55 protein-coding genes and 7 tRNA genes (1 of these 62 running past the window's edge) are annotated in these 57,671 nt (G+C 39.1%); 34 read left to right on the forward strand and 28 right to left on the reverse strand.

Annotated elements, in window-relative coordinates:
- Positions 1-287: 287 nt before the first annotated feature.
- Genes ACXJIN_RS01285 through aglB form a run of 4 tightly spaced genes read left to right on the forward strand, consistent with a single transcriptional unit; the run spans position 288 to position 4,959 of the window.
- Positions 288-1,286, forward strand: a complete 999-nt coding sequence (locus tag ACXJIN_RS01285) for an acyl-CoA dehydratase activase-related protein (RefSeq protein ID WP_456398871.1) — start codon at positions 288-290, stop codon at positions 1,284-1,286.
- Positions 1,273-2,445 carry an acyl-CoA dehydratase activase-related protein gene (locus ACXJIN_RS01290; RefSeq protein WP_456398873.1) on the forward strand — a complete coding sequence of 391 codons (1,173 nt, stop codon included), beginning with the start codon at positions 1,273-1,275 and terminating at the stop codon, positions 2,443-2,445. Before ACXJIN_RS01285 ends, ACXJIN_RS01290 begins: the two co-directional genes overlap by 14 nt.
- A 15-nt stretch (positions 2,446-2,460) precedes the next feature.
- Positions 2,461-3,462 carry an acyl-CoA dehydratase activase gene (locus tag ACXJIN_RS01295; RefSeq protein ID WP_456398874.1) on the forward strand — a complete coding sequence of 334 codons (1,002 nt, stop codon included), beginning with the start codon at positions 2,461-2,463 and terminating at the stop codon, positions 3,460-3,462.
- A gap of 3 nt (positions 3,463-3,465) precedes the next feature.
- Entirely contained in the window at positions 3,466-4,959 is a 1,494-nt protein-coding gene (gene aglB / locus ACXJIN_RS01300; RefSeq protein ID WP_456398876.1) for a cyclomaltodextrinase, read from the forward strand.
- 53 nt (positions 4,960-5,012) lie between these two features.
- Here aglB and hemW read toward each other — a convergent pair whose 3' ends face one another.
- Both hemW and ACXJIN_RS01310 read right to left on the reverse strand, forming a co-directional pair.
- Positions 5,013-6,146 carry a radical SAM family heme chaperone HemW gene (gene hemW, locus ACXJIN_RS01305; RefSeq protein WP_456398878.1) on the reverse strand — a complete coding sequence of 378 codons (1,134 nt, stop codon included), beginning with the start codon at positions 6,144-6,146 and terminating at the stop codon, positions 5,013-5,015.
- Positions 6,118-6,909: a hypothetical protein gene (locus ACXJIN_RS01310; RefSeq protein WP_456398879.1), complete on the reverse strand. Its 792-nt coding sequence runs from the start codon at positions 6,907-6,909 to the stop codon at positions 6,118-6,120. Before ACXJIN_RS01310 ends, hemW begins: the two co-directional genes overlap by 29 nt.
- A 44-nt stretch (positions 6,910-6,953) precedes the next feature.
- On the opposite strand from ACXJIN_RS01310, the gene ACXJIN_RS01315 reads away from it, so the two are divergent.
- Positions 6,954-7,027, forward strand: a tRNA-Gln gene (locus ACXJIN_RS01315).
- A gap of 48 nt (positions 7,028-7,075) precedes the next feature.
- Here ACXJIN_RS01315 and ACXJIN_RS01320 read toward each other — a convergent pair.
- The 9 genes from ACXJIN_RS01320 to ACXJIN_RS01360 are packed head-to-tail and all read right to left on the reverse strand — an operon-like array spanning position 7,076 to position 19,484.
- A complete protein-coding gene (locus ACXJIN_RS01320; protein WP_456398881.1) occupies positions 7,076-8,131 on the reverse strand; it encodes a lysylphosphatidylglycerol synthase transmembrane domain-containing protein in 1,056 nt (351 codons plus the stop codon).
- Positions 8,128-10,137, reverse strand: a complete 2,010-nt coding sequence (locus ACXJIN_RS01325; RefSeq protein ID WP_456398882.1) for a CBS domain-containing protein — start codon at positions 10,135-10,137, stop codon at positions 8,128-8,130. The genes ACXJIN_RS01320 and ACXJIN_RS01325 overlap by 4 nt, the downstream gene beginning before the upstream one ends.
- Entirely contained in the window at positions 10,109-10,537 is a 429-nt protein-coding gene (locus tag ACXJIN_RS01330; RefSeq protein ID WP_456398884.1) for a GIY-YIG nuclease family protein, read from the reverse strand. The genes ACXJIN_RS01325 and ACXJIN_RS01330 overlap by 29 nt, the downstream gene beginning before the upstream one ends.
- Complete coding sequence (locus ACXJIN_RS01335) at positions 10,524-11,819, reverse strand: ArsB/NhaD family transporter (RefSeq protein ID WP_456398886.1); 1,296 nt, start codon at positions 11,817-11,819, stop codon at positions 10,524-10,526. Before ACXJIN_RS01335 ends, ACXJIN_RS01330 begins: the two co-directional genes overlap by 14 nt.
- Complete coding sequence (pilM, locus tag ACXJIN_RS01340) at positions 11,816-13,834, reverse strand: pilus assembly protein PilM (RefSeq protein ID WP_456398888.1); 2,019 nt, start codon at positions 13,832-13,834, stop codon at positions 11,816-11,818. The genes ACXJIN_RS01335 and pilM overlap by 4 nt, the downstream gene beginning before the upstream one ends.
- A gap of 5 nt (positions 13,835-13,839) precedes the next feature.
- Entirely contained in the window at positions 13,840-16,143 is a 2,304-nt protein-coding gene (locus ACXJIN_RS01345) for an endonuclease MutS2 (protein WP_456398889.1), read from the reverse strand.
- Positions 16,144-16,150: 7 nt separating this feature from the next.
- Positions 16,151-16,993 (reverse strand): hypothetical protein, encoded by an 843-nt coding sequence (locus ACXJIN_RS01350; RefSeq protein ID WP_456398890.1) that lies wholly within the window; start codon positions 16,991-16,993, stop codon positions 16,151-16,153.
- Between the two features lie 15 nt (positions 16,994-17,008).
- The gene (locus ACXJIN_RS01355) at positions 17,009-18,907 is read right to left on the reverse strand and encodes a BACON domain-containing protein (protein WP_456398891.1); all 1,899 of its coding nucleotides are present in this window, start codon (positions 18,905-18,907) and stop codon (positions 17,009-17,011) included.
- 13 nt (positions 18,908-18,920) lie between these two features.
- The gene (locus ACXJIN_RS01360) at positions 18,921-19,484 is read right to left on the reverse strand and encodes a histidine phosphatase family protein (RefSeq protein ID WP_456399089.1); all 564 of its coding nucleotides are present in this window, start codon (positions 19,482-19,484) and stop codon (positions 18,921-18,923) included.
- A gap of 134 nt (positions 19,485-19,618) precedes the next feature.
- Between ACXJIN_RS01360 and ACXJIN_RS01365 the strand changes: the two genes are divergently transcribed.
- Both ACXJIN_RS01365 and ACXJIN_RS01370 read left to right on the forward strand, forming a co-directional pair.
- A complete protein-coding gene (locus tag ACXJIN_RS01365) occupies positions 19,619-20,602 on the forward strand; it encodes an aspartate-semialdehyde dehydrogenase (protein ID WP_456398893.1) in 984 nt (327 codons plus the stop codon).
- Positions 20,603-20,687: 85 nt separating this feature from the next.
- Positions 20,688-21,092, forward strand: coding sequence for a S1 RNA-binding domain-containing protein (locus tag ACXJIN_RS01370; RefSeq protein ID WP_456398895.1), 405 nt, complete (start codon positions 20,688-20,690; stop codon positions 21,090-21,092).
- A gap of 1 nt (position 21,093) precedes the next feature.
- On the opposite strand, the gene ispE is transcribed toward ACXJIN_RS01370, so the two are convergent.
- Positions 21,094-21,912, reverse strand: a complete 819-nt coding sequence (gene ispE, locus ACXJIN_RS01375) for a 4-(cytidine 5'-diphospho)-2-C-methyl-D-erythritol kinase (protein WP_456398896.1) — start codon at positions 21,910-21,912, stop codon at positions 21,094-21,096.
- Positions 21,913-21,929: 17 nt separating this feature from the next.
- Positions 21,930-23,042, reverse strand: coding sequence for an SLC13 family permease (locus tag ACXJIN_RS01380; protein ID WP_456398897.1), 1,113 nt, complete (start codon positions 23,040-23,042; stop codon positions 21,930-21,932).
- Positions 23,043-23,348: 306 nt separating this feature from the next.
- Between ACXJIN_RS01380 and ACXJIN_RS01385 the strand changes: the two genes are divergently transcribed.
- From ACXJIN_RS01385 to ACXJIN_RS01405, 5 genes are all read left to right on the forward strand, one after another.
- Positions 23,349-23,753 (forward strand): DUF134 domain-containing protein, encoded by a 405-nt coding sequence (locus ACXJIN_RS01385; protein WP_456398899.1) that lies wholly within the window; start codon positions 23,349-23,351, stop codon positions 23,751-23,753.
- Between the two features lie 26 nt (positions 23,754-23,779).
- A complete protein-coding gene (locus ACXJIN_RS01390) occupies positions 23,780-25,684 on the forward strand; it encodes an oxidoreductase (protein WP_456398900.1) in 1,905 nt (634 codons plus the stop codon).
- A gap of 183 nt (positions 25,685-25,867) precedes the next feature.
- Positions 25,868-26,935, forward strand: a complete 1,068-nt coding sequence (locus tag ACXJIN_RS01395) for an arsenic resistance protein (RefSeq protein WP_456398901.1) — start codon at positions 25,868-25,870, stop codon at positions 26,933-26,935.
- Between the two features lie 185 nt (positions 26,936-27,120).
- Positions 27,121-27,522, forward strand: coding sequence for an OsmC family protein (locus ACXJIN_RS01400; protein WP_456398903.1), 402 nt, complete (start codon positions 27,121-27,123; stop codon positions 27,520-27,522).
- A gap of 396 nt (positions 27,523-27,918) precedes the next feature.
- Positions 27,919-28,932 carry a BMP family lipoprotein gene (locus ACXJIN_RS01405; protein ID WP_456398904.1) on the forward strand — a complete coding sequence of 338 codons (1,014 nt, stop codon included), beginning with the start codon at positions 27,919-27,921 and terminating at the stop codon, positions 28,930-28,932.
- A gap of 45 nt (positions 28,933-28,977) precedes the next feature.
- Here ACXJIN_RS01405 and ACXJIN_RS01410 read toward each other — a convergent pair whose 3' ends face one another.
- The 3 genes from ACXJIN_RS01410 to ACXJIN_RS01420 all read right to left on the reverse strand — a co-directional run bounded on the left by ACXJIN_RS01410 (position 28,978) and on the right by ACXJIN_RS01420 (position 33,109).
- On the reverse strand, positions 28,978-29,910 hold the full coding sequence (locus ACXJIN_RS01410; protein ID WP_456398906.1) for an alpha/beta hydrolase family protein: 933 nt from the start codon (positions 29,908-29,910) through the stop codon (positions 28,978-28,980).
- Between the two features lie 5 nt (positions 29,911-29,915).
- Complete coding sequence (locus tag ACXJIN_RS01415) at positions 29,916-31,469, reverse strand: FGGY-family carbohydrate kinase (RefSeq protein WP_456398908.1); 1,554 nt, start codon at positions 31,467-31,469, stop codon at positions 29,916-29,918.
- 95 nt (positions 31,470-31,564) lie between these two features.
- Positions 31,565-33,109, reverse strand: a complete 1,545-nt coding sequence (locus tag ACXJIN_RS01420; RefSeq protein WP_456398910.1) for a radical SAM/SPASM domain-containing protein — start codon at positions 33,107-33,109, stop codon at positions 31,565-31,567.
- A 179-nt stretch (positions 33,110-33,288) separates the two neighbouring features.
- Between ACXJIN_RS01420 and ACXJIN_RS01425 the strand changes: the two genes are divergently transcribed.
- The 6 genes from ACXJIN_RS01425 to ACXJIN_RS01450 all read left to right on the forward strand — a co-directional run bounded on the left by ACXJIN_RS01425 (position 33,289) and on the right by ACXJIN_RS01450 (position 36,502).
- Positions 33,289-33,528 carry an FmdB family zinc ribbon protein gene (locus ACXJIN_RS01425; RefSeq protein ID WP_456398911.1) on the forward strand — a complete coding sequence of 80 codons (240 nt, stop codon included), beginning with the start codon at positions 33,289-33,291 and terminating at the stop codon, positions 33,526-33,528.
- A 46-nt stretch (positions 33,529-33,574) separates the two neighbouring features.
- A tRNA-Pro gene (locus tag ACXJIN_RS01430) sits at positions 33,575-33,651 on the forward strand.
- Between the two features lie 60 nt (positions 33,652-33,711).
- On the forward strand, positions 33,712-34,335 hold the full coding sequence (locus ACXJIN_RS01435; RefSeq protein WP_456398912.1) for an NUDIX hydrolase: 624 nt from the start codon (positions 33,712-33,714) through the stop codon (positions 34,333-34,335).
- A 5-nt stretch (positions 34,336-34,340) separates the two neighbouring features.
- Entirely contained in the window at positions 34,341-34,742 is a 402-nt protein-coding gene (gene queF / locus ACXJIN_RS01440) for a preQ(1) synthase (protein WP_456398914.1), read from the forward strand.
- Positions 34,739-35,434 carry a queuosine precursor transporter gene (locus tag ACXJIN_RS01445; protein WP_456398916.1) on the forward strand — a complete coding sequence of 232 codons (696 nt, stop codon included), beginning with the start codon at positions 34,739-34,741 and terminating at the stop codon, positions 35,432-35,434. The genes queF and ACXJIN_RS01445 overlap by 4 nt, the downstream gene beginning before the upstream one ends.
- Positions 35,435-35,587: 153 nt before the next feature.
- The gene (locus ACXJIN_RS01450) at positions 35,588-36,502 is read left to right on the forward strand and encodes a carbohydrate kinase family protein (protein ID WP_456398918.1); all 915 of its coding nucleotides are present in this window, start codon (positions 35,588-35,590) and stop codon (positions 36,500-36,502) included.
- Positions 36,503-36,521: 19 nt separating this feature from the next.
- Here ACXJIN_RS01450 and ACXJIN_RS01455 read toward each other — a convergent pair whose 3' ends face one another.
- The 11 genes from ACXJIN_RS01455 to ACXJIN_RS01505 all read right to left on the reverse strand — a co-directional run bounded on the left by ACXJIN_RS01455 (position 36,522) and on the right by ACXJIN_RS01505 (position 46,010).
- Positions 36,522-37,136 carry a V-type ATP synthase subunit D gene (locus ACXJIN_RS01455; protein ID WP_456398920.1) on the reverse strand — a complete coding sequence of 205 codons (615 nt, stop codon included), beginning with the start codon at positions 37,134-37,136 and terminating at the stop codon, positions 36,522-36,524.
- Entirely contained in the window at positions 37,133-38,521 is a 1,389-nt protein-coding gene (locus ACXJIN_RS01460) for a V-type ATP synthase subunit B (RefSeq protein ID WP_456398921.1), read from the reverse strand. The genes ACXJIN_RS01455 and ACXJIN_RS01460 overlap by 4 nt, the downstream gene beginning before the upstream one ends.
- Before the next feature lie 3 nt (positions 38,522-38,524).
- A complete protein-coding gene (locus ACXJIN_RS01465; RefSeq protein WP_456398922.1) occupies positions 38,525-40,315 on the reverse strand; it encodes a V-type ATP synthase subunit A in 1,791 nt (596 codons plus the stop codon).
- Between the two features lie 5 nt (positions 40,316-40,320).
- Entirely contained in the window at positions 40,321-40,935 is a 615-nt protein-coding gene (locus ACXJIN_RS01470; RefSeq protein ID WP_456398924.1) for a V-type ATP synthase subunit E, read from the reverse strand.
- Complete coding sequence (locus tag ACXJIN_RS01475; protein ID WP_456398926.1) at positions 40,932-41,243, reverse strand: V-type ATP synthase subunit F; 312 nt, start codon at positions 41,241-41,243, stop codon at positions 40,932-40,934. The genes ACXJIN_RS01470 and ACXJIN_RS01475 overlap by 4 nt, the downstream gene beginning before the upstream one ends.
- Before the next feature lie 5 nt (positions 41,244-41,248).
- On the reverse strand, positions 41,249-41,707 hold the full coding sequence (locus tag ACXJIN_RS01480) for an ATP synthase subunit C (protein ID WP_456398927.1): 459 nt from the start codon (positions 41,705-41,707) through the stop codon (positions 41,249-41,251).
- A gap of 15 nt (positions 41,708-41,722) precedes the next feature.
- Positions 41,723-42,058, reverse strand: a complete 336-nt coding sequence (locus tag ACXJIN_RS01485; RefSeq protein WP_456398929.1) for an ATP synthase subunit C — start codon at positions 42,056-42,058, stop codon at positions 41,723-41,725.
- A 135-nt stretch (positions 42,059-42,193) separates the two neighbouring features.
- Positions 42,194-42,646 carry an ATP synthase subunit C gene (locus ACXJIN_RS01490; RefSeq protein WP_456398931.1) on the reverse strand — a complete coding sequence of 151 codons (453 nt, stop codon included), beginning with the start codon at positions 42,644-42,646 and terminating at the stop codon, positions 42,194-42,196.
- On the reverse strand, positions 42,643-44,577 hold the full coding sequence (locus tag ACXJIN_RS01495; protein ID WP_456398933.1) for a V-type ATP synthase subunit I: 1,935 nt from the start codon (positions 44,575-44,577) through the stop codon (positions 42,643-42,645). Before ACXJIN_RS01495 ends, ACXJIN_RS01490 begins: the two co-directional genes overlap by 4 nt.
- An 18-nt stretch (positions 44,578-44,595) precedes the next feature.
- On the reverse strand, positions 44,596-45,681 hold the full coding sequence (locus tag ACXJIN_RS01500) for a V-type ATPase subunit (protein WP_456398935.1): 1,086 nt from the start codon (positions 45,679-45,681) through the stop codon (positions 44,596-44,598).
- Entirely contained in the window at positions 45,681-46,010 is a 330-nt protein-coding gene (locus ACXJIN_RS01505; RefSeq protein ID WP_456398937.1) for a hypothetical protein, read from the reverse strand. Before ACXJIN_RS01505 ends, ACXJIN_RS01500 begins: the two co-directional genes overlap by 1 nt.
- 243 nt (positions 46,011-46,253) lie before the next feature.
- On the opposite strand from ACXJIN_RS01505, the gene ACXJIN_RS01510 reads away from it, so the two are divergent.
- From ACXJIN_RS01510 to ACXJIN_RS01575, 14 genes are all read left to right on the forward strand, one after another.
- Positions 46,254-46,329, forward strand: a tRNA-Glu gene (locus ACXJIN_RS01510).
- 6 nt (positions 46,330-46,335) lie between these two features.
- Positions 46,336-46,410 (forward strand) — tRNA-Val (locus tag ACXJIN_RS01515).
- A 10-nt stretch (positions 46,411-46,420) separates the two neighbouring features.
- A tRNA-Asp gene (locus ACXJIN_RS01520) sits at positions 46,421-46,497 on the forward strand.
- A gap of 2 nt (positions 46,498-46,499) precedes the next feature.
- A tRNA-Phe gene (locus tag ACXJIN_RS01525) sits at positions 46,500-46,575 on the forward strand.
- A gap of 80 nt (positions 46,576-46,655) precedes the next feature.
- Positions 46,656-47,858, forward strand: coding sequence for a type II secretion system F family protein (locus tag ACXJIN_RS01530; protein ID WP_456398939.1), 1,203 nt, complete (start codon positions 46,656-46,658; stop codon positions 47,856-47,858).
- A complete protein-coding gene (locus ACXJIN_RS01535) occupies positions 47,855-48,283 on the forward strand; it encodes a prepilin-type N-terminal cleavage/methylation domain-containing protein (protein ID WP_456398940.1) in 429 nt (142 codons plus the stop codon). Before ACXJIN_RS01530 ends, ACXJIN_RS01535 begins: the two co-directional genes overlap by 4 nt.
- A gap of 4 nt (positions 48,284-48,287) precedes the next feature.
- Positions 48,288-49,268 carry a hypothetical protein gene (locus ACXJIN_RS01540; protein ID WP_456398942.1) on the forward strand — a complete coding sequence of 327 codons (981 nt, stop codon included), beginning with the start codon at positions 48,288-48,290 and terminating at the stop codon, positions 49,266-49,268.
- A gap of 19 nt (positions 49,269-49,287) precedes the next feature.
- The gene (locus tag ACXJIN_RS01545) at positions 49,288-49,791 is read left to right on the forward strand and encodes a hypothetical protein (RefSeq protein ID WP_456398944.1); all 504 of its coding nucleotides are present in this window, start codon (positions 49,288-49,290) and stop codon (positions 49,789-49,791) included.
- Complete coding sequence (locus ACXJIN_RS01550) at positions 49,788-50,258, forward strand: hypothetical protein (RefSeq protein ID WP_456398945.1); 471 nt, start codon at positions 49,788-49,790, stop codon at positions 50,256-50,258. The genes ACXJIN_RS01545 and ACXJIN_RS01550 overlap by 4 nt, the downstream gene beginning before the upstream one ends.
- A 2-nt stretch (positions 50,259-50,260) precedes the next feature.
- Positions 50,261-50,782, forward strand: coding sequence for a hypothetical protein (locus ACXJIN_RS01555; RefSeq protein WP_456398947.1), 522 nt, complete (start codon positions 50,261-50,263; stop codon positions 50,780-50,782).
- 16 nt (positions 50,783-50,798) lie between these two features.
- Positions 50,799-54,098 carry a type II secretion system protein GspD gene (locus ACXJIN_RS01560; protein WP_456398948.1) on the forward strand — a complete coding sequence of 1,100 codons (3,300 nt, stop codon included), beginning with the start codon at positions 50,799-50,801 and terminating at the stop codon, positions 54,096-54,098.
- Positions 54,095-54,925 carry an AmmeMemoRadiSam system protein B gene (gene amrB / locus ACXJIN_RS01565; protein ID WP_456398950.1) on the forward strand — a complete coding sequence of 277 codons (831 nt, stop codon included), beginning with the start codon at positions 54,095-54,097 and terminating at the stop codon, positions 54,923-54,925. Before ACXJIN_RS01560 ends, amrB begins: the two co-directional genes overlap by 4 nt.
- Positions 54,919-55,575, forward strand: a complete 657-nt coding sequence (locus ACXJIN_RS01570) for a ComF family protein (RefSeq protein ID WP_456398952.1) — start codon at positions 54,919-54,921, stop codon at positions 55,573-55,575. Before amrB ends, ACXJIN_RS01570 begins: the two co-directional genes overlap by 7 nt.
- A 13-nt stretch (positions 55,576-55,588) precedes the next feature.
- Positions 55,589-56,452: a DMT family transporter gene (locus ACXJIN_RS01575; protein WP_456398954.1), complete on the forward strand. Its 864-nt coding sequence runs from the start codon at positions 55,589-55,591 to the stop codon at positions 56,450-56,452.
- A gap of 62 nt (positions 56,453-56,514) precedes the next feature.
- On the opposite strand, the gene ACXJIN_RS01580 is transcribed toward ACXJIN_RS01575, so the two are convergent.
- Positions 56,515-56,676 (reverse strand): hypothetical protein, encoded by a 162-nt coding sequence (locus tag ACXJIN_RS01580; protein WP_456398956.1) that lies wholly within the window; start codon positions 56,674-56,676, stop codon positions 56,515-56,517.
- 79 nt (positions 56,677-56,755) lie between these two features.
- Between ACXJIN_RS01580 and ACXJIN_RS01585 the strand changes: the two genes are divergently transcribed.
- Together ACXJIN_RS01585 and mnmG are read left to right on the forward strand one after the other, a co-directional pair.
- A tRNA-Ile gene (locus ACXJIN_RS01585) sits at positions 56,756-56,831 on the forward strand.
- A gap of 190 nt (positions 56,832-57,021) precedes the next feature.
- Positions 57,022-57,671, forward strand: partial view of a tRNA uridine-5-carboxymethylaminomethyl(34) synthesis enzyme MnmG gene (gene mnmG, locus ACXJIN_RS01590; RefSeq protein WP_456398957.1) — the 5' end (the start) only. The gene runs 1,195 nt beyond the window's last position; 650 of the gene's 1,845 nt are visible here — the first part of the coding sequence; the start codon lies at positions 57,022-57,024; its stop codon lies off the right edge, out of view.

Here is a 57,671-nt window from a genome sequence, read left to right on the forward strand (position 1 = left end):
ACGAACCCATCATCTTCTACGATTGCGAAATACGACATAGGCATACCAAAAGACGGAAGAATAGATGGAAACGATGTTTCTGAGTTCATGTATCTTTGGAATAAGGCCGCAGAAACAGGACATTAATTACGAGTAAGAACATATAGTCTTGTGTAAAGTTACCATTCTTTTATAAAACGGTACCCACTGGGTACCGTTTTCTTTTCATTTTAAGACCAAAAAGGTCTTTTTCTTTTACCGTGTGGTAAAATAATGAAGTGTATTTGAATTCAATGGAGGTTGGGAAATTGAAAATAGGAATACCAAGAGGCTTGTATTTTTATATGTATTACCCCATGTGGTATGGATTCTTTTCATCGTTGGAACATAATGTAGTTACGTCTATACCTACTAACAAGGAGATATTGAACATAGGAGTTTCGAGTGCTGTCGATGATATATGTATATCGGTTAAAGTTTATCATGGGCACGTGAAATATCTATTGGACAAAAAAGATATTGATTTTGTTTTCGTTCCCAGAATAGTGAGCGAAGACAAGTATAAATACACTTGTCCAAAGCTTACAGCCATGCCTGATCTCATTAAAAGCGCTTTTAGGGAAGATGCTGATAGAATTCTCAAGGTAAACATGTTCATGAATCAAGGAAATGCCCCTCTCTTCGAAGCGTTTGGAGAAGTTGGAAAAACATTGGGTGACTCAGAGAAAGGCGTGAAAAAAGCCGTGAAAGATGGGATAGCGCTTCAAAAGAAAGCAACTGAATGCTTGAGAAAGGGACACAATTTTCTTGAAGTGGTTCAACATATCAAAGATCTGGATGCTTTGTTGAAAAAGCCAGTAGAAGAAAAACGTTACAAGGTCGCACTGGCAGGCTTTCCATACGATGTTTATGATGGTTACATGAACGGAAATGTTATAGAGAAACTTGAAGAATCAAATATACGCCCAGTTACAACTGATATGTTAGATCCAAAACTTTACAAGCATTATGTTAAATACATGGTGAAAGATCTTTTTTGGTTTCAGGCGAATGTCGCTGCAAAAGGTGGCATGTATTACATGGACTCAAAAGATGTGGATGGAGTTATAACGATTTCTTCTTTTAATTGCGGAATAAGCGCGATATACCAAAAGCTTCTGGACCTTTACTCAAAAGAAACTGGTAAGCCGTTGATGCATATCGTTGTTGATGAGCAAACTGGCGACGCTGGCTTGGTAACGAGAATAGAAGCTTTTGTTGACTTGATACGCGTGAAGAGAGGAGATGGTCTCATTGCCTCGTCGTAAGGTTACATATACCTTCCCAAGAATGGGTTACTCGTACGCGGCTTTTGAAAGCTTTTTTCAGATTTTAGGTTACGATGTGGTAGTTCCAGATCCAAGTAATACCAAAACGTTGAAGGAAGGCGTCTCGAATTCTCCAGAAGGAATGTGTTTTCCCTTTAAGATATTGCTTGGACAATTCGTGAAGATCTTAAAAGAAAATCCAGATAAATACTTCAAAATAGTTTCACTTGAAAGCTACGGACCATGCAGATTCGGTTATTACAGTCCGCTTTATTACAAGATACTTCACGATACGGGATTGCACAATTTTGAGGTGGTTAACGTTGAGGGTATATATCCTCCATGGTACAAGGGCATTCCAAGATTTTTTAAAAAACTCATAAAACTCATTGGTTGGCACGCGCCATGGACTGGCATTAGGGCGTTTGTTATTGCTGGATGGAAAGTGTACGCGATCGAACAGTTGGAAAGAAAGATGTATCATCTTATACCGCGCGAAAGAGTAACGGGAAGCGCGGAAAAAGCTTTTAACAGGGCATTTGAAAAGATTCATCACGCTCCAAATAAAATAAGTGCCATAAAGAAAATATTGAACGAGGAGCTCAAAAAGATGGATGAAATCGAGCATGATGAAGATGTTGACCTTCCGAAAATTGGTTTGGTTGGAGAGGCGTACATGCTCATGGATTATTCGAACAACCTTGAAATAGAAAAGAAGCTTGCCTACATGGGTGTAGATGTGGATAGATCTCTTTGGGTTACAAATTGGACGCTTGACAGGATATTAAAAACAAAACAACACCTTAAGCATATGGAAGAAGTTAACAAAGGTTACCTTGATTATTTCATAGGCGGAGATGGACAAGAGAGCATAATGAACACCATTCTTTACAAGAAAAAAGGATTTGATGGCGTGATTCAAGTGCTACCATTTGGTTGCTTGCCTGAGACGGCGGCAAAACAGATATTGTCCAACGTGAGTGAGGATTACGATATTCCCGTTTTGAGTCTCTCTTTCGATGAACAAACCGGGGAAGCTGGATTTGTAACCCGATTGGAAGCGTTCGTGGATATGATAAGAAGCAGAAGAAACATAAGTAAAAATGATAATAAAAAGGTTGAATATAAAGAAAGCGAAGAAACGGTTATTTCTAAGTGATAGGAGGTAATTCTTATGGCGAAAAAGCTGGCATTGGGTATAGATGTGGGTTCAGTTACCACAAAAGTTGTGTTCATAGACGAAAATGATGAGGTCGTCGAAGGACTTTATTTACGAACAAAAGGAAGCCCTATAATCACGATAAAAAACGGAATGATCGAAGCGTATGACTATATAACCAAAAAATATGGGGATATAGAAGTTATCGCTGTGGGAACAACTGGAAGTGGAAGGCAGCTCGCAGGTGTTATAGTTGGAGCGGATTTGGTGAAGAACGAAATATCCGCTCACGCTTACGCGGCCGTTCACGAAGTTCCAGACGTTTCTACGATCTTCGAAATGGGCGGACAAGATTCCAAGATAATATTCTTAAGAAACGGGGCCGTTGTGGATTTCGCCATGAACACGGTTTGTGCAGCGGGAACTGGATCGTTCCTCGATCATCAAGCTGAAAGGATTGGAGTGCCAATAGAGAAATTCGGAGAGTACGCTTTAAAATCGAAAAGTCCTGTGAGAATAGCGGGAAGGTGTACAGTTTTTGCCGAATCGGATATGATTCACAAACAACAGATGGGTGCGACGCCAGAAGATATAATCGCTGGTCTTTCAGAAAGCTTGGTAAGAAATTATTTAAACAACCTGGCACGTGGAAAGGAGCTCTTGCCGAAGTTCGTTTTCCAGGGAGGAGTCTCTGAGAACATCGGCATAGTAAAAGCGTTTGAAAATGCCGTTGGACATGAAGTTATAGTTCCAAAATACAACAAGATCATGGGTGCGTGGGGAGTGGCCATGCTTGCCAAACGTGAAATAGAGATAACTGGAAGAAAGACGAACTTCAAAGGCTTTAAGGTTACGGAACTTAAGCATGATACGAGAGTTTTCTATTGTGATGGCTGTGCCAATAACTGCGAAGTTTACGAGGTCATAGAAAACGGTGAAACGATCGCATACTGGGGAGACAGATGCGGAAGATGGTCTAACAGAATAACATCTAAGGTGCGGATCAACAAGAAGTAAAAGATGGACTGGAAAAAGCAGGTCGTCTACCAAATTTTTGTAGATAGATTTAAAAGAGGTCCCCATTTTTCACAGAGGGTAACTGAAGGTGTCTACCGCAGAGATGGTGGGGTCGTAAAAGAGTGGAACGAAATACCTTCCAAAGAGGCAAAGGGAATGGAGTTTTTTGGCGGTGACTTGGAAGGAATTGTAGAAGAGCTTAACTACGTAAAATCTATGGGAGTCAATGTTTTGTATTTGACTCCCATTTTTCTTGCCAGTACAAATCACAAATACGACACTCACGACTTCGTGGTGGACACCCAATTTGGGAGTGAAGAGGTTCTCAAAAAGCTCATACGTGAAGCGCATAAAAGGGAAATAGCTGTTTTGTTAGATGGAGTGTTTAACCACGTCGGGGCGGACGGTAAATGGTTTAACCGGGCAAAAAAGTACGGAAACGAAGGAGCTTACAATACCGAAGAATCTGAATATAGAGATTTCTTTTACTTTAAGGAATGGCCAAAGAAGTACAGAGGTTGGTACGATGTCAAATTACTTCCCGAGTTAAACCTTGAAAATGAAAAATTGCGTGAACTGCTTTTCACAGGCGAAAATGCCGTGGTGAAAAGATATCTAAAGCTCGGAATAGACGGTTGGAGATTGGATTGCGCGCACGATCTTGGGCATGAAATAAACAAGTTGATAAGAAAAAGCGCAAAGGATGTTAATCCAAATTCCTATATTGTAGGAGAGATAAGCACCTATCCCAAAGTATGGCTGAAAGACGATGAATTGGACGGTGTGATGAATTACTATTTTGCCAACGTGGTTTTGGGAGGATTAAATGGCATGTACACCCCATTTGTCATGAAGTCAGAGCTCGATCGAATGGTAAAAGAAATTGGCATCGATAAACTTTCCACTTCGTGGAATATGCTTTCTTCTCACGATACTCCACGGTTGAAAAGGCTTTTGAAAGATGAAAAATCAAGAAAGATGGCAGTTGCTTTTCAAATTGCTTACCCCGGTAATCCATTTTTGTATTACGGCGAAGAAAACGGCATGGATGGTGGAGAGGATCCGGATAACAGAAGGCCGATGGTATGGGAAGAAGAAAAATGGGACAAAGATTTCAGAAAGTTCATAATAAAAGCCATGAAATTAAAAACAAGCGAACCATCGCTTGCAAGTGGAAATTACCTGGATTTGCCAATTTCTAATTCTCACGGAATAATTGGATTCGCAAGATATACGGACAATCCTGAAGACACCGTGTTCTTTTTCGCAAATCTTTCTTTCAAAGAGGCAAAAGAAGAAATACCAATACCTCTTTCCTACTTTCTAAGCCACGCCTCTTCTTCAAACCTCCTCGGGAAAGGGGAAGTGCAAGCTAAAATTTCGAGTCTGGAAGTAACTTTGCCAGCACGAAGTTTTATCATTTCAAAACTCGTCCCAAAATTTGAAAATTACAGGATGTACAAGTATCTCAAAGCGAATGACGGTAATTTCTTTTAACGCTTTTTTTCCTTGCTCATGCTTTTACAAAGTTATTTTTATATTTTAAGCAATCATGCAAGTTCTCTTAAAACCATAGCTGAGAATTTCATTCCTAATTTTGTAAGCTTAAGGCGGGGAGAGCATTCCAAAATCTCCCCGCAGAACTTTTTTATTCTTGAAAATGCTTTCTCGAAATTTTCTCCAAATTCCCTTTTCATTTTTTCTATGTCAACACCATCTGAAAGCCTTAAGCCCATAAAGAGGGTTTCACGAGCTTCCTCAAAATCGCTGTTGTTTGATTCGTAAACGGTTGGTCTTTCCCCTTTTCTCACTTTTAAAATATAATCGTTTATCTCTGTGGTATTCACCCAACGCTTGTGTGAAAGATGGCTTCCAGCAGATAAACCAAATCCCACGTAATCTTCGTTTTCCCAGTATTTCAAATTATGTCGACATGGTTTATCTTTTGTCCATGAGCTGATTTCGTATCTTTTATATCCTATTCTTTCCATCTTTTGCGCTATCGTATCGTACATAACCTCAGATTCATCTTCGCTTGGAAGGTGAATCTGCCCTGACTTCATCATGGAATAAAGGGGAACTTCTTCGTGAATTTCCAACTCGTAAAAAGAAACATGAGGAGGATTCAACTCTTCGATTACTTTTAAGTCTTGTTCAACATCCTCAACCTTTTCAAAGGGAAGAGAGTACATGAGATCAACGTTGACGTTTTCAAAGCTTTCACGCAATATGGAATAAGATCTTCTGAATTCGTCGAATGTGTATGGCCTTCCAAGTACCTTCAATATGTCATTTGAAGATGTTTGTAATCCAATACTGGCGCGATTTATTCCTATTTCAAAAAGTTCCTTTACCAATTCGCGCTTCACATCTTCTGGATTGAACTCAAAGGTGGCTTCTTCGACACTCAAGAAAAGGTAACTGGCAAGCTTTTCTATAATTCTTTCGATGTACTTTATTGGCACATGACTTGGAGTTCCGCCACCAAAATAAATGGTTTTAACGTGCTTTCCGCGTAGTTCACCAACGTAAAGATCTATTTCCTTTTCTAAATTTTCAAAGTAATCTTTCATCAACTCTGTATGGGTTGTGGAGGCAAAATCGCAATATATGCACTTTCTAGAACAGAACGGTACATGAACATAAATCGAAATTTCATCTTTCAAGTGAGACGTACACAGCACCCCTGTTGTATCCAAAAGTGATTTCGGTGTTTTCTTGATGGAAGTTCAGTAAAAATGTCGAGCCCAACGCGTTTTTCATGTATCTTATCATCCATCCTCCATTCATGTCGTTTTTGACCGAAGAAAGTCCAAAATCTATACCAATTTTGTCATTGTAACCAATTCCTAAGTCTAAAGAGGCAAAATTCACTGGTAATCCCACGGATGAAAAGATAACTGGATCTCCCAATTCATCTGTGAATAAAAACGAACTTTTCACCTTTCTGAATGAAGCGTCTAACAAACCGAAGTTTTCCATCTGAGTTTGAAAGACAAGCTTTGAGTGTTCCCTTGCGTAAAGCGAAAAGTCCAAAAGTGTTAAGTAAGCTTTACCATTGAACGCAATTCCAAAATTCGGCAAACCGTAATTTCCAGCAACGAATTTTATGTTGTACATGAAAGGAGCGACTGTGTGGGTAAGCTCGTATTTGAAGTAAGCGGCTGGAACGTTTTTTAACAAATTCATTCCCAGCGCTATAGCGTATGTACTCTTTCCAACAATTGGATTTAAAAAACCAATTTTTTCTCTTATAGGTGTTTCACTTATGTATCCCCCCGCCACGCCAAATCCGGAAGTTCCTATTATCGCCATGAAATACACATTTCCCCACTTTTGGGAATATGTTGAAGACCAATCTAAGTTGTTAAGCAAAAAATGAGTTGAAGCCAGTGTAAACGTGGTTACCAAGGAAAGAACGATAAAAAGCACAATTAACTTTTTCAAGATATTGACAAACCCCCTTTCGAAATGGTAATATTTTAGAGCTCTGGGAGATCGTCTAACGGCAGGACGGCGGACTCTGGATTCGCTAATGGAGGTTCGAATCCTCCTCTCCCAGCCAGAAGCCAAGCGTAGACTTGGCTTCTTCTTTTTGAATTATAGCACTTTTTCAGGTTCCTTCTTTCTTCTTATTGCCTTTCATATGATTCAGGGACTCAAAAAAGACCACTATAAATCCAATTGCTAATGGTATGAAATAAGTTAGAGTTCTCCATTCAAGGGTAACGGTTCCCAAATACTGGCGAGGAACAATTGGAGAAAAGAAAAGATAAAAGCCTCCCTCCGCGACTCCGGAAGCGCCCGGAGTTGGAGAAAAATATATGATCATCGTTGCAAGTGATTGAACGGAGATAACATCTAATAGAGAAGAGAGTGTATTTTTTAACACGCCTAACGAGACTATCGCACTGTAAACCGTCACAAAGTCCAAAAAGTTTGACAATAATCCTAAAGAAAAGGTGGATAGTAAAAGAACAGGATCTTTGCTCAAAATTTTGGCACTCTGGGCGTATTGAACTATTTCATTGTCGACTTTTTCCAGTAAAGTGTCTATTTTAGGCCTTAATTTTTTACTGAATCTGAATAAAGACACTACCCATTTAAAGAGGGCAAATATTTTGTTGTACACTCTTTTGCTTAAGCTAAGGGTTATTAAAAATACGATCATGGCGGTTGAAATGCCAAACCCTATAAATGCCAGCGAAACAACGGCGGGAACTTTATGCATGAGATGCAAAGCTATTGGAAGACCTATTATGGCCATGACTTCAAGCGCGCTTTGTTTGACGATGAACCTTAAAACCATTACCGATGTGGAAACACCAACTGATATCCCTGATTTTCCCATATAAACGAGCTGCATGGGCTGCCCTCCAGAATAAGAAGGCGTTATCATTCCGAAAAAAGCTCCTATGATAGTTGTTTTAAATGATTTAAAAAAGCTGAAGTGCTCTTTTGATCCTTTCTTTGTTAAGAAATAGATGACTCCCGCATCTGCTGCCCACGACCCCAACAGGGAGAGCAATCCTATCGTTCCCCAACATTCATGAAAGAAAAATTGGTATATCTTTTGCCAATCTATTCCTCCTCCAAAGGAGTTCAACAGATAAATTGTTATGGCTGAGACAATCACCACGGAAACTATGTACACGACAAATTTCTTCAATTTCTATCACCTTTTAATATTTTTTTCAGAGCTTCAAGTTCATCGATGTTTTCATCTAATTTTAGCCTTAAAATTTCTTTTATAGCCTCTCCAACAGCCCTCCCTTTGAAACCGTAACTTTTTAAAATGTCTCCATTCACTTTTTCCAATTTGCTTTCTTTGTACTTTTTCAGGAATAGAAAAACTTTTTCTCTTACCTTTTCACTTTCATAGGCAAGGATAGGTAAAGCCTCTTTTTGAACCTTTTCCAGCGCGAAAAAGATGGAGGAAGGGCGATCGGATTTTTCTATTTCTTTTAATAAGTTTGAACTGTAAAGCTTTTCAAAGACATCCAAAAATTTCTTTGGAATTCCGTATTTTTCAAAAATCTCCTCTAAAACTTTCCTTTTGCACGGTTTCAACAGGAGCAAAATTATAGAATAAAATGTGTTTAAATTTTCTTCCATTTTTCTCACAATTTCGAAATATCTGTGGAAATCCACCTTTCTTTTACATGGAAAAATGTCAAATATTCCGTATTTTTGGAATTTTTCAAAGATTTTTTCTGGAAAGGCGACGTTTAGACTTTTTTCCAATTCATTTCTTATCCTTTTTTCGCTTAGAACGTTAAGATATTTCTTTTTGACTGCGTCCTTCAAAAGTAAATCCGTTTTTTCTTCCAAAGTGTATCCAAAGCGTGCTGCGTACCTTAAGGCTCTTAATATTCTAGTTGGATCTTCTATAAAACTCATGCTGTGCAGTACTCTTATTTTTTTGTTTTTTAGATCCTTTCTTCCACCAAAAAAGTCTATGAGGGTACCAAAGTCATTTGGATTTAGCGCAATGGCCATCGCATTTATCGTGAAATCTCTTCTGTAAAGATCCTTTCTCAAATTAGAGGATTCAACTTTTGGCAAAGCCCCTGGGTTTTCGTAGTACTCTGTTCTTGCCGTTGCCACATCCAAAGATATTCCGTCTACAAAAAGGGTGGCAGTCTTGAATTCATCGTGCAAGCGCAGACGCACTTTTTTTTGCTTCGCAAATTCCCTTACAAATTCGATTCCGTTTCCTTCTACGACAATATCAACATCCAAGCTCTCTTTTCCCATCAGAAAGTCCCTGACGAATCCTCCCACACTGTAAGCCTTTTCATTTCTTTTATTGGCAAATTGCCCTATTTCTTCAAGTAAAGAAAAAAGAAAAGGAGAAATCTTTTCCTTCATTTCTTCAGAAACATCAAACGTTAACTCGCTTTTCTCGCCGAGGGAAACAACGGCTCTAACGAGATCTCTACGCGTTACTATGCCCACGGGTTGCGTTTTTTCATTCACAACGATTATCCTTCCAACGTCGTGACTTGCCATCAGCTCGCCTATTTCATCCAAAGTAGAATTTTCTTTCACCATCACCGGTGGAATGCTCATCACAAGTTGCAAATCTTCAATGCCAGCTTTCAAGGCCCTTTCAACATCTTTTTTTGTTACCACTCCCACGCATTTTCCATTTTTATCTGTTACCGGAAATCCACTGAAACCCGTACGCCTTATGATTTCCATGATTTCAGAAACATTTTCGCTTAACTTAACGCTTTTAACCGGCCTTGTCATGATTTCATTTGCCAATCTTGAATTCTTCGTTGTGGATATTTGAACTGATATTCCCTCTAAACTTCCGCCGTGTTCCGCGCAAAAATAGAAAGCTTCCAAATCTAACAATGACGTTTTTAAATCCGTAAAAGCTTTTGTTGCCAAATAAATGGCCCATGTAAAAAGGCGTGCGTCTTCGTAATTGGGAATGATCTTCTTTCTTTTCATTTCAAGTACAAAAGTTGAGGTACATGAAAGACTTTTGCATTTAAATGTAGTGGGCATTCCTTCTTTAATAATTTTCGTTTCTTTGAATTGAGGAAAACTTTTCAACAAACGATTTGCTTCACCAACTAAGAAAATTGAAGCGCTAGGATTAAGTCTTTTGTAAGCGATACCACTGCCTAAGCCATCAATCGTGGCTGGAAAAAGTTTCTTCAAAATTCACACCGCCTAAAGATACAATGAATTTTTCAACTTTGTCGTCCACAACGTAAAAATTGGAACTTACCTTTTTCATATCCGAAGCTCCAAACCTTTTAACACCCTTGTACTTTTTTGCAAAGTCCATCGAAAGCTTTTCTTCTATTCTTTTGTTGAAAAAAACGTACACTTTTTTCACTTCAACTTCCGGTAAAGAGGTAAGATAATCCAGATGCCAATGGATCTTTTTTTGTTTTTTGACGTGTCTTTCTATCCTTTTGCTCAAAGAATTCATTGCCGATCCTATGTAAGCGTAAATTCCTTTCTTGAAATCAATTGAACCGAGTGATCCAACTTTTACTTTAATTGGCTTTGAAATTTCAACGATTAAAATATAAGTTCCCTTATCCTTTTCCATATCTCACAAAGACGTAAAGTGTGGAAATGACAATGCTTAGGCCGAGTACAACCACGCCGTACTTCAAGAACTTTGCGAAGCTTATTTCCTTTTTGTACGAACGCTTTAAAAGTGCAAGGGCGACAACGTTGGCTGAAGCTCCAACTACAGTACCGTTTCCACCAAGACATGCCCCCAAGCTCAACGACCACCATAATGGATTTAAATTGGCGTAAATTTTTGGATCCAGAGAACGCATGGATTTTATCACGGGTATCAAAGTGGCGGTCAATGGAACGTTATCTATAATTGAAGAGAGAACAGCTGAAAAAGAAATTATGATCGCCTCCATGAGAACGTAAGAATTACGGGAAAGTAAGATCATTATCTTGGCCAATTCATTCAATACACCTGTATCACCGAGCGCACCAACCATGACGAAAAGTCCAAGAAAAAACGTTAGAGTTGACCAATCAACTTTTTTTAAAATGTAGTCTACTTTTTTTCTTTCCATAAAAAGTATGGAAGTAAAACCGGCTGCCATGGCAATGGCGGAATTCTCTATACGTGTCACGCTTTGAAGGAGGAACATGGTTACAGTGGCGATGAAAAAAACTATTGAGAGCTTGAAATCTCGTGGATTACTTATCGAAGATTTTGGATCAAGACTGTCTATTACTTTTTTATCAATCTTTTTAGAAAAAGCGTTTCTAAAAAACAAAATCAAAGCGAGATCGGATAAGAACAGCATGATGATGGCCACTGGGCCTGTATTCAAAAGGAATTGTACAAAATCGAGATGCGCCTCCGATCCTATCATTATATTGGGAGGATCACCTATTAGCGTCATTGTGCCGCCAATATTCGAAGCGAAGATCTCACCTATAACGAATGGAATTGGATCCATCTGAAGGGGCTCTGTAATGGCAAAGGTCAGTGGCATGGCCACGAGTATTGTTGTCACGTTGTCTAAAAAGCCTGACATTATGGCGACAAAAAGAGTTAACATAATAAAAAGCTTTTTAGAGGACGCTCCCGAGTGTTGTGCAACTTTTATTCCTATGTATTGAAAAAGGCCACTCTCTTCTAAAACGCTCACAAAAGTCATCATGCCCAGCAACAAAAATATGGTATTGAAATCTATGTAAGTCGCCCAGACTTTTTCAGTTTCTTCAAAGAGCCCAAAGAAGATCATCGTTGTGGCTCCCAAAATAGCCACGATAGTTTTATTAACCTTCTCGGTGGCTATGAAAAAGTAAGATATTGAAAATATTACAAGGGCGGCTACGCCGGAAATGTTCATATCTTTACCTCTACGCTGTCACCATCTTTCAGAACGTCCTCCAATTTTGCTTGAGATCCATTCAACATTATCTTGAGGCCATTTGGGTTAAAATGAAGGTGCTCAAAAAGATCCGATATCTTTAAAGCCATCGTCACCACCTTTATTTCATCTCCACATTTCATTTCTTCGTCTTCGGAAACGATTTTTCCATTCAACGTGGTTTTCATTGGCGATTCAAGTTCAATCTTCTTTGAATTCAAATCAACCGCGATCTTCCCTATTTTCAAATTCTTTACTATTTCGCCAACAGTCACGTTTTTAGCGCGTAAACTTACACGTTGGCCATCTTCTATTTTCTCTAAAGGCTTTCCACTTTCGTCTATCATTTCAAAATTCCTTATTTCGTGTTCCTTTCCATTAACAATTACACGGCAATTCCTTTCAAGGACGTGCATGGCTTCGTCTAAAGAGATGTAATTTTCGTATTCTATCATGTCTCCATCTTCAATCTCATCTTCTGGTGAAGCATCGTGACCATTTTTCTTTACTTTTGGAAAAACTTCGTACTCTTTCTCAGATATGTAAAATTTCAAAGGTTTAACCACGTCTTTTATTTTAACAACCACTTCTTTGCCATCGTGTGGCGTTATTTCCACTACATCTCCATCGTTTAATTTGGAATGGAGAGAAGCGGCTTTTCCGTTTATTGTAACTTCAGGCTCCGGCATGTTACCACTTTTGACCACAACTTTTCCGTTCACTTCGTATGTAATGCCCGCAGAGGGTTTTCCAATCATTTCTTTCACGTCGAATCCGGCCTGCATTAAGGCTTGAAAGATGTCCTCTTGCCCGGTAAGGTTCATAAGTTGAATGACTTTGGAGTTGATCGTAACTTTTTTGAATATCTTTGAAATGTCGTTCCTTGCAGAGTAAGCAATTCCAACGGGCGTAACGAATTCGCTTCCAACGACGTTTCCGGTCTTGTCCACGACGTAAGAGATGTTTTCAATTCCCCTCAAAGCGACTCTTTCCACGGGAAGTGAGAGCTTATTTGCCACGCTTTCGGCAAACAGCGGCACCTTGGCTCCTCCGCCAACAATAACGACGGCGGCGGGAGTAGCTCCATTCAAATCGAAAATTGCCTTGGCTATTTCGTCGGTTATGTTATCTATAACTGGTGTTATAACTTCCATAAGATCGTTAAGCGATATGTTCACCGGCATTCCGAGAATGTTGTTGACGTTTGGAATGTTCCCACTGGCAATGGAACGTTTAACTCTTTCACCGTCTTCAAAGGAAAGAAGGTATTTATCGCAAATTTTATCCGTTATTTCGTCCCCTGCCATTGGGATCATACCGTAAGCCATTATTGTTCCATCTTTGCTTATCGCTATATCTGACGTGCCGGCTCCCACATCTATCAAGGCTATGTTTAATCTTCGTAAATCCGGAGGAACTACGAGATTCATCGCGGCCATAGGTTCAAGTGTCAAAAAATTCAGTGATAGATTCGCCTTTTCCACAACTGAAAAAAGCGCTTCAACCACTCGCTGTGGCAAAAAAGCCGCTATTAAACTTACACTGGACTCTTCTCCATACTGTCCAACGAGATTTCTCACTCTCTCGCCGTCAACGAGGTATTCCAAAACAGAGTAGCCAACGCAATAATCCTTTGAATGTCCGTTTTTTCTTACCGCATCTGAAATGGCATCGAATTCGAGGTTTCTTACGAAATCTTCGTCTATCTTTGAAGGAGGAATACTTTTAGAAGCGCTTCCAACAACCGTTTTAAGAAACCTTCCGGCAACGGCGGTAGAAACAGTTGAAAATTCCGTTTGATTCCTTTCTTCTAACGTTTTTCTCACGCGTTGAACGGCTTTGGCCACTTTTGGAACGTCGTTTATCTGTCCGTCAAGCATGGCCCTTTCTTCATGTTCAACAACTTCAAAGTCGAGTATTTCGATTCCCTTTTCTGTTTCCTGAGCCACAATTCCAATGACAGTTCTAGTTCCTATGTCAAGCGCAAAAAGCATAAGTTTTATTCACCACCTATAACGGTAACTCCCGTACCGCCTTCTTCTTTTTTTCCAATTCTAAAAGGTACTTTCTTCATTCTTAAAAATTCCCATATTCCATTTGCCAATCTGCCAGTTCCTTTTCCGTGAATTATGTAGCCAATCGTTCTAAATTTTAACACACGATCTGAAAACTCTTCCACAATTGGCAAAGCGTCTTCGACTGTCATTCCTCTGAGATCTATCTCTCTTGAGAAATTCTCGTAGGTTTCGTAAAAGTACTCCTTTTTATTGCTTTCTTTCAAAGGCGCTTCCAATGACAATTCAACATTTTTCAGTTCAACTTCTACTTGCATCGTCTCTGTTTCCACTATGGCCTTTTTCTTTTCTCCGTTTATCTTGATAACGGTGCCTTTTACATTAGTTCCACGAATTTTCACGTACGAACCCACTTTTATTTCTTCCAAATGTGAATCATTTTCGCTTTTTACACTCGTCAGTTCCTTTATTTTCTTTTTTAGTTCGATCAACCTTTTATTTTGCTGGCGCAATTCTTCCGTATTCCTTGATCTTTTTAAAAGGTGAATGGCTTTTTCTATCTCTTTCGACGTTTCCGTTATATTTCGAGATATAGATTGGAGTTTTTCATCGAGTTCTTCAATTCGCTTTTCTTTCAAAACTTCTATCTTTTCGTTAATTTTTTCTTCTTTTGCTTTTAGCATTCTTTCTTTTTCCAACAACTTTTCATTTTTGTTTTCGTACTCTTGAATCATATTCTGGATCTTTTCAATCAGCAAATCCACCTTCGATAGTTCACCTTTTCTGTTTTTTTCGAAAGCTTCTACCAATTCATTTGAAACTTTCATCTTTTTTATTATTTCTAAGGCGTGACTTTTGCCGGGCATGTCCATGTGAATTTTGTAGGTAGGAGTTAAGGTGTTCAAATCAAAACCTACAGAGGCGTTTTTCACCCTTTCGTCTTGTAAGGCGAATGTTTTCAATTCTGGAAGGTGAGTTGTTACCAAAACACGGGCATTTTTTCTTAAAAGCAATTCCAAAACACTTTTGGCAAAAGCCACTCCTTCCGTTGGCTCCGTTCCGTCACCCATTTCATCTATCAACACTAGAGTTTTTTCATTGGCTTGTTTACATATTTCGTCTTCTCTTTTAACTTTAGCTGAAAAAGTACTGAGCTCGTTTTTTATTGATTGATCGTCTCCTATATCCGAAAATACGGATTTGAATACCGTCATTTCAGTTCCAACTCCACTTGGAATTGGTATCCCCATCAACGTCATGAGGGCAAAAGTACCGACGGTTTTAAGTGTGGCCGTTTTTCCACCTGTATTTGGACCGCTTATCACAACGGCTTTGGTTTTTTCATCCATTTCAAAGTTTATCGCCACAACTTTTTGTGGAGAAATAAGTGGGTTCCTACCGTTGACTATTTTTATCTTTCCATCGGTTCTCAATTTTGGGATTACACAATCGTTTTCACGCGCGTACCTAGCCCTTGCACACAGGGCATCAAATAGTTCCAAAGTCTCCGTAAGAGATTTGAGTGAATTGTACTTTTCCATCAGAAATTTCGTCATGCTGGAAAGTATTCTGGAAATTTCCACTCTTTCTTGAGAACGCGCCAATATCAGAGAGTCGTTTAATCCTATTAGTTCTTCTGGTTCAACGTAATAAGTAGAAAGTGTTGAAGATTGGGCGTGTACAATTCCCTTAACCATTCCTCTTTTTGAAGCTTTTACTGGTAAAACATACCTTTCGTGGCGTTGAACTACCAATGCTTCAGAAACGTATCCTTTGTTTACACCTTCAAAAAGTAGGCTCTTGGTTTTTTCATTGAGCTGCCTTTCCAAGCTTTTGATTTTCCTTCGAATTTTCAAAAGCTGGGCACTGGCATTGTCTTTCAACTTTCCATCACTGGTGAATGTTTTTTCAAACATTGTGATAAACCCTTCAGGCGGGATTAGTTTCATTGAAAGCTCGTTTAATTTACTTTGAGAAAGCAATTGGGACAATCTTTTAGATACCTTGAAAAGCTCAAAAAAGTCGTGCAGTTCTTTTTGATCGAGTATTCTTCCGGTTTTTGCCAATTCAAGGTGCTTTCTCACGTCCTCAACGTTGTAAAATACATCTGAGATTTCATCGATTCTTTCAAGCACGTCTTCAACCTTGTCAAACGTGTCTTGGACGTCTTCAACCTCTTTAAAGGTCGTAAAGTAAGCCCTCCCATAAGCGGAGAAGGCTTTTTTTCTTACCATTTCGAGAATTGAATCAAATTCCAATTCTTGAAGTGTTTTGTAATCTACATTCACGCCTTTTTCACACACCTTTTGTGAAGTCATAAGTTAAAGATATATAAAATGGGCTTATAGAATCACCATACTTAAAGGCATCTTTAAAAACGTAGGAAAGATCAAGGGTGAAATCGTAGTACGAAATTCTCATTCCGAAGCTCAATTCCTTTGAAAAGGATTTGGAAAGTGTCATTTTATATCCGGCCAAAGCTTGGAGAAAATCGGTTATGGGGAATATCGTTCCAATCCCAAATTCTTTTGAGCTTAAGTTCAGGTACGAACTGGCTGTGAATTTAGAACCGAAATACGCCGCCCCCATCACGAATTCTGGAGAGTACCCTTCAACTTCAACAGGGCTTGAGTTCCACGTGATGCTTGCAAAAAGATTCTTCGCCGTCAAAGAAAAATTCACATTGTCAAATTTTAAAATCGTTCCAATATCCAAAGAATGTCCTTTTCTTATATCACTCCCATTCCACGCATTTAACTCTGCGCCGAGGGAATAGTTTTGAAATTTGTAAGCCCCACCAAATGTCAATTTGTATTGATTGTACAGCTCTTCGTCCGTTGGATAAGTGTATTGAATGGATGCCCCAAAAGAAAAACGTTTTACCTTAAAAGTCGTACTCAAAAATTCGTTTCGTATGACACCTAAAAAATGTTCGGTATGCGAAAAAAAGGCTTCGTCTTTGCCATTCGCCATGCCCGCTGGATTGTATGTTATACATTGGGCTCCTTCGTAGAGAGGGTAAATCGCTCCTCCTATTGCCCTGGAAAAGGTGGAAGGTTCGTTGAATTCGTTCAAAGTGTAAGAAAAAGAAATCACTCCAATGAGTAAAATGGACGCCAAAATCACAATTTTTTTCATGTTCATCATCTCCCGCTATTTGACGATCGAAAATGATTCAATTTGCTTGTCACTTATTTCATTTGGCGAGCTTCCAACGCTAACAATGGCGACGTACAATCCATTTGGAAGTGTGCTGGTGTCTAGAGTGTATATGAGATTTCCCAAGTTCTTGATTGCTTTTCCGCTTTGAATATCGACAACACTTGATCTCATGTCGTATATTTCGAGCTTGTAATAACAGTCTTTGTCTACAGAAATGAAAAATTGAACCGTTTTTCCCAAAGCTTTTCGAGGCATTATCACAAATGAGTTTATCTTTGGAGTTGAAGAGGAAGAAACATTTGGAGAAATTCCAACGGCGTAAGTTCCAGCATCTTCTTTAAAAGAGACCATGCCTTCTCCGGGAATTACAATTGGGGTCGCGCTGTCGCTTATCCATTTTCCATTTTCTTCTTTGTAAATTTTCAGTTTATCGTAAAATCCGTTAACCATCGCAATGTTTATTCGAAGATGATAGATGAATTTTTTTACTGGTGTGGCGCTACTGGCAACGGTAACCACATCTGAAACTGGCATAAAAGAGTTGTAAGCGCTGTAGTAACTCAGATTTTCTTCGTTGCCTTCGTAAAATAGCGCAATCACACTTGTGGATGAAAAGGTGTCTTTTGTGATGGTAAGCCACCCTTCATCATCGAAAGAAAGATCTGCCATTTCACTATTTGCAACGTATCTATTTACGGTTTTAGATAGCACGTAGTTTACATCACAAAAAGTTGCGTAGAAAGTTAAAGGACCGGCAATTTTGGAGTAGTTGTAAAAAGCGGTCCATGTTGAAGGAGAAGGATGAATGATACTTAACTTCTTTTTATTTTTACCATCTTCCGCGTAAATTGTGGGCGTACTTTGGGATATAACTTTTACAACCGCATCATTTTTTCCAATGTTTAAGCTCATTTTTTTGAAAGAAGAAAGCGCTTCAACTTTTATTTTTGGGAAGAAGTAAAACGTCTTGACTTCATTTTGATAAATGTAATTTATCTTTACAGTTGAAAGATCATATTCTCCGGCGTTGCTCAGCCTTAAAGTTGAAGAAAAATGAGTGTTGTTTGATGGAAGATAGTACGAAAAAGTTTTTTGCCCTCCTTGTGGCAAATGCCACATAACGGTAACGTTTTTAACGGTGATTCCGGAGTGAAAAATTGAGAAATCAAAGTTCACATCGCTACCCACACTTGCGCGAGTGCTGGAGATGGAGATTGGAGAAACCACCAGGCCATCCGGGCCTTCTAAAATCCGTGCCAATAAAAGTTTTTTCATGTTTTCTCGCGGATCATTTGTAACTGTGTATGCATCAAAGGTATAAATTTGACCTGGAACAAGAGAAGCGTTTACGGTTATCTTCAATTCACGCGCTTGACCGCTTTCTATCTCTCCTTTTGAAGGAGAGATTTTTAATTCGCTTGGAGACGAATAAGTTGTAAATTTCAACACTTCGCTTCCAATATTCTTAATAGAAACTTCAGCCGTGGCAGCGCTATTGGTTATAAAATTATCGTAAATCACAGTTGAATTCACACTTGCAGCTGGAATATTCGTTGTGAAAGTTGCGATGTTTGAAACAATTTCAGTAGATGTGGAATTAAGAAATATTTCTGCCAAAGCTTTGTAGTCTTTTGGACTTTTCGATGTCACGTAATTCCATATGTAATTTTTTCCTGAAATCACCGGATTGTAAAGCGTGATCGTTGAAGAATTATCAAGGAGTTTAATAACCACGTATTTCATATCTTGCGTTGAAGAAAGAGTTGCCACAAGTTTTACATTTTCACCGGGTAACAGATAAGCTGGCGTTACGGATAGCGTAACAAGTGGAAAGGGAAAAGATATAACACACGTTAAAATGAATAAAGAGGTGAGAATTGCTCTTTTCATTGTATATCCCCCCTTAAGTTATTTCTCTTAGAAAATCAACCTTTACCTTTTTTACAGAGGTGTTGTCTGGCAAATAGTTCCACATGCTGTCCAAAGAAATTCCCTTAACGTAAATTATAAATGTAGAAATTGCTATACCATGAGAGACAACTATTATATCTCCATACTTTTCGGAGAATTCTTGAATTGCGCTTACCATCCTTTCCTGCACTTCTTTCAACGTTTCAGAGCCTTCAATTTTCCATTTTGAAGGTGTTTTTTCCCAAATTTCAGAGGACGGCTGCTTCATCACTTCTTCAAAGCTCTTCCCCTCCCACAGGCCTAATTTCATTTCTCGCAATCTTTCGTCCAATGCGATTGGAATTTTGCATTCTTTAGATATTATGCAAGCCGTTTCTTTTGCCCTTTTCAAATCGCTTGAAATTATCAGATTGGCTTTATATCTTTTCAACTCCATTGCCACTTCTTTTGCTTGCCTTTTGCCGGTTTCGTTAAGTGGTGTGTCGCTTTGCCCTTGAACTATGTGGTGAAGGTTTGCATCAGTCTGGCCGTGTCTGACTAAAAATATTTGAGGGATCGTGAAGCACCTCCTCTTTGGCTTTTCTTTAGTACTTTAAACATTATAGCATTATGCTTTTTCAATTCGAAGGCAAGTACCAACAAAAGGATTAAATGTTAAAATAGGTCCAAAATGGAAGGGGTGATGTTTTCTTGAGTTTTTACAAAACAAAAATTGGAATAGTGGGGGCAACTGGGGAAGTTGGCAGAACCATCTTAAAAGTTTTAGAGGAAAGAAGATACGATTTCGCTGAGTTAAGACTTTTTGCTTCGAAAAAATCTGCAGGAAAGGCGCTGAAATATAGAGAAAAAAATTACACCGTAGAAGAGTTAACAGAAGATTCTATGAAAGAGGGGTTTGATTTTCTCTTGTTTTCGGCTGGAAAAAGCGTTTCAAAGAAATTCGCTCCAATTGCCGCCAAACATGGCTCAACGGTGATAGACAACTCATCCGCTTTTAGGATGGATGAAAAGATTCCTTTGGTAGTACCTGAAATAAATTCTAATGTTTTAAATGGATACGGTGGTATAATCGCGAACCCAAATTGTTCAACAATCCAAATGGTATTGGTGTTAAATCCAATTTTACGGGAATTTGGAATAAAGCGGGTTGTTGTGACAACGCTACAAGCAGTTTCTGGGAGTGGACATAAGGGAATTGTCGAATTAGAAGAGGAGTTAAAGGATGAAAGTTACGAGCCGGGGATTTATCCCAAAAGGATAGCCAACAATTGTCTTCCTCACATAGGAGATATTTTGGAAAATGGCTTCAGCGAGGAAGAAATGAAAATGGTAAATGAAACGCGAAAGATAATGGAGTGCGATTGTGACGTTGAAGCAACAACCGTAAGGGTTCCCGTTATTTACGGACACAGTGAGAGCGTGTACGTGCAATTAGAAAAGAAAGCAAGCCTAAAAGAGATAAAAGAAGTTCTTTCGAAAGCTCCAGACGTCGAGATTTGGGAAGATTATCCTACTCCCATAGAGGTAAGAGGAAGCGACAAATCTCATGTTGGAAGAATAAGGGTTTCTCATGACGGAAGGGCCATCCTCTTTTGGAATGTGGCGGATAACGTGCGAGTTGGCGCGGCAACTAACGCTGTGAGAATACTGGAAAAACTTTTGAACAATTCGTGATAATGGCGGGTTTATGTGATATAATTTTTTCAAGCTATATAAATTCGAAGGGAGGAAACTTCTGGTTTTTTGTCAGAAGGAAAGCATGGTAAAAGTAGGTCAGATTGTCGAAGGAACTGTGACTTCGATAAAGAATTTCGGCGTTTTTGTTAAACTCGAAGAAGGTGTTGACGGTTTAGTGCACATCTCGAAGGTGGCAAATGGTTACATAAAAGATGCGAATGATTATCTTAGTGTTGGGCAAAAAGTGAAAGTTAAAGTGCTCAAAGTCGGCAATGATGGAAAGATAGACCTTTCCATAAAAGACGCCGGTGAAGTTTTGGAAAAGAAAGAAACTTCTTCTGTTCACACTTCAAAGGAGCACAAAGGGGGGAGAAGCGAAAAGCAAGAAGATAGCCAAAGTGATTTCGAGAAGAAAATGTCGAAATTTTTGAAAGACAGTCAACAAAAATCAGGCGATCTAAAGCGGAGAGCTGAAAGGTATCGCTGATTTATTCATAGAGCAAACTGCGAGGGCTTGAAAAAAGGTAAAAGCCCTCGCCTTTTGTTTTCTCACATTTGTTGATAAGCTCTAATCCGTAAAAAGTGGAGCCAGATCCTGTCATCGCCACAAGATCACACGAAGAAAGGGCAGCATTTGCCTTTTTCACGAGGAGAGGATCTTGACGTTTAACTAATTCTTCAAAAACGTTGTACGAATTGAAACGTGCTTCGTTCATTTTTTTGTTTTTTAACGCGTTGTACAACTGTAAAGGGTCGCCCATCTTTTGAAAAAGCCCGTTTTCGTCTATTTCATGGTACATTTGCGGCGTTGAAAAGCCCTTTGTAGGAAAGTAAAAATACCCTTTGAGGCTTAATGGAGGCAATTCCCTTATCTTTTCTCCCTTTCCTTCAACGAGGGCACATCCGCCTTTTACGAAAAATGGTACATCGCTTCCCACCTTTTGAGCCATTTTCATAAATAGGTTCATTTTTGAGTATTTTTTACATAGATACCACAAAACCGCAGCCGCATCACTGCTTGCACCACCTAGACCGCCTTTCATGGGAATGTTTTTTTTTAATTTTATACCGATTTTCACTTTTAGACCGGTTTCTTCTTCGAAAATTCTTAAAGCTTTGTAGATGGTGTTCGTTTCGTCCCATTTTAAGTTTTCGTTGCATGTGAAGTGCTCTTCTCCTTCAACTATTTCAATGTTATCGTGCAGCGAAACGTTGTGCATGAGGCTCAATATGTTATGGTAACCGTCTTCTCTTTTTGAAACAACGGCAAGGTATAAATTTACCTTCGCATACGCGTATAAGATCATATTTTTTCCATCCCTTCCTACAGGAATTTTACCATTAAATATCCAATAAAAGCGCTCACAACGAAGTACGGAAAAGAATATTTGTGGAAAGTAAGGTACATTCCCTTTTCTTTTTTCATTCTTAAAGCGATTAAATTTGCGAGCGAACCAATGATCAATCCATTTCCACCAATGTTAACCCCGTAAATTATAGCGAGATACGAGGATGAAAAATTTGAAACGAAAATTGCGGCTGGAACGTTGCTAATTATCTGAGATGATATTAAAGAGAGTAAGAAGGTTTTTGAGGGTGTAAAAGGAGAAAAGAGCTTAATTAAAAGTACGATCAATGGAATTTTGGTGATGAAATATATATTCACAAACATGAGTACGAAAATCGCCAACAAGAACCAATCGACTTTTTTCAACATATCTTTTCTGACAAAAAAATAAAAGGCGTAAATGGGAGCGATGAAGAAAGCTTCCATGTGAAATTGCATGATCATCACGTACAGAATAAGTATGATTATAGAAACCATTCCAAGTTTGTAGTTAACTTGGAAGCTTTTAGTGTCGTATTCTAAAAGTAATGGTTTCCTTTTGAAGATAAACAAGGCGAAAAGTAAAAGCAAGCTTACCATAAAGATTTCAAGTGGCAAAGAACCTACAATGAAATTAGTAAAATCCGTGTTCCACATATGCCAGAGAAAAAGATTTTGAGGGTTACCTATTGGGCTTACAGTCGAACCCACATTTACACTTAAAGCTTCAAACACGATCAATTTGCTCACATCATTTTTAAAAAACTTCTTCAGGCTCAGTGTGATTGGCACCACAATAAAGAGTGTTATGTCGTTTGTTAAAAACATTGAAAGTATTATAGAAAGAAGTATAATGGACATTGCTAAAGTTCTTTCCGTATGTACGTGCTCTAAAATCTTTGAAGAAATTTTGTCAAAGAAAGAACTTTCTTTTATAGAAACTGTTATCACAAGTAGTCCAGCTAGCGCTTCGATGGTGTTCCAATCAACGGATTTGAATGCCTTAAGAAAATTGTAAGGCATAAAAAAAGTTAGAATAATCATCAAAAAAAAGAGAATAAAAAAAAGTTTTTCACTTTTCAAAATGCTTAAAACAAGCGATTTTCCCATTTTTATCCTGCCCTTGATAAGTAAGGTACTTTTATTCGCCCATGTTGTGCATGAACATTACGAAGAACAATTTTAGTCATGCCAAACGGATTTGCTTATATGTTATGACAAGTATTTCTGAAATGAAATTCAATCCCTTATCCAAACACTTTGTAACATTGACACACGCTTTTAGTTATCCATATTTTAACCCAAAAATCATTTTGTGACGAAGTTAACATAGACAATTAAAAGTTATTTTATAATTTTGAAAGAATAGAGGCATAAAATTGATTGTGAGCATATGACCAAAACAAAGGAGGAAAAATGGCAAGGCCAAAAAAATACAGGATAGTTGAATATTCTTTAAAGCCAACCATTTTTAAACCAAATAGAAAAAGTTCAGCCCAAGTTGAGCTCACAATAGATGAACTAGAGGCTATAAGGCTTGCGGACCTTGAAGGAATGTATCAAGAAGATGCAGCGGAGATAATGGGAGTCTCGCGTCAGACGTTTGGAAGGATCGTCAGGTCGGCACACAGGAAAATAGCCGATGCGCTTGTGAACATAAAAGAGATTAGAACGGGAAAATTTGATGAAAAATGCCGAAAAATTAAACTCATGAAATGTGAAAGCTGCGGTAAAATATGGAAAGTTCCCGAAAATTATGAAGGAAATGAATGCCCTGAATGCCACGCGAAAAATGTTCATGTTCTTAAGATAGAAGATTGAAAGTGTAAAAAAGGAGGAATCATAGTATGAAATTCGAAAAACTATTTTCACCAATCAGGGTGGGAAGCTTAACGTTGAGAAACAGAATAATTTTTCCACCGATTTCAACGAATCTTGCAAGCGTAAGTGGAGAGGTAACGGACAAACTCATATACCACTATGCAAGAAGGGCAAAAGGTGGTGCTGCACTCATAACACTTGAAAACGCGTGCATAGATTATCCAGCAACGATGGAGGGAGCAACACAGCCACGATTTGATGACAAAAGATTTGTACCTGGCCTGAGTCATTTGGTAGAAGAGATACATAAGTACGGTGCTCTTGCTTTTGTAGAACTTACCCATCAAGGGCTTTTCGCATCTCATTTGCCGGCAATAGCCCCATCCGATGTACCTTTGAGGCTAGATGGGAAACACCCACATGTGCTGAATAAAGAGGAAATAGAGAAAGTTGCCGACAAGTTCGCACAAGCAGCTTTAATTGCAAAAAAGGCCGGATTTGATGGTGTTGAAATAGAGGCGGCTCACGGTTTGCTGGTAAACGAATTTCTTTCACCAGTCGCAAACAAAAGAACAGATGAATACGGTGGAAGCGTTGAAAATCGCACAAGATTTGCAAAGCTCATAATAGATAAAATAAAGGCTCTTTGCGGGTCGAATTATACCGTTACCGCAAGACTTGGCGTTATCGATTATGTGGACGGTGGCATTACACCCGAAAAAGATGGAGTGGAAATAGCGAAAAAATTTGAAGAATACGGATATGCCGCTTTACACGCGGATGTTGGATTTGGAAACAAAGAAAAAAGATTGGAACCGATGGCTTATCCACAGGCCTGGCGTTCTAACTTCGCAAAAATTTTGAAAGACAATGGAGTAAAAATACCGGTTATTGCCGTTGGAATGATAAGAGAGCCAGAAGTTGCGGAAGAATTGCTCGAAAACGGCACGGCAGACATCGTTGCTTTAGGAAGAACGCTTATTGCCGATCCGGATTGGCCTGTAAAGGCGATGTACGGAAAAGAGAAAAGCATCAGAAAATGCATTGGATGCTCGGAATGTATAGTTTCTAGGCACGCTGCGGGAACGGCAATAAGATGTGGAGTAAATCCAAATGTGGGAAAGGAACGTGATTATGAAATCGTGGTTCCGGCGGCAAAACAGAAGAAAGTTGTTGTTGTGGGCGGAGGCCCTGCCGGATTGGAAGCCGCAAGAGTGACGGCCTTAAAAGGGCATAAAGTAGTTTTATTCGAAAAAGAAAAATCGTTGGGAGGCGCCATAAGATGGGCGGCCGTTCCTCCGGGAAAAGACAAGATGAGATGGCTTATAGAATATTATGAAAATGAATTGAAAGAGCTAAACGTTGAAGTTAAGACGTCAACTTACGCGGACGAAAAAACCGTGATGAGTGAAAATCCCGATGAGGTAATACTAGCAATTGGTTCAGATCCACTTGTACCACCGGTAAAGGGAATCGATGGGCCGAACGTTTTACTTTACCCGGTTGTTCTGGAAGGAAAAAAAGTGGAAGGCAAAAAGGTAGTCGTGGGTGGTGGAGGTTTAGTTGGTTGTGAAACTGCTCTTTACCTTGCCGAACAGGGACATGACGTCACAATTGTGGAAATGCTTCCAGACATTGCAATAGGGATGGAACCAATAAGCAGAAATTATCTCTTAAATGAGTTGAAAGAGCACAAAGTTGAAGTTTTGACATCTTCCAAGATAAAAGAATTAACTGATAATTCTGTTAAGTTTGAAAAAGATGGAAAGATTGAGGAAATACCTTTTGACAATTTTGTAGTTGCTTTTGGTGGCAAACCACGAACTTTTGAGAAACTCCCTGTTCCAATCAGAGTGGTGGGGGATGCCGTGAGGGTTGCAAAACTCGTTGAAGCCGTGAGAGATGGCTATGCGGCTGGAATAGAAGCGTAATTGACTGTGATTTTTCACAAAAGAAAGGCAATAATTTTGCCTTTCTTTTGTTAGGAAGAAACGCCACACGCACATAATCTTTTTTTAACAGAAAAAAACACTAATGTCTTGTTTTTTTACAAAAGAAAGAGTAAAATTTATTTTGAGCATATGACAAAAATAATTGAAAGCGGGTGAATGAAAATGGAAAAAAGAGAAATAGGGAAGATGGAAAAGTTTAAGAAACATCTTGATAAATTCATACCAGTTTACGTTCCAATTGCCATGGTTGTTGGATTGCTGTTGGGACTACCGTTGCACCACCAAATAGCTGCCAGCAAGTCCATCTTCAGCATTCTGAACCTTGTAGTTGTTCTTAGCATGATTTATCCAATGATGGTTGGATTGAATATGGGAGAAATGAAAAACTCATTTAAAATGTGGAAACTTCTCCTTTTTGGTTTGGTGATGGGATTGGTTTATCCTCCTCTTATTATGTACTTGCTTTCTTTGATCATACCTGTAAATTCTTATCTGGCATTTGGGTTAATATTAGCGGTGGCAGTTCCTTGTTCCTCAATGTCGATCGCTTACACTGGTTTGTCAAAGGCGAATACGGAGTTAGCAACTATTTTAGTTGCGATTTCCTTCATACTCGCTTTGGTAACAGTTCCAATGTGGCTTTCCATATTTGGAAGTAGCTATCACGTGCCAGCGCCCATGTTTCAAATCTTGAAAACCATAATAATGATCGTCGTTATACCGATGACTCTTGGATATGCCACGAGAGAGTCGATACTCTTGAAGGGCGGAAAAAAATCATTTGCCAAGGCTAAGGCATCTTTCCCCGTGATGTCGTTGTTAGGGATGTACGCGATCATCTTTTTAATATTCATGGAAAAGGCAACGATGATAGTTGGAAAATGGCACGCTATTCTCATAGCGTTGGCTCCCTTATCAGCTTATTACGCTATAACCCTGATACTTCTTACACTTGTAGACGTGGCTTTTAAGGTAAGATACAGGGATCATATGGCTATAACGTTTACGTCCGTTGGAAAAAACGAAGGAACCGCAATGGCCATTGCACTTGGCGCTGGAATAGGTTTGGCAGCTGTTCCTGCGGCTATAACACCACTTCTTCAAATTCCTTTTTTGGTAACGTACATGAAACTGCATTGGAAAATTGCAGGGCGCTTTGCAAAAAGATCTCCACAGCTCGTCAACGAATACGAACTTCATGAAATTGAGGAAGAAATTGAAGAAGTTTAGCTTCAATTCACATTTTTACGTACTTGACTTCCCCAGTTTTTGAAAAGCTGGGGAAGTTTTAGTTACTCCTCCCGATTTTGGGAGACTTATTCAAATCGAATTCATGGTACACTCATTAAAAGAACGATGAGAATTTATCATCTTCTCTTTACAAAAGTCTCAAAAAACAAAAAGAGGTGCCAAATATGGAAAAATACGAATTAGAAGAAAAATTGATCGAAGAAGGTTTGGCTTTAACAAGCGCAAGGGGTATAAAGCAGCTTACAGATGCCATTCCTGAAGGTGAACACACTTACGGTTACTCGCCGGCCGAAATAGTTATGAATTCATTGGCATCATGTTTGATGGTAAATATTCAGAAATTTTCAAAGAAAATGAGATTGGCAATTGATGGCATAGATGTAAAAATCACGGGATATCGCAGATCAAATCCTCCTAAAATAATCAAAATGGAGTACATCGTTTTTCTAAAGACAAATGCGGAGAAACAGAAAATAGATCGTCTTATGGAATACGCTCTTAAATATAGCACCGTTTACAACACTTTAAAAGATGCTGTGGATATTACTGGAAAGGTAGAATTTTAGTTCTCTGCGAATTTGTGTGGATAACATATTTCGAATAATAGCATCCTTTGGGATTTTAATACCGCTTTCCAAGCGGCAAAAGTGGTTTTTCTCGAAGTCCTAGTCAGAGAACGGATTCGCTCCTTTTCATTAAACTGATGAGAACCAGAATTTTTAAGGGAAATAATGATTCCCAATTCTCATGTTAATATTGAAAGGGATCAGGCACTGAAATCATATAATATTAACACTTTGATTCTGCTCTACAATGAAATTCAATGTTGAAAAACCAAGAAAAAATGAATGGAAGGCAAATCTTAATCCTACAAATGTTGATAAAATCGTCACGATTCTGTATAATTCAATTGACGTTACAAACACCGTATGAAAATTTAAAAGTGAAGGGGTGGTTGTAGTATGAAGAAATATCTTGTTTGGATGGGGGTACTGATTTTAATAATTGGAACTCTCAGCTTTTCCTTAACCGTAACTTTTGTTACGGATACCGGCGGGCTTGGAGACAAATCGTTTAATGACAGCGCATGGGCCGGTGTTCAGATGGCTGTCAAAAAACTTGGCGTAACGGCGAATCTCATTCAATCTTACGAGCAATCAGACTACATACCCAATTTAACGGCGGCCGCCCAAATTTCTGATGCCGTTGTAGCGGTAGGATTTCTTATAAAGGACGCCGTTGAAAAAGTTGCTCCTCAATTTCCAAACACGAAATTCATATTCATAGATGGTTCCATTCAAGGAATTCCAAACGTTGAGAGTTTTATCTTCGATCAACAACAAGGTGGCTTTTTGGTTGGATACATAGCCGCAGCAATGACAAAGACAGGCAAAGTAGGTGTTGTTGGTGGTATTCCAATCCCACCTGTTGAGAGCTACATGTACGGTTACAAAGCTGGTGTTGAAACTTACAACGTTCTCCACGGAACTAATGTACAGGTTATTTCTGGATATGTTGGAAGTTTTGACGATCCTTCGGCTGGAAGATCTTTAACTGAAAGTCAGATTTCTCAAGGCGCGGACATAGTTTTTCAACTTGCCGGTTTAAGCGGGCTTGGCGTGATAGATGCAATGAAAGATCAACCGTCAGGTTACTTTGCCATAGGTGCCGATCAGGATCAAGATTATCTGGCCCCTGGTCACGTTTTGGTGAGCGCCATAAAGAGAGTTGATATAGGCGTGTTCGACGGGATAAAATCCGTTTACGACGGAACTTTTGTTGGAAAAACCAAGGTACTTTCTCTTAAAAATGGAGGAATTGGAATAAGCCCTATGACTTACACCAAACACCTTGTTCCAAAACACGTTTTTAAGGAATTAAAAGTGCTTGAGAAAATGATAGAAGAGGGAAAGCTAAAAGTTCCCCAGACAAAAGAGGAATTTTCTTCTTTCCAAGTACCGCAGATAAGTTTTTGAACTTCTTTTGCTTGTAAAAAGGCCAACTTTAAAAGTTGGCCTTTTTTATTCCATGAAAAATTTCAGACTTTTTCGTGCAATTGGCCTCTTGAAAACTATGGAATAAAAGTGCCCTGAAGGGATGGTATAAAGTTTGGGCTTTCCAAAAGCTTCCCAAAGCTGCATTGTTGAATTTAAAGGCATTATCTTATCGAAGGCCGCTTTAAACATGATAACTTTTCCTTTGAAAAGTGGCGCGAAGGGGATGGGATCGTATGTGAAACATCTCCATGGTGCCTTGTACACATCCTTTTGTGTTTTGATACTCTTTACAAAATCCATGTAATTTTCATGGGCTCTTATGCACTTTTCAAGCGTCCCACACCCATCATGATTTTCTCCCCTTTTGTATTTGATTCGCACTTCTTCAGTTATGGGAGAAAGCCAATTTATATACCTGAAATTCCCGCCAGTTATGGCGAGAGACAATTTGTCTATTCTTTCATCCACACCAGCGGAAATAGTCGCTATCATTCCACCGAATGATATACCCATAACATGAGTATGTGAAAATTTTGGAAACCTTTCATCCAACAGATCCAACGTGCTTCGCGCATCCATTACAGCATGTCTAAAGCGTTCGACTGCTTTTGCCGTATCCGCTTCCATGTAATAAGAGCCAGCGGGATATTCTTTTGAAGCCCTTATGTGATTGTATGGCATGATCATAAAAGCGGTGATAAGTCCATGAGAAGCGAAATACCGTGCAAACCACATGAGGTATCTTATATTTCTATCACCTAAGCCATGCAGAAACAAAACTTTTCCTTTCGAATGTGAAATAGGCAGATGCAAAAAAACATGGACTTTTTTCGCTTCTTCCACATCTGTTGGATAAGGTGAAGGGAAAATAATGTGTTCGACGGTATACGCCTCTTTCCTCTCAACTGAAATAACTTTTGCCCCTGACATGTCTATTTTATCGTAATCGTACAACATTCGTGTCATTCCTCCTGTTCTGGGTATTTCACATGGCTTTTCATTTTTTGATAGAGTGGCTTAAGATGATCGTACATATGCCTGTATATTTCATTGAAAATTTGGGAATAAAGTTCAGCATTTTTCTCGTTGGGATTGAATATTTTGGCATATCTTACCATTTTTTCCACTCCTTCTTGAAATGTGGAGTACACCCCGAGTCCCACAAAGGCATCTATTGCAGCCCCCAAACTTGAAGATTCGTGAGTTTCTCCTCTGTAAACCGGCAAATTGAATATGTCAGATATTATTTGGCACACCTGGTTACTTTGCGCTCCACCTCCAGAAACTGCCAACTTTTTTATCTTTATCTTTCCAACTTTCTCTATCTTGAGTTTCCCTTCAAGCAGGGCATATCCCAACCCTTCAACTATTGCTTTGTAAAGATGTGCCCTTGTATGCATGCTTCCAAAACCTATAATTGCTCCCTTGGCTTCTGGCATTTTCAGTCCAGGAGTCCAATAGGGTTGAACTACGAGTCCCAAAGAGCCTGCAGGAACATCTCTTAAAAAATTGTCCATAAGCTCTTCTGGACTTACGCCTTTTTCCATCGCCTTTTGCACTTCTTTTGAGCCAAATTCTTCCTTGAACCATTTCACCATCCAAAAACCCCTGAATATTTCCACCTCCGGATTGTAATATCCCGGAATAGCCGCCACATAGGACGGCATGTACTTTATCGGTTCAAAGTATTTTTGAGTGGTAACCTGTATTGTGGCGGTTGTCCCGAAACTCAAACTTGCAAAGTCTTCTGTGATAGCTCCCACACCAAGGGTTTCGCAACTTTTATCCGATGCCGATGCGATTACCGGAATTTTCGGAGGAAGATGAAGAATATCTGCGGCATCGTTTTTTAGATCCCCAAGAATTTGGGATGGTTTGACCAGATCAACTAATTTTTCCCCTGAAACTGGAAATATTAAAGATTTTATGTCATTTGGATCTGCCCATGCACCTTTCTTATGATCGAAAGGAAGGTAGCCAACTTGAGAAGCGTTTGAATCCACAAATCGACCGGTTAATTTGTATATCAAATATCCTGATAGGAATAAAACTTTGTGCGCTTTTTTTAAAATGTGGGGCTCATTTTGCCTTATCCAATTTATCTTCGCCTCACTTTGCGCTATCTTAATTGCTTCGTCCATTCTTGCTAATTTATATCCAATATTTTTCAAAAATGGGATATGCACATCGAAATAGGCCTTTCTTTGATCTAACCAAACTATCGCGTCTCTTAAAGGTTCTCCGTTTTTATCCACCATGATCATTGTTGCGCGCTGTGAGGTTACGGTTATGGCTCGAATGGAATAAACTTCATTCGGCTCGGTACTATCTACTACACTCCTAACAGATTTTACAAGTGCGTTCCAATAGACCAGTGGATTTTGCTCTGCCCAACCAGGCTTTTTGCTGAAATATGGCTCATACGCCACCTGGGCCTTTTTTAGGATTTCTCCATGCTCATTTATCAAAAAAGCTCGCAAACTTTGTGTTCCACAATCTATGGAAAGAACATTCACCGCTCATTAATCACCCTTTTTTGTCATTTTTTACTTCAGCAAAAAATAGAGACCCTTATTGGGTCTCTATTATACATTTTATACATCCCTGATTTTTACTTTACTTCCGCTTCTGAAAGTTCATCGACTTTCTTTATAGCTTCTTGCAAAAAGTCATATTCAAGAATGAACGGATACTTTTCTGCCCAGTGTTTTATTTCTTCTGGATGATTCTGGAACCACAATCTATCTAAACCTTCACCATGAGTGGTGCCTTTTTCTTTTATCTCTTCGATTTGATCTTTGAATTTCTCTTCCCAAACAGGATCGAGTTCTTTGTGTACTTCTTTGGAGTATTCATCCAAAACTGGAGCAAGTTTATCTATTATCTTACCTTCACTGTCATCAGTTGCGATAGCATGGTGTCTTTTGACAACTTCTCTGAGCACCCATGGATTATCTATGATCATACAAGGCGTTAACAAATTATCTGAATGTGGTTGATGGAATCTGATATCAGTCAAGAATGGAGATTGAAGCGCTTCTACGAGGCTTTTTTCATAAAGATTGTCCGTGGAGAAATGCGCAAATATACAGGGTTCAACGTCTCCCTTGTTGTTAATGTGAATGTAACGTCTTCCGCCTGCAATACATCCACCAACACTTGGAGCGTCATTCCAGAAGTCCATCAAAAAGTACGGTTTTCTCGATCTAAGATCTCTAACGAAATCTCCCATCTTTCTTCTTTGTTCCGGTAAAGGCATCAATTCTGGAATAGGATCTCTGCCAACTGGCATGAACAAGAAGAGCCAACCAAAGAAAGCTCCCTTGTCTATCCAGAAATCGTAAAGTTCGTCAGATGTCAGCGTTTCAAAGTTATCTCTCATGAAAACGAAAGAATTTCCGTAAATGATTCCTCTTTCTTTCAATTTGTCGGCTGCGGCAAGGATCTTTTTGTAAGCGCCTTTTCCCCTCGTTTCATCGGTTTCCTTTTCCCATCCGTTAACACTTAAAACCGGATAAACGTTTCCCAGCTCCTTGATCTGATCCGCAACTTCATCCGTTATGAATGTGGAATTTGTGAATATCTGGAAAAGGCAATCGTCGTGCTTTTTAATAAGATGATACAGTTCGTTCCATCTTAAGAATGGTTCTCCTCCTAAGAATGTGTAGAAGTAAGTTCCAATTGCTTTACCCTGTTGAATTATGTCATCCACTTTTTCAATGGGCATGTCATCGTTTTTCGTATAATTCGCAGAATAACAACCTTTACAAGCCAAATTACATCTCATTGTAGGGCTTATCAAAATGGTGTAAGGTGCGGCAAAGCCGTTCTTTTTAACGGTTTCCTCTTTGTTGTATTTCATCCAAGCCAAATTGACGTTGACAAGGAAATTTATGAAGAATTTTTTCACTATTTCTTTGTCTTTTTTGAAGAGGCTTATTATCCATGCCCTTGAACCTGGGTTTTTTTCAGTCCACTTAGCGAACTTAGATAGGTTATTAGTTCCTCCTATCGTTCTTTCCAATTTCATCAAAGATTCTATGGCTTTATCAAAATTGTTTTCGGGATCTTTCGATATGTAATTAACGTATTTGCTAACTGCCGCGCTTATCGCTAACTTTGTAGCTTTATCTTTGATGGTGCTTCCTATACCCATCTTTTATCTCTCCTTTCAAAAAATGAATTTTTACCGTTCGGTCAAAAACTTTTCTTATCAATTGTACCCTAATTGATCTTAAATGTCAAGAAGTGCATGAAAAATTCTTTTTTTTGAAAAGTTTTTTTGCTATCATTAAAATGTAAACGGTAAAAAAACAGAAGAATGGAGGCGATTTCATGCCATTGTACAAATATGTATGCCCAAAATGTGGTCATGAAGTTACGTTGCTTAAAAAGATATCAGATGCCGATAACGTTATATGTGATGTCTGTGGAAGCAAAATGGTAAGGCAAATAGGGAATGTTGGAGTCGTTTTTAAAGGGAGCGGTTACTACATTACAGACAGTAAGAAATCGTCCTCTTCTAATTCTTCGAAAAGTTCTAAAGCAAAGGAAACGGTTAAGTCTAAATCATAAGGGTATTGAAAATATTTTTCTTTTATGGTATGCTAAATATGTGTGCCGGGGCGTGGCGCAGATGGCTAGCGCGTCTGCATGGGGCGCAGGAGGTCGCTGGTTCAAATCCAGTCGCCCCGACCAAAGAACCCACCTTTATTGGTGGGTTTTGTTTAGGCTTTAAAGATAAGAATGGAGGACATCATGCTTTCAAAAGAAAAATATGATGAAGTGATAAGGTTTGTATTGAGAAAAGAATTAGAAGAAGTTATTGGAAAGCCCACGGGCTTTATCAAAAGGGGAAAAGATGAAAATTTGAAAATAGATACACACTTTGCCAAGCGCGGTGAATTGGAAGAAGACGAATCCAAATTACAGGTTATTCCATACGTTGTTTTTGAGGTTTCCGATGATGACATTTTCAAGGGAATATTGACTTATGTTAGAAAAGGAAGTGAAGACAGACTTTTGAACAAATTGTCAGTTGGATTTGGTGGACATTCTAACATGCAAGACAAAAATATTCAAGAAACCGCGTGCCGTGAAATAAAAGAAGAAATAGGATATCCAATAAAATCATCTGAATTGAGATTTGCTGGATACATATTCAGCGATAACGATGCAGTTTCACGCGTTCATGTTGGTTATGTTTACATTGCAAGAATGAGCATGAAATCTTTTGAAAATCTCGAGATTTCGGATGAGATAAAGAAAATCTGTTTGTACAAGCCAAAAACAGGAAAGCTTCAAGAATGTGATGGCATTTTTGAAAATTGGTCTTCAATCATCTTAAATGACGATGGTTTTATAAATGAATTGATGAGGTGAATAGTATGCCAGAAGCAGAAGGAAGAACTTACAATTTTGTGGACGAAAGTGCGATAGAAACTGATGTTTTAGAAACTATACAATTTGATAACAAAGACGGAGAAATAGTTAAGTACGAAACTGACGAATTTTCAGCAGTTTGCCCTTTTTCTGGATTACCAGATATTGCAAAGATCTCCATTGAATACATTCCCACAGATAAGATCGTGGAGTTGAAATCTCTGAAATACTATTTCATATCTTTTAGAAACGTTGGAATTTATCAGGAAAGGGCAACTCAAAGGATATTCGACGACCTTTACAATCTATTAGAACCTAGATGGATGAAAATCACGGTGATTTACAACACAAGAGGTGGCATTGACGCTACAACGATCATAGAAAAAGGAGATAAAGAAAAGAAATGACCTCATCTAATCAAAAGAAAATCACCCCTCTCTACGTTGGATTGGCGGTACTATTTGTTACGTGTTTGCTGGTGGCTAACGTTACGGCGGGAAGACTTGTGAATTTTTGGGGAATCACCTTACCCGGTGCCGTTTTGATATTCCCAATTTCTTACATATTTGGTGACATATTAACCGAAGTATATGGCTTCAAGAGATCGCGACTTGTCATTTGGTTGGGTTTAGGAGCGAATGTTTTTATGGCACTTTTTTTCTTACTAGTCAATACCTTGCCAGCACCTATTTGGTGGCAATCGCAAGCGAAATCTTACAGCCTTGTCTTGGGGCTTGCGCCAAGAGCCGTGTTGGCTTCTATCACCGCTTATTTCATAGGAGAGTATTTGAACTCCATGGTGCTAAGCAAGATGAAAATACTAACCAAAGGAAAATGGTTGTGGACAAGAACAATAGGGTCGACTGTCATAGGTGAAGGTGCCGATACTGTAATTTTCATCACGATCGCTTTTACCGGCCTTATGTCGGCGCATAACCTTTTGTTTCTTATGGTAGCGCAATATCTTTTTAAGGTGATATACGAAGTAATCGCAACACCTTTAACCTATTTTGTCGTCTTCAAAGTGAAAAAGATAGAAGGTATAGATACGTACGATTATGGAGAAAAATACAATCCGGTTGGTTTGAAAATAGATTGACTTTTTAACATTAACGCACAGGTTGACTAAATCGATTTCTTGACATCGAATATTTATAGTGTTATACTAAAAAAAGCGGAGTGAATTGTTACTCGCAGGGTGTGGATTGGGGGACGTAAGGTCCCCTAATTTATCGAATAAACAAGGACAATTATGAAAGTATGCGTTATAGGAGAAAACCTTATAGATTTTTTTAAAAATGAAAGTGGCTTTCAACCCCATGTGGGAGGTTCCTCCTTAAATGTGGCCGTGGGACTTTCAAGACTTGGAGTAAAAGTAGGGTATGTAACGAAGTTTTCAAATGATCTTTTTGGAAGGATGATCAAAGAGACTCTTCTTTCGGAAGGAGTAGATCTTTCGAATAGTTTGACTTCGGATAATTTGCATACAACTCTCTCATTCGTATTCATGCATGATGAAATACCTTCTTTTGAAATATTCAACCGTTGCACGGCGGATTCTTCTTTGGAAGTGGAAGAGCTTTCAAATATCGATGTCGATGAATTCGAAGCCATCCATTTTGGCTCTATTACACTTGCCACTTCTTCTGTCAAGGCTATTTTCGAGCTCGTAAAGAGATTCAAAGAAGCCGGAAAATTCGTTACTTTTGATCCAAATTACCGAAGAAATGTAGCTGAAAATGAAGAAGAATACGTTAAAAACATATTTAAAGGCTGGAAAATTGCAGATGTTGTGAAATTGAGTTTGGAAGACGCCCATGCTTTATTTCATGAATTTAATCTAAACAAGATAATAGAAACAATACGTTATCTTAGTGTTCCAGCTGTTATAACTAAGGGCGCTGAAGGGGCGGACGTTGTAATTGAAAAAAAGATGATTCACGTAAAAGCCGTAAAAACCGATGCTGTGGATACCACAGGATGTGGTGATGCGTTTTGTGCGGGTATGATTTACAGCCTTTTGAAGGATCGTTTTAACGTTGACGTTCATACTCTTGAGCGTGCATGTGAAGTGGGCAATGTGGTAGCATCTTTTACTGCGAAAAAAACAGGTGCCTTTTCTTCTTTTCCACATTTTGAAGATGTGGAAAAATCATTGAGCACCTGAGTTGGTTTAACTTCAATTATCAGCTTTGTTTTTGCTTCAAACGTTTCATCCGGAAAAAATCGTCTCTTTCTGTTTCTTCAATGTAAGATTCTATAAATTTAACGGTTTCTTCGTACTGAGGAATCAAAACATTTTCCAAAGCGTTAACTCTTCTCTGCGTCTTCTTTATTTCCCGAGCCAATCGATAAACCTTTGTTTCGATTTCTGCAAGCCTTGATATCAATGAAAGAGCCCTTTTAAAAGATTTGTAAGCTCTGTCTAAATTGGCATTGGTTTTCACAAATCCATATGAAGGTTCTATTTCTTCAGAAATTTCATCTACTTCGGGAATTTCAACCCCCATAATGCTCCTTAACTTTATGGAAAGGCTCGATTCTTCTTCCACAGCCGTTCCAGCTTCTTCGACGTATTCTATGCCAACGCTCAAACTCGCCTTTTGCAAGCTTTCATAAGCCTCTGAGAAAACTTCATCTATTTTTTCCTGAACTTCGCGCGCTGAGTCTATCAGGCGCATCATTTCCCTTATGAGCACGTTTCTTTTTTTGTCTAAAAGAGTGTGGCCCTCCCTTGCCAATGCAAGGGAGCGCTTAGTTTCTATAAGCTTGCTTTTCGTTGGAGAAACATTCACACTCATTTTGCTTCTTCCCTCGCCTGATAATGTTCTTTTATCTCTTCTTCACTCACACGTGTGAGTTCGCTTGGTGGTAGATATCCGAGTACCTTCCATCCTATGTCAAGAGTTTCTTCTATGCTTCTGTCTTCATCTTCACCTTGATTTAAAAATTCTCTTTCGAAGGCTTCACCAAATTTCAGGTATTTCTTGTCTAAATCGGTCAGTTCTTCTTCGCCTATTATTGAAGCCAGAGCCCTCACTTCTTGCACACGGCTATATGCGGCAAAAAGCTGACTTGACACGTGTGGATGATCGTCTCTCGTATATCCCTTACCTATACCATCTTTCATAAGACGGGAAAGGGAAGGTAAAATCCCTATAGGAGGGTATATTCCTTTCCTTTGAAGTTCTCGACTTAAAACTATTTGACCTTCGGTAATGTAACCCGTAAGATCTGGAATAGGGTGAGTTATATCATCGTTAGGCATGGAAAGAATAGGTATTTGGGTGACAGATCCTTTCCTTCCATTTATCATACCTGCTCTTTCATAGATGGTTGCCAGATCACTGTAGAGGTAGCCCGGGTATCCCTTTCTCGAAGGCACTTCACCTCGTGCGGTAGAAAGTTCGCGCAATGCCTCGCAATAGTTGGTCATATCCGTTAGTATAACCAGCACATGCATGTCTTTTTCGTACGCCAAATATTCTGCCGCCGTGAGAGCCACACGTGGAGTCGCTATTCTTTCTATGGTTGGATCGTCTGCCAAATTCAAAAAGGTAACAACGTTCCTTATTGCCCCTGATTCTTCGAAACTTGAAAGTATGTATTGGGCATCGTCATGTTTTATTCCCATGGCAGCGAACACAATTGCGAAATTTCCACTTTCTTCGCCCTTGAGTTTGGCCTGTTTTGTAATTTGAACTGCCAACCTGTTATGTGGAAGACCATTTCCAGAGAAAACGGGCAATTTTTGTCCACGAATAAGAGTCATCAAACCATCTATTGCAGATATCCCGGTTTGTATAAAATTTCTCGGATACATTCTTGAAGCCGGATTTATCGGCGCACCATTTATATCTTGGTAAACACCGTTAACTATCTCCAGACCCCCATCAATTGGTCTTCCTATTCCGTTAAACGTTCTTCCAAGAATTTCTTCTGAAACCTTTATTTGAAGTGTTTTACCCAAAAACTTCACTTTCGTTTCGTTCAAGTTTAATCCTTCCGTACCTTCAAAAACTTGAATGACTGCCATTTCTTTACTAACTTGAACAACTTGCCCAAGCCTCTTTTTTCCTCTGAAATTCAATTCTACAACTTCGTTGTAACCGACATTTTCAACATTTTCCATGAAAACCAAAGGTCCGTTTATCTGCGATAAACCAACGTATTCTTTAAGGGGCATTTTTCACGCCTCCTTTACGTGCTGATATTTTTCGTCTAAGGAATCAAAGAAGGATACCATTTTCTTTTCTATGTCTTTGAATTCGTCTAACTTGTCATTTGGAATTTTTTCTTTCATCCTCATGAGAGTACTCACTATTTCCTCGTCTAAAACTTCAGAGATGGCTACGCCTTTTGAAACGAGTTCCATGGCTCGATCGTAATACAGCAAAATAAGCCTTAACATTTCGTATTGTTTCTTGACTTCGCAAAAGGCATCCACATCGCTAAATGCACTTTGCTGGAGGTAACCAATTTTGAGTATGTTTGCCACTCTTACAATTAGCTTTTGATCATCTGGAAGAACGTCTTCACCAACCAATTTTATTATTTGTTGTAAGTTGTCATCCTCGCTGAATATGTTCATGGCCTTTTTTATCATGTCAACGAAATCGGGATGGACGTTCTTTTCAAACCAATCTTTTAACTCTCCTGTGTATTCGCTGTAGCTGTTAAGCCAACTAATTGACGGATAATGTCTTGCGTTTGCCAACGATTTGTCAAGTGCCCAGAAACATCTTATAAACCTCTTGGTATGAGTGGTAACCGGTTCCGAGAAATCTCCTCCTGGAGGAGAAACAGCCCCGATTATCGAAATAGAACCTATTTTCTCTTCTTTACCGAGCACTTCGGCTCTTCCGGCCCTTTCGTAAAACTCCGCCAATCGTGACGACAGATACGGTGGAAATCCTTCCTCAGCTGGCATTTCTTCCAGCCTACCTGATATTTCCCTAAGCGCTTCTGCCCATCTTGAAGTTGAATCAGCCATTAAAGCAACGTTGTATCCCATATCCCTGAAGTATTCGGCTATTGTAACTCCAGTGTATATTGAAGCTTCACGAGCAGAAACTGGCATGTTGGAAGTGTTCGCTATAAGGATAGTTCTTTCCATCAAGGGATGACCATTTCTTGGATCTTTTAACTGTGGAAACTCTTCCAACACTTCTGTCATTTCATTACCGCGTTCTCCACATCCGATGTACACGACTATATCCGCGTCTGACCATTTCGCGAGTTGATGCTGGGTTATGGTTTTTCCCGTTCCAAATCCTCCCGGAATGGCCGCCGCTCCACCTTTACTGATTGGGAAAAAGGTGTCTATTACCCGCTGACCTGTTATAAGTGGTTCTGATGGAGCTAACCTCTTTTTCGTTGGACGCGGAATTCTGACAGGCCATTTTTGGTAAAGCTTAACTTCTTTTTTTGAACCATCAGGAGTTTCAACTGTTAAAATTGTCGTATCCAAAGTATAGCTTCCGGATTTAAGAACTTTGACCGCCTTTCCGGAAATATCCGGCGGAACCATTATCCGGTGTTCAACTGATTCGGTTTCCTTCACCTTTGCTATTACCTGACCCGGAACTACTTCTTCTCCTTCTTTTACGATGATCTCAACGTCCCACGCTTTTGACATATCAAGCGCGTCCGCGCTAACTCCTCTTTCAAGAAAATCTCCCGATTTACTTTTGAGGACTTCTAGAGGCCGTTGAATTCCGTCAAAAACGCTTTTTATTATTCCTGGGCCCAACGTTACAGATAACAGCTCTCCAGTTCCCTCAATGGGTTCTCCTGGTTTTAAACCGGAAGTTTCTTCATAAACTTCTATTGTTGCCAAATCTTCATCTAACGATATCACTTCACCCGTTAGCTTTAAATTTCCAACTTTTACAACCTCATGCATCATAACCCCTGTCATATTCTTTGCTTTGACGACAGGGCCGTTTATCATATAAACTTCTCCCACTACTTTTTTCATTGCCATCACCCGTTAATGTTTAATTCTGAAAACACATGGCTTAAAAACGTTTCTTCCATTTCTCTAAGTTTGCTTTCAAGCGTGTTTTCAATAACGATACGCTTGTTGTTTGTGAACACGATCGCTCCACCTTTTATTGGGACAAATTCGTCTGAAAGAGTTAAAACCTTTTTACTTTCTTTTCCGAGTTTTTCCAGCAACTTAGATGCCATTTCTTTGTCTTCTTTCCTAACTTGGATTGTGATTTCTTTTCCGTCTAATGAATCGATTGCCTCTTTCAACAATTTTTCAAAAAGAATGGGATAATCCTTGGTAGAGCTTAAAGCGTACACGCTTTCTTCCAAATCTCTCATTGCCGCCTTCATTATTTCATTTTTGGCATCTAAAAGCAATTTAGAGGCCTTCGCTTTTGATTGGGCTTCTTCTTTTCTTTCAAAGTTCCTGACCTTATTTTTTGCTTCGTTTAATATGCTTTCGTACGCTCTATTGGCTTTATTTTTGTATTCTTCTTCTATTTCTTTTGAACGCTTTTCAGCATCTTTTATCATCTTTTCGGCTTCAATTTGAGATTTGGATTTTATGTATTCCTTTAATGAATTTAACTTCTTCTCGACGTTCATTCCAACTTCACCCCTATCGCTTCTTTGACGTAACGAGTTATAAAATCCTTTGGACGCTTTGTTCCATGTCTGTCTGGAATGATCGTCAAAAGCGGCAAAGATTTTGACGTTCTTAACTCGTATACAACTTCTGGAATCTCATCTGCTATTTTTTCTGTCATTAGTATTACTCCGACGTCCTTCATTTTTTTGGCTTTTTTTACGGCGTCTAAAATCTCTTCCCTTTCGTGAACAACAACACCCTTCACTCCTACCAAACGTAATCCTATTTGGGTATCTATGTTGTCACTTATAAGGAAGAATCTCATTTTTTTCAGATCCTTCCCATTATCATTATTGATATGATCAAACCGTAAATTGCGACACCTTCAGCCAACCCAACGTAAATGAGGGTTTTTCCAAGCATTTCTGGTTTTTCGCTTATAGCTCCTATTCCAGCGGCACCGGCTATTCCAACGCCTATACCGGCTCCCATTGAAGCCAATCCAGTTGAAAGACCTGCTCCTATGTATCCTAGCCCCGGATTTATATTCGCAGCCACAGTCGTTGCTGCAGTGCTGGCGCTTTGAGCAAAAGCATGACCGCTTGGAAACATGGTAACGAGTGCAAATGTGATTAGACCAAACAACGACGCCATGTTAGTACCTAAGACTTTTTTCCCTGTTTTCGTGGGGGAAGTCAACCGATCGAATATCTTGCGGTTGTTGAAAATCACCCCCAACGCTATAGTCGCGAATATCACAGATGACATCAAGATGATTGAAACTAACATTTTCCTTTCCTCCTTTCAAATTCTGTTCATTATCAATATAGATACTATGAGACCATAAGTAGCTATTCCACTTGCCAATCCGGCATAGATCATACTTTTTCCTAGCATTCTTGGTTTTTCACTTACTGAACCTATTCCGGCTGCTCCAGCTATCCCAACACCTATTCCAGCACCTATTGAAGCTAATCCTGTCGCCAACCCCGCTCCCACATATCCTGAACCGGGATTTATGTTTGCAGCTGTTGATGCCACAGTAGCACTAGCACTTTGAGCAAAAGTGTGACCACTTGGAAGCACTGTTATAATTGCAAAAACAATAAAGCCAAATAACGGAGCTGTATAAAAATCCAAGATCATTTTTTTCTTTTTTATTGGTGTAAATAATTGGTTAGTAGTTTTGTAATCATTTAAGATCTTTTTTGACATAATAATAAATATAGTGAGGAGAATTAAAACAAATAAAAATTGCATTCATCTTTCCTCCTTTCAAATTCTGCTCATTATCAGTATTGAAATTATTAGTCCGTAGGTAGCTACTCCATTGGCTAAACCAGTATAAATCATGGATTTTCCTAGCATTCTTGGATTTACGTTTCCAACTTTTATGGATGTACTTCCAACCACACCCGTACCCCATCCAGCGCCAACAGAGGCCAAACCTGTTGCCAAGCCAGCTCCTACATATCCTAGTCCCGTTGAAAGAAATTCTTTTGAAGAAAATATGTTAGTGTGAGCTATTTGAGCCATGACCTTATCCGGGCTTAAAAAGAGCGCTAACACCGTCATCCCTATGACTAAATTTCCTCCCAAAGCTGCGTAGCTAAAAAATTTGGACGAGGTATTTTCATCTTTCTTTTTGAAAGGAAGACCTCTTAATGTTAAAAACGAGATCACGAACATACTAAAAATTATAAGCATAACAAATTGTAATACAGTCATTTTTCTCCCTCCATAAATGTGAATGGATGGAAATCTTTTCCACTTGCTTCAAAGAACTTAGTGAAAAACTCGTAATAGATAAGCCTTAAATCTTGAATGAAGACAACTAGGCCTTCAAGTCCAACCAACATAAGCTGTCCAAGTATGAATACAGTTGTCGCCCAAATTCCACCACCTGGGGTTGGTAACACCATTAACGTTAGCACCCAAAATGCCATAAACAAAGCTTCGTGTGTTAAGGCAAACGCCGCAAGCCTTACGAAAGATATAGCGTTACTTAAATACGAAATGAGAGTTTCAAACATTCCAAATCCCATTTCAACCCAAAAACCCTCAGGCAAAGAAACCTTTTGATGTGTGACAATCTGAGCCAGAGGCTTTTTGAAAAACATGGCTCCAAAAGCCGCTCCCAACATCACTTCCCAGAATATTGGTGAAAAAGGTATGGGCTTTTTCATGAAATACAGAGACACCAAGTAAATCGATGGAACGTAAAAAACCAGTCCAGCTATGCCTTCAGCGCTGAAAAGCGCCTTTTCCATATCTCTTTGGAGAAATCCATTTACGATGTTTAAGATCATACCAAATATCAACATTCCGATACCGTAATACACGGATATCACCAGCAATTGGTTTATTTGAAGAGTGGGTTTTAGCCATAAGGGCGGTATCCAGTCAAAGCCAAAGACGGAACCGTACATAAAGCCAAAAAACACGGAAGATAAAGCTGCACTCATCATTACCACACCAAATTTCCCCGATCCTTTTTTGTATAAAAGATATCCAAACAAGAACAGCGCCAAACCATGCCCGACATCTCCTAGCATAAAACCATACATGAATATGAAGAAGGCGGTTATAAACGGTGTTGGATCTATTTCTCCGTAACGAGGAGTACCGAACATCTGCGTTATGAACTCAAATGATCTTATCAATCCTCCTCTGTTTACAAGTTTAACGGGAACTTCAAGATGAGGATTCTTTTTAAGCACTTCCCGTGGTTCATTTTCTAAAATCAAAGCTTTGTCTTTAAGCTCATTGTCGATTTTTTGGGCGTCTTTCACCGGCATCCAGCCACTTAAAAAATGAATGTTTTCTTGTGGCGTAGAAGAATTAAATCTCGCCAGATCGTATATTCTTTTGTTGGAAACAATTGTAGAGTAAACGTCGTCTACGAATTCTTTGCTCGCGTAGAGAACTTTTTTCACAACGCTATCGTTCTCTTCTATGGAAATCCTTGTTATTTGTATGAGAGACTCTATTCTTTTTTTGATTTCTTTTGGCGTACCATGGAAATCTACAGGCAATTTATCTTCTTCAAAGTACGCCGATTGAAGTATTTTTTGTGCTTCTTCCAAAAAATCCGGTGTTGTAAAGACAAATATCCATGAATTGTCATTGTCTCTATTGGCTTCCAGTATAAGAATAGGAACATTAAGAGACGATTCTACCAAAGCTTCGTAGTGTCTAATTGGAACTCTTCCAAAGAATATTTTTATTCTTTTTATTTCAGCCAAATTTTCAAGCTCAACGTTTAAACCAGCCAAGATGTTAACGTAGAACAAAGCTTTTTCATAGTCCTGAATTTTCTTTGAAAGTTCCGTTTTCTTTTCAAAAGCCTTTTTTATGCTGGCGTTAAGCAAAGAAAACCTTTTCAAAGTTTTTTGAATGTCTAATTCATCTTTGATCTTATTTTCATTGAAGATGGGAGTGTACTCTGTCATCTTTAAAAATTGCATCATCTCAGAATAGAGTGGCTGATAGGGGTTGTCACTCTCTAGTTGTAAAAGATCATTTTTAACTTCTTCTTTCACCAGCAATTTCAAATCCAATGGCTCAAAAGCCTTGGACTCTAACAACTCAAAGTTAACGTCTTTCATGTCTTCCTTTGGAAAGGCAAGTACAACGTTTTTCATCTTCGCTACGGCCATATTATCACCTCATCATACTTACGACCATGTAATCAAATGCTTCTTTATTTCATCGGCCTCTAAGCTGTATCTTATGCCTTCTATTATGGTTGTAACATCTAATATCTCGTATTCTTTCAAGAATAAGTAATGGAGAAAGGGCGCTATTGAAAAACCTCCCCATGTTGAAATGGCATCGTTTGACTTTTGATACAAATACTTTTTCATTTTCAGCGTAATCATTTCTGGTGTTATGTCTTCCAGTTTTTCAGAAATTTCCCTTAGCAAAAATCCGTATGGACCGTCCAAAATGATGTTTAAAAGTCCCTTCATTTCTTTTGCATCACATAGACTATGAGAATAAGTCGAATTCAATCTAAAGCCAATTGGAATTAAAGAATTATACAGTTCTTCATTTCCCATTGAGTAAAAATTCTTAACCCTTATTATCCATTCTAAATTTACAAGATCTATTCTTTCTCCTATAATCGCTTTAACCACTAGGTAGTCATCGTAATTCAATCCTCTCGCAGCTTTCATGAATCCAAAGAACAACCATCTATCCAATCCATTTTCTATTTTCCCTATAACGTTTTTTGATTTTTCCTGATAGCTGGCGAAAACATTTCTTATCACTTCATGGTAAGGCGTTCCCTCTAAAGAGGTGAGTATCTCGTCTTCATTTGTGCAAGCCGCAACTTTCATTGGATCTATTAGCGCCTTTTTGCCCAAATCGTAGAATTTTCCTTTCAATTCTTCCAGATTCTTTTTCGATTCCCTTTCAACCAGCGCGTTTCTCAACGCCAACTTTAAATTTTCTATTTCATACCTTCTCATTATGTAATAAGTAAATTGACGATTTGAATTCACAAAGAAAGCGAATATTTTTTTTATATCTTCTACCAGATCTCTCTTCAGTCTCATTTCTAAATCCCGCCTGTGTAGCTCTTCTGGGTTGGCATCTTCTAAAACTTTTGAATACATACTGGTTTCTTTCAAGTAAGCCGTTATTTCAGGAACGCTCTTTTTTCCCATCAACCCTTCGTAATCTTCTTTCTTTAACAAGCGGCTTGTCATTCCTGCAATTTTTGCATGCACTCCCGCATATGTCAACAGGCTTGACATTATTTGGTCACTCCCAGAAAGTCGGAGATAAATGCTCTTATTATCTCATCTTTTGAATTAAGATAACTCTCCCTCATTTTCATAACTTTTTGACGAGTTTCGTTTAAGAGTTTTTCATCGGCCATTCTCATTTTTTCTTGAGCTTCTTTCATCATCTTTCTGGCAATTTCATTTGCTTCTGACGTTTTCGATTCAACTAAAGCTTCTCCTTTTTTTATTGCTTCCTTTATCATTCGCTGACTTTTTTGCTGAGCTTCCTGAACTATATCTCTCGATTCTTTTTCGGAGGACACGAGTTCCTTTATGACGTCTTCTATTTCTATTCCCATGGCTCTCCTCCTTTCCGCACTCTAATCTCGGTGTTAATATCCATTCGCATTTGAAAATTATACCACTTATGAATCCCAAGAACCCAATTGAAAAGCTTTTTTCTTCGTTTTTTTTCAGAAATTAACATATGCGAAAATAAAAGCGATCTTTGAAAAGAAAGCTTAAAACTCAAAGAAACAAAAATGTACTTGACAAGCGAGGCATATTTAAGGTAAGATATGCTTGTCTGAACACGTGATGTTGCCCTCATCGTCTAGTGGTCTAGGACACCGGCCTTTCACGCCGGCGGCTGGGGTTCGAATCCCCATGAGGGCGCCAAGGATTGGGGACATAGCTCAGCGGGAGAGCGCCTGCCTTACAAGCAGGAGGTCGCAGGTTCAAACCCTGCTGTTCCCACCACCAAAAGAGTGGGGACGTGGTGCAGTTGGTTAGCATGCCGGTCTGTCACACCGGTGGTCGCGAGTTCGAGCCTCGTCGTCCCCGCCAATGCCGAGGTAGCTCAGGTGGTAGAGCAGTGGACTGAAAATCCTCGTGTCCCTGGTTCGACTCCAGGCCTCGGCACCATGAAGCGAGAAGAAAAATTCTTCTCGCTTTTGTTTTGTTTATGATATAATTCTTTTCGAATTCATAAGGTGAGGTATAGAATGCCCACATTCATATTCGATGCGGTAAACCCTAATGGAAAAACCGTTAAGGGAAGGTTAGATGCCCCAAATGAAGTAAGCCTTGTCAACAGACTATCCCAGGAAGGATATGTCATCCTAAGCGTTCAAGCCGTTAAAACCAAGAAAAAAGGTGTAAGATTAAGGGCAAAATTGGGGGATCTGGTTCTTTTCACGCGTCAATTTTCCACCATGATAAACGCTGGCGTTAGGATAAAAGACGCTTTGCAAATATTATCACGTCAGGAAGCCTTTACCAAGCCTTTCAGAAAGGTATTAGAAAATATACTCGTTTCAATAGACGGAGGAATGTCGCTTGCTGAAGCGTTTGACGAGGCTGGAATATTCGACCCGGTGCTCGTCAATTTAATGCAAGCGGGAGAAAGTGGTGGGGTGTTAGATGAAGCCCTCTTGAAGCTTTCGAAATTCTACGAAGATAGCAAAAGAATCAAGGATCAAATCCGTTCGGCTATGGCTTATCCGCTTTTTGTTTCGATCTTCGCCATTTTGATTTTGATGGTTATAAGTCTTTTCATTTTACCAAATTTGTTTAGGGCATTTGGCAATGTGAAACCAACCGGAGTAGTGGCCTTACTCATGAATGGTAACGATTACATGGTTCATCATTGGTTAAGCGTTATTATTTTCCTGATCGTTTCAACAGTTGGCGGATATTATTTTATGAGAACACCTTATGGAGTTGCCACAAAGGCCTTTGTTTTGTCTTTATTCCCACCAATAAAAAAATTGAGAAAATTGGAAACAGCTTCGAGTTTCAGTAAAACTCTGGCCACGTTGATATCCAGTGGCGTTTCCATAATGGATGCCGTAAAGATGGCGGCAAATTCGACATCAGATCACGCCTTGATAAAAACGGTTCCCCAAATGGTTGATACGTTGAGAAATGGTGGAACTCTTAAAGAAGCGATGCAAAAAAGTAAATACTTTCCTCAATTGCTTGTTGAAATGGTTGGAACCGGTGAAGAAACCGGTCGAGTGGATGAAATGTTAAACAAAGTTGCCGACTTTTACGATGAAGAGGTATCTGTTAAACTCAAACAAATAGTGTCTATGGTGGAACCCGCTATGATAGGCTTCATAGGTATAGCGGTTGGCTTTTTAACTTACAGTCTTTATCAAACCATGTTCAGCCTTGAAAATGGTGCGGGTCAATTTGGAAAATGAAAAACGGGTATACTTTAACGGAATTGATGGTGTACATCGTTTTGCTTACTATCTTCTTTTCAATTTTAACGATTGTGCTTTGGAAATTCAATGAAAAAATGCTGTTCATGCTTGACGTTAAGAATGTTGAGCACCTTATCAAGTACGCGAGGCAAATATCGTTGCTTAAAAAGGTAAAAAGTGTTTTTTACCTTGGAAATAGGGAAATGTACGTGAAAGTCGGAAACAAAATTTTGAAAAAACGGAAGGTGGAAATTGCTAAATTCAAAAGCAAAACTTTTGCCTTTTCCAACGGTATCCCGGTTAATCCTTCAGGAGGTTCAAAACAGGGAGGCGGCGGGGAATTTTTTCTTTCAATTAAAGATGAGAAAGTTCGTGTGAGTATTCAACCCGTAACAGGGTTTTTGAAAATAGTTTGGAAGTGAGAAAATGGGGATATTTTTCGGCGATTACTACGTTGGACTTGATGTGGGAAGATATAAAGCGGAAGGCGTAAAATTGAAAAAGAGCGGAAAGAAAATTGAAACCGTCGGCTCCATCACAGTTCCTTACGCTAATAAGGCATTTGATGGAGAGATTATAGCGGACGAAAGTGAAATAGCCGTCGCCTTGGGAAAGATAAAGATGGCCTTGAATATTAATATAGAGGATCATATAACCACAGCGCTTTTTCCGGATAGAATTCTTTTTAGAAAATTGGAGTTACCGATAATGCCTCGAGATCAGGCTGCGAACGCTGCGAAATTTCAAATAGTAAAAGAACTTTCTATATCTCCTGACGAAATAAACGTTGAAGTGGAAGTTAGGCAAAAAAGCATGGCCGCTTTGGATGTTTCTTCTTTTGTAGTTAAAGTGGAAGACATTTCGACGTTTAACGGGCTTTTATTCAAAGCCGGACTTCCATTTCCGGACATTTTGGATGCCGGATATTTCAAGTACAACTACCTTGTAAGGGACAAATTTTTTAAAGGTGTTTCTTTTGTTGTTGTTGAAGACATCTCTTCAACATATGTTGAGCTTTTCAAGGACGATTGGTTGATCGGTATAGACAGCATTCCATCCGGCTCAGAGGGGCTTGAAGAATTAGACGAAGATATGATTCTATCACATTACATGGATCTGAACGATAAAATTCAAAATCTGGCAAGAATGATGCTTTCAAGGTATTCCATGGCCGAAGTTGTCGTGGAGAATTTGATTTACGTGTCTGAATTTATGGAAAACGTTCATATTTGGGAAAAGAGTTCCAACAACTTGAACTTAGCAAAAAATGTTCTTCCATATGATAAGGTGATTGTAGAAAATTCTAATCTTCCACTTGCGGCTTACAGTTTGGCAATGAGAGGGGTGAAGGAGAATACCAAGAATAAATTTTTACAGAAAAAAGGTTCGAAGAGTAAAGCTTCTTAAATTTCTTATTGTTGTTGGTATGATTTTCGCCGCAGGTTTTTCTTTTTACGCGGTAAGCGCGAAGATGATAGATAGAATATACGCTTCGTCCCTTTCAAGTGATCAAAAACTTTTAAATGCTATTGGTATCTCGTCTTTTTCGAGTCTTTCAAAAGACGAAATTCAAAGGAGAATTGACAATCAGATTGAAAGGTATAGCACTCTTTTGAATTCAAAAGCGAGAACCCTTTCCTACATGAAAGATACCCTTCAAAATGTCAACGATTTTCATTTCACGTTTTACTCGATTCAAAATGTCCTTAAAAAGATGAAAGGCCAGGTTTCCATTTCTCAACTTGAATATTCTACAAAATCCGCGAGCAGGCTTGAAATGGAACAGTTTTCTTTGGAAAAAAGCGGCGCTTTTAAAGAAGAAGAAAAATATTTTAAGGAACTGGGTTTGGACTTGCAAGAAGTGAAGAACGGAACTTCTAAATGGTATAAAACTGTAAATGTGAAGTTCTATCTTAGGAGTAAAAGATGAGCAGAAAAGTTGCTATGGTTCTCATAATTCTTTCTCTTGCCTTTATGGTAATTTTTGATGCCACGATGCTTTTTGTTCAATCTGGAAAGCTTGAAAAGATAATACGTTCTATACAAAAATTTGACACATTGTATTCTCAGAATTTTAGAATGCAGCAACAATTGCTTCTTTATTCAAAAAAGATAAATGCCGTTACCATATCAGCAAACGCATTGGAAGAAAAGCTAAAAGTTTTAATACCCGATGCGAATTTTAAAGTTTCTGGTGATACCATATCATTTAGTGGAAATATACTGGTAGACCCATCCAAGCTTTTGGATTTGCTTTTGAATTATACGAATGTTAGCGTTGAAGATATTTCATTTTCGTCCCTCATACCTGTGAGATACTCTGGCTTTTCGTACAATGAAATTTTTAAAGAGAAAGTTGCTTTGAAAAAACTGATCGTAAAGGTTTACGGTGGATGAGTATGAAGAATAGAAAAATCGTGGTTTGGCTGCTTTTGTTACTCATAATAGCAATTTTTGGATGGATAGGTTATACCCTGTTCTTTCCAAAATCGCCATCAAGGAATTTTAACGTGAATGTCCGCCCCCAAACTTTCAGAATAGAAAGTGCGCTGGCAAAAAAGGTGTCCACCGATTACGTTAGAAGTATAAAGGTGACACAAGATTTGTTTTCCCCATTAACAATTAAACTTAACAAAGAAGATCTTGTCTCATTGTTAAAAAAATCTGATGTCAATTACAAGGTAAATCCAGATTTGAGATACCTTAGTGGTGTGAAATCTGATGAAGTTAACATGGTTACTTTGATCGTGAGTGGAAAATGTATTACCTTTGATTTTGACAGATCAAATACACATTTTTCATGGAGAGGCCAAAAATACGTGCTTGTCTATTTTGATCCAACGTACGAGGGCGCGGTTATAATGAACATCTTTGATGGTCAGCTTTACACGGTTACTTCTCAAGGATTGATAATCGAATGATATGGAGGGTGAAAAAATGAAGAAAAGCCTCTTTTTTATTTTGATTTTGGGTATGTTGGTTACAGGCGTGATCGCTTCGACGCTTGAAAATTTGTCTTTTTCTGCAACCCAGGGTCTTTTTCAAGCCAAACTAGTTTTTGATTCGTTTCCTTCTTATTCGTTAAAAGGCGTGCTCGGGAATTCACCGGTTTTTACTTTCGATGGAACCGTTTCGACTAATGTCCAACGCGATATAGAGTGGGGACCCGCAAAAGCCACTATTTCTTCTACTTCAAATCAAACACTCGTTAAATTCGATTTCCCGTTTGTTGTGAGCGCGTTTGCCGGCGAAAAAATTGAAAAAACTGGTGTTCACTCTATTATCGTGAGTTTTGTAACGCTGGGAATTTCTCAAAAGCTCGCCATAAGCGGCGCTGCGACGAAGATATCGATAGATTTTTCAGGCAAAAAAGGCTCCACACTTGATCTTGCCATAAAATATCTGGCCAGACTTCTGGGAAGAAATTTGATAATAGATCCTCAAGTTGCCAATCAAAGCGTAAACGTTACTCTAAGCAAGGTTACACCCGCTGAGGCGTTTTACGACATTTTGATATCTTTACCGGGGATAGGCTACGCTATACTACCAGATGGTACCTATTACATAGCGCCGATAGATAAGTTAGTTGAGAACGTTGGAAAACTTGGCGTGGGAACTTACAACAACATAGTGAGCTTTTACGATCTTTCAACGACGAATGTTTCTTCAAAGATGTTTACCTCACTTGTTACGAATCTTTTTGGAAGTAACAGAGTTATTGGATACATAGGATCGTACGCTATAGTTAAGGCTACCGCAGAACAACAAAAGACCATAGAAAGTTTAATGAATTTTCTGAAAGAAGGAATGAACTTTTCAACCGTTGAATGGACAAACCAAAAAGCGGAACCGGATCTTCAAAAATTGATAACTACTATGTATCCCACAGTTAAATTTATGTACCTTCCGGCTTTTTCAACTATAGTTATGACTGGGAACAAAACGGATTTAGAAAGGGCAAAGAACGTTGTGGAAAAGTACGAACAGATTTTATCTGAAAGTGGCCCAAAAGTTTCCGTAACGTTTAACGTGCCTAATTCAAACGTACCCGCATTTCTACAGTATTCAAAAGCGATCACGGCGATTACAGCGTACGGCACGCCTTCATCCAACTCTTCGAATAGCGTTTACATCGTAACCGGACCACAAAAACAGGTGGAGGCTTTTGAAAGAAGCGTTAAGCTCATTGCCAGCACGCTCACCAAAGTAGAAACGCAGCCGCTGCATTTTAATTTCGCCACGTGGACGGATAAGGATTCGGTTAAAGACCTTATAGGTATGATTGAGATAATGCATCCAAGCGTGAAAGCCGTTTACTTTCCCTCTTTCGGCCAGATTCTTTTTTACGGTCGAAATGAAAAAGAAGTGGATGAATGTGTGAATTTCGTTAAAAATAGAAGACCACTTCAAACCGTAAGCGTGAAGAAAAGCACGATAACGGTAAATATCTCTTCTAAAAATCTTTCGACGGTCAACGCTTTGTTGAGAAACGAATTTCCCACCCTTTTTGGAACCGGTACTCAGGTTGGAACCTCTGAAAGCGTGTCTTACGTTGTGAGTGGTCCAAGTACCGACGTGGAAAAATTCGTTAATTCTTTAAAAAGTTCTCATCTAATATTTGGAAAGACTCCATCGCAAAAGCTAACGAATAAAAGCGAAACTCTCTTTTTGAAAGAGGTTCCCTGGTCAGATGGAAATAGCGCAAACGATATGCTGGAATTGTTGAAAATAAAATATCAAAATTTGAATGCGAAGTATTTTAAATCTCTTAAGGAATTCGCGATTTACGGCTTGAATTCCAAAGACATAAACAGCGCGTCTGAATTCATTCTTTCCCATTCAAAGAAAAGCGGCAACGTTAAGGGAAAAATGGTAAATGAAACGAAATTCGTTAAAATTGCAAGTTCGGATTACGAAACCGTGAAAGGTGTAATCAAATCCAGAGCTCTCACTTTTTTCGGGCCAAGCGCTCCTTCAACGACTTCAACTGTTGTGTTAATTGGTATATCAGGCCCAGCTTCAAACGTTAACAACACCATTGAACTTTTAAAAACAGCTGGATTGGTTATTTCTAACAAATCAAATAAACTTTACACGGTTACGGCTTCCTCTTCTCCTGCCCAAATAGTTGACATTAGGAATGGCATGTTGAGTTGTGATGTGAAAGATTACCCACTTTCCACACTCATAGAAAGAGTTTACAATGGTTTTGGCAAGAACGTGATATTTGCAGTTAACGCTTTACCAAACGTAAGCTTAAAGCTTTCAAATATTTCATTGCAGCAATTCGAAAGCGCCGTTGAAAGCGCGTACAAACTCACTTTTACAGGTACGAGTGTCGTGATCGTGGGAAGTAGTTCGGCTGGGATAACGAGAGTATACATGTCAAGCGATGACGTTAACGCCGTAAAGAATATGGCATCATTCGTGGGTGGGAAAGTTTTTGTAGACGAAAAAAGAGGTATGATTGTCGTCAGCGATCTCACGCCAAGTGCAGCGAAAGAATTGGACTCCATGGTAAAGCCTTTGCTATCTGCAAGAAAAGATGTTGAAATAGAAGCGAAGATAATGGATGTTAGTGGAAGCAAAAACACACAAGCTAATTTCAAGAGTACCTTTATGACTCCTCAGCTCATATTCGATAACGGCTTGACGCTTCATCTCAAAGTTCTTGACCTTTCGAACCTTCCAAAATTCTTGACGAGTTTTTCCGATCAAATGGTCTCATCCAATGCCACTGTAACGGGAGATTTTTCCAAATCCACCGGTAGTGCTTCCATACTTTCCGCGCCTGTTGTGACAACCCAAAGCGGAGAACCCGCCAACATACTCATAGGTTCAAAGTATCCTTACGTCGTAACTACCTCCGTGAATGGTCAACAACAGCAACAATTGAAATTTTTGGATACCGGTATACAATTGAACATTACACCTGTCATTTTACCCGATAAGAAGATACTTTTGACCGTAACGATTGAAGTGAGCGATGCGGATTGGGGACACGCGGTGAATGGGATACCCGCCGTTAATACGAGAAGCGCTTCCATGAAAGTTGTCGTTTCAGACGGGCAAACCTTGATGATAGGTGGGCTTGTGAAACATTCAAGATCGGAAAATGTGACGAAGATTCCATTTCTTGGAGACTTGCCTTTCATAGGACAATTCTTCAGAACCACGTCGTTTCAGGATACATCTTCCAATTTAGACATATTCATAACCGCCAAAGTGGAGGGATGATCGTGGAAAGGAAACCTGTTGCCGCGGGAAGCTTTTATCCGGACGATCCAGAGGAATTGAGAGATTACATAAGAGAACTTTTCCTTTCCAAAAGAGGGCCGGGAGCTTTGCCTGATCCGGACGGATTTGAAAAAAATGTCGGGCTTATCGTTCCCCATGCGGGTTATGTGTATTCCGGTTCTGTCGCAGCGCATGCCTACATGAAAGCTTCGAAGTACGGTAAGCCAGATCTGGTAGTCGTGCTTGGACCAAACCATAGCGGTTTGGGGAAACCTATTTCCGTTTGGCCAATGGGTGAATGGATCACCCCTTTGGGAAAGGTACGCGTTGATGAAGAAGCCGCTCATTCGCTTGTAAACGAGTTCAAGATGGCTGCTTTAGATTACGATGCCCACGTCTTGGAACATTCCATAGAAGTACAAACTCCTTTTCTTCAATTCACACTTGGAACTGGTTTTCAGCTTCTTCCCATCTGTTTAGGTGATCAGAGGAAAGAAAGTATGATTAAACTTTCAAACGCTTTAAGTGAAGTTTTGAAGAACAGAAGATTTTGGGTTGTGGCATCTACCGATTTAAATCATTACGAGAATCATGAAGAAACTCTTATCAAAGATAAAATGGTTATGGATGCGATCTCCAGAAGAAACGTTGAACTACTTTACGAGGTTATAACAAAAAATGAGATAACCATGTGTGGTTATGGAGCCGTAGCCACTTTGCTGAATCTTAAAGTGGGTAAGGTTGAAATTTTAACTCATTCAACTAGTGGAGAAGTTAGTGGAGATTACGAAAACGAAGTGGGTTACATGGCGGCGTGCGTGTGTTAAAAGCGGACTTTTTAAGTGAAATTGCGGACACCTTTTTTCCAAGAAAATGCCCTTTGTGTGGCAAAGCTTTGGAAAAAGGTGAAGCGATATGCAAAGAGTGTGCAAGAAAAATAGGAGCTGTCCCTTACGTAAAAGAAGAAAGCAAAAAATGGTTTTTCGATGCGATGTTCTTTAGAGCACCATACGATGGTGTGATGGGAGAAATCGTGAAGGTTTACAAATTCTCTGCTCGGTGGAGTTTGTCCACTTTTCTTGCAGACAAATTAGTTGAGATTTTAGATACTTTTGCTCCGCCAGAAAACTCAGTTTTAACCTACGTTCCCCCGACTTTTAAATCCCTTAAAGAAAAGGGTTTTGATCACATGAAAACGATAGCCAAAAAGGTATCCCTTAAAAGTGGCATACCGTTTCGCACTTTGTTAGAAGTGAAAAGGCAAAGAAAATACCAGGTTGGGCTCTCAAAAGAGAAGAGAAAAGAAATCGTTTTTGGAAAGTATGGCGTTTTAAAAGATGAACTCTACAAAACTTCAGGAAATATAGTGCTCATAGATGACGTTTTTACGACGGGAGCAACTTTAAACGAGTGTGCCAGAGTACTTAAAATAAGTGGAGCCTCCAGTGTTTGGGTCTATGTACTTGCGAAAGTCTAAAAAGGGAAATTAAATGACTATCAAATCGAAAAGCACTTTAATGTTAAGTGTACTCGTAACAATATGGGGAGCAACTTTTCCATTTGAAAAGATGGTTCTCGCACATCTTTCTCCTTTTACGCTTAATTTTTACAGATTTCTTCTGGCAGATTTGTTCATACTTTTTTTATTCTTTCCGAAGATAAAAAGTGATTTGAAATTCGTGTGGAAAGAAGGAACGCTTCTTGGCACTTTTATTTCGGTGGCGTACATTCTTCAAACTTGGGGATTAACCTACACAACTTCATCAAAGAGCGGTTTTATCACGGCACTTTACATAGTGCTCATTCCGTTTTTTTCTCTTGCTATAGAAAAGACTCGGTTGAATTTTTCAGTTTTTTTCTCCTTGGGAATGGCGACTTTGGGAATATATCTTTCTGAGATGAATGGCAATACTTTTCGACTAAATACAGGAGATCTTATGACAATTGGTTGTGCAATTGCATTTGCCATTCATGTGGTTCTTACCACAGGAATCACGCGAAAATTGGAAGAAAAGTACATAGCTCTTACTTTCTTCCAAATGGGTTTTATCACTTTGGCAAACCTTCCATTTTACATTGTCAATTTTTCAGGAGATTCATGGCATCTAAACGATGTGACGTTGATCCTCTTTATATCTTTTTTTGCAAGTTTTTTAGCGTTGATCATGCAGATGAAGTATCAAAAGAACGTTGATACCGTTCCATCGGCTTTTATCTACGCTGGAGAACCGATTTCGGCGGCGATCTTTTCATATTTGCTTTTAAAAGATCATTTTTCAAAAGTCCAAATAGTGGGCTTTTCGCTGATAATAATCTCTGCCATCTTGACACATTTAAAAGCCGAAAAAGATTGAAGGTAACGTTTATTTTCACGTTACCTTCAATTTGACTTAGATGCTTGTTTGTCTTTTTTTATTCAGCTGCTCCCACATCTCTCAAATTCTTCTTGTATCGTTCTTTCCAACGTAGATATACTTATTTCTTCGTGTTCTTTAAGTAAATAAAATGCGGCCTTTATTATAACCAATCTGGGATACTTGGAAAGAAGGGTTCTCACTGGATCAGATTTGTAAACCATTGTTTCCAATCACCTCACTTTTTCCTGCGCATCCCATCTTGACATAGACGGCTAATTAGTTTATAATCTAAACGTCTTTGGGCTCATAGCTCAGTTGGTAGAGCTCCCGGCTCATAACCGGGCGGCCGGTGGTTCGAGTCCACCTGAGCCCACCAGGAACTTAATAGAGGGTGGCGGTGATGAACACCGCCTTTTTGCTATTTTTTATATTACCACTTTTTAACTAAAGTGTCAAGTTTTTACAAAAAAGTGAATTCATCTTCCACATCTTTGAACAAGATAATGTATGAAAAAGATGATGAAGAATGTGTGTAAAAGGATTGTAAGAGATAAAGGGTGATCGAAATGGAAAAATATGATGTAGCGGTTGTTGGAGCGGGCCATGCGGGAGTAGAGGCTGCGCTGGCAACAGCGCGTCAGGGACTGAAAACGATACTTTTCGGTATAAATTTGGACACGCTGGCATGGACGCCCTGCAATCCAGCAATTGGAGGACCAGCGAAAGGACAAATCGCCCGCGAAGTTGATGCTTTAGGCGGTGAAATGGCGCGTATAACGGACAGTTCTATGATAAACGTAAGAATATTAAACACTTCTAAGGGACCCGCTGTTCGTGCTTTACGTGCGCAAGTAGACAAGTACGAATACTCTCTTACAGCAAAAAAAATTGTGCTGGAGCAGGAGAATTTGACACTTCGGCAGGGTACAGTTGCTAAGATCTTAGTTAAGAACGGAAAGGTGGTTGGAGTTGAAACTGCCATTGGCATAAAATACGAGTGTAGGGCCGTTATATTGACAACAGGCACTTTTCTTGGTGGAAAAATATTTATAGGTCCAAAGTCAATTCCGGCTGGAAGAATGGGGGAGCCTCCCGCTGAGGGACTTACCGAAAATCTTATTTCTTTTGGAATAAGGATGTCAAGATTTAAAACTGGTACTCCACCAAGAATTCTAAAATCTTCTATAGATTTTTCTGTCCTTGAAAGACAAGACAC

Source organism: Mesoaciditoga sp., assembly GCF_054006115.1.

Excerpts from the sequence above, each read along its gene's own strand:
- ACXJIN_RS01455 (WP_456398920.1), bottom strand. The coding sequence starts at position 37,136 with ATGAGTGTGAATGTTTCTCCAACGAAAAGCAAGCTTATAGAAACTAAG.
- ACXJIN_RS01470 (WP_456398924.1), bottom strand. The coding sequence starts at position 40,935 with ATGAACGTCGAGAAGAAGTTAAATTCATTAAAGGAATACATAAAATCC.
- ACXJIN_RS01295 (WP_456398874.1), top strand. The coding sequence starts at position 2,461 with ATGGCGAAAAAGCTGGCATTGGGTATAGATGTGGGTTCAGTTACCACA.
- ACXJIN_RS01380 (WP_456398897.1), bottom strand. The coding sequence starts at position 23,042 with ATGGGAAAATCGCTTGTTTTAAGCATTTTGAAAAGTGAAAAACTTTTT.
- ispE (WP_456398896.1), bottom strand. The coding sequence starts at position 21,912 with ATGATCTTATACGCGTATGCGAAGGTAAATTTATACCTTGCCGTTGTT.
- ACXJIN_RS01540 (WP_456398942.1), top strand. The coding sequence starts at position 48,288 with ATGGGGATATTTTTCGGCGATTACTACGTTGGACTTGATGTGGGAAGA.
- amrB (WP_456398950.1), top strand. The coding sequence starts at position 54,095 with ATGATCGTGGAAAGGAAACCTGTTGCCGCGGGAAGCTTTTATCCGGAC.
- ACXJIN_RS01425 (WP_456398911.1), top strand. The coding sequence starts at position 33,289 with ATGCCATTGTACAAATATGTATGCCCAAAATGTGGTCATGAAGTTACG.
- ACXJIN_RS01580 (WP_456398956.1), bottom strand. The coding sequence starts at position 56,676 with ATGGTTTACAAATCTGATCCAGTGAGAACCCTTCTTTCCAAGTATCCC.
- ACXJIN_RS01410 (WP_456398906.1), bottom strand. The coding sequence starts at position 29,910 with ATGTTGTACGATTACGATAAAATAGACATGTCAGGGGCAAAAGTTATT.
- ACXJIN_RS01400 (WP_456398903.1), top strand. The coding sequence starts at position 27,121 with ATGGAAAAATACGAATTAGAAGAAAAATTGATCGAAGAAGGTTTGGCT.
- ACXJIN_RS01370 (WP_456398895.1), top strand. The coding sequence starts at position 20,688 with ATGGTAAAAGTAGGTCAGATTGTCGAAGGAACTGTGACTTCGATAAAG.
- ACXJIN_RS01335 (WP_456398886.1), bottom strand. The coding sequence starts at position 11,819 with ATGAACATTTCCGGCGTAGCCGCCCTTGTAATATTTTCAATATCTTAC.
- queF (WP_456398914.1), top strand. The coding sequence starts at position 34,341 with ATGCCAGAAGCAGAAGGAAGAACTTACAATTTTGTGGACGAAAGTGCG.
- ACXJIN_RS01385 (WP_456398899.1), top strand. The coding sequence starts at position 23,349 with ATGGCAAGGCCAAAAAAATACAGGATAGTTGAATATTCTTTAAAGCCA.
- ACXJIN_RS01505 (WP_456398937.1), bottom strand. The coding sequence starts at position 46,010 with ATGGGAATAGAAATAGAAGACGTCATAAAGGAACTCGTGTCCTCCGAA.
- ACXJIN_RS01560 (WP_456398948.1), top strand. The coding sequence starts at position 50,799 with ATGAAGAAAAGCCTCTTTTTTATTTTGATTTTGGGTATGTTGGTTACA.
- ACXJIN_RS01390 (WP_456398900.1), top strand. The coding sequence starts at position 23,780 with ATGAAATTCGAAAAACTATTTTCACCAATCAGGGTGGGAAGCTTAACG.
- ACXJIN_RS01330 (WP_456398884.1), bottom strand. The coding sequence starts at position 10,537 with ATGGAAAAGGATAAGGGAACTTATATTTTAATCGTTGAAATTTCAAAG.
- ACXJIN_RS01395 (WP_456398901.1), top strand. The coding sequence starts at position 25,868 with ATGGAAAAAAGAGAAATAGGGAAGATGGAAAAGTTTAAGAAACATCTT.
- ACXJIN_RS01575 (WP_456398954.1), top strand. The coding sequence starts at position 55,589 with ATGACTATCAAATCGAAAAGCACTTTAATGTTAAGTGTACTCGTAACA.
- aglB (WP_456398876.1), top strand. The coding sequence starts at position 3,466 with ATGGACTGGAAAAAGCAGGTCGTCTACCAAATTTTTGTAGATAGATTT.
- pilM (WP_456398888.1), bottom strand. The coding sequence starts at position 13,834 with ATGCTTTTTGCGCTTGACATAGGAACTAGAACTGTCATTGGAATTGTG.
- ACXJIN_RS01495 (WP_456398933.1), bottom strand. The coding sequence starts at position 44,577 with ATGGCCGTAGCGAAGATGAAAAACGTTGTACTTGCCTTTCCAAAGGAA.
- ACXJIN_RS01450 (WP_456398918.1), top strand. The coding sequence starts at position 35,588 with ATGAAAGTATGCGTTATAGGAGAAAACCTTATAGATTTTTTTAAAAAT.
- ACXJIN_RS01405 (WP_456398904.1), top strand. The coding sequence starts at position 27,919 with ATGAAGAAATATCTTGTTTGGATGGGGGTACTGATTTTAATAATTGGA.
- ACXJIN_RS01555 (WP_456398947.1), top strand. The coding sequence starts at position 50,261 with ATGAAGAATAGAAAAATCGTGGTTTGGCTGCTTTTGTTACTCATAATA.
- ACXJIN_RS01465 (WP_456398922.1), bottom strand. The coding sequence starts at position 40,315 with ATGAAAAAAGTAGTGGGAGAAGTTTATATGATAAACGGCCCTGTCGTC.
- ACXJIN_RS01550 (WP_456398945.1), top strand. The coding sequence starts at position 49,788 with ATGAGCAGAAAAGTTGCTATGGTTCTCATAATTCTTTCTCTTGCCTTT.
- ACXJIN_RS01530 (WP_456398939.1), top strand. The coding sequence starts at position 46,656 with ATGCCCACATTCATATTCGATGCGGTAAACCCTAATGGAAAAACCGTT.
- ACXJIN_RS01490 (WP_456398931.1), bottom strand. The coding sequence starts at position 42,646 with ATGACTGTATTACAATTTGTTATGCTTATAATTTTTAGTATGTTCGTG.
- ACXJIN_RS01420 (WP_456398910.1), bottom strand. The coding sequence starts at position 33,109 with ATGGGTATAGGAAGCACCATCAAAGATAAAGCTACAAAGTTAGCGATA.
- ACXJIN_RS01480 (WP_456398927.1), bottom strand. The coding sequence starts at position 41,707 with ATGTTAGTTTCAATCATCTTGATGTCATCTGTGATATTCGCGACTATA.
- ACXJIN_RS01460 (WP_456398921.1), bottom strand. The coding sequence starts at position 38,521 with ATGCCCCTTAAAGAATACGTTGGTTTATCGCAGATAAACGGACCTTTG.
- ACXJIN_RS01355 (WP_456398891.1), bottom strand. The coding sequence starts at position 18,907 with ATGAAAAGAGCAATTCTCACCTCTTTATTCATTTTAACGTGTGTTATA.
- ACXJIN_RS01500 (WP_456398935.1), bottom strand. The coding sequence starts at position 45,681 with ATGTCAAGCCTGTTGACATATGCGGGAGTGCATGCAAAAATTGCAGGA.
- ACXJIN_RS01475 (WP_456398926.1), bottom strand. The coding sequence starts at position 41,243 with ATGAGATTCTTCCTTATAAGTGACAACATAGATACCCAAATAGGATTA.
- ACXJIN_RS01545 (WP_456398944.1), top strand. The coding sequence starts at position 49,288 with ATGATTTTCGCCGCAGGTTTTTCTTTTTACGCGGTAAGCGCGAAGATG.
- ACXJIN_RS01535 (WP_456398940.1), top strand. The coding sequence starts at position 47,855 with ATGAAAAACGGGTATACTTTAACGGAATTGATGGTGTACATCGTTTTG.
- ACXJIN_RS01445 (WP_456398916.1), top strand. The coding sequence starts at position 34,739 with ATGACCTCATCTAATCAAAAGAAAATCACCCCTCTCTACGTTGGATTG.
- ACXJIN_RS01350 (WP_456398890.1), bottom strand. The coding sequence starts at position 16,993 with ATGAAAAAAATTGTGATTTTGGCGTCCATTTTACTCATTGGAGTGATT.
- ACXJIN_RS01435 (WP_456398912.1), top strand. The coding sequence starts at position 33,712 with ATGCTTTCAAAAGAAAAATATGATGAAGTGATAAGGTTTGTATTGAGA.